Here is a 57049-nt window from a genome sequence, read left to right as displayed (position 1 = left end):
GCGGGTGCGGCCCTCGGCCAGGAGCAGCCGGCCCAGGACGCTGCGGCCGTCGGGCAGGATCGTGGCGCTGGTCCAGGGCGGTCCGAAGGCGTGGGTGTCGGCGGCCGCGCGGGCCTCGGCGACCTTGCCGCGCGCGATCAGGGTCTCGATGAGCATGCACGCCGCGTTCCAGTGCACGGGCAGCCGGGTGCCCACCCGGTCGGCCAGCCGCAGGCTCTCCCGCAGCAGCTCCTCGGCCTCGACCAGGTTGCCCCTGCGGCGCTGCACCAGGGCCAGGAAGGTGTGGGCGAAGGCGAGGTGGGCGCCGCTCCAGCCGGAGATCTCGAAGGCCCGTACCGCCTCGGTGAACAGGGCCTCCGCCCGGTCGAGGCGGTCGGTGTAGGCGTACGCGATGCCCACCATGGCCGGGGTCTCGAAGCCCCATTCGGTGTCCGTCCAGCCCAGGCCGCGGGCGGGTCGTCCGCCGGGCACGGCGCGGTCGCACAGGTCCCCGACCAGGTCGGCGTCCTCGCCGCGCAGCATGGCGTCGAAGGCGCGCACGGACAGCAGCGCGCGCTCGGCGTTGTCGCGGCCGGGCAGGTGGTCGGCGAGATCGGCGAGGCGGCGGGAGCGGGCCGGGCCGTCGTCCTCGGCCGCCCGGAAGCACGCGTACATGAACCGCGCGGCGCGCAGCCGCGCCCCGTCCGGGCCGTGCGGGGTGCGGGCGGCCTCCCGGGCGACGGCCTCGGCGGCCTCGGGGACCTGGTCGTTGTGGGCGAGGGCCTGGGCGAGCCGGCAGGTGGCGTCGGTACGCAGGGTGGCGTCGAGGCCGGGCAGCTCCAGGGCGGCCCGCAGGTGGCGCACGGTGGTCGGGGGCGAGGTGAGCAGGGCCGCGCAGCCCAGTTCGTACAGCACCCGGGCGCGCGTCCGGGGCCCGGGGCGCTCGGCGAGGGCCCGCTCCAGGCAGCGCCGGGCCGCGTCGGGCGCGCCGACGGCGAGGTGCTCGCGGGCCGCCTGGCGCAGTTGCTCGACGACGCCCTGGTCGTCGTCGGGCGGGATCTGCAGGAGGTGGCGGGAGGCGGCCGCGGCGCCGAGCCCGGCGCGGGAGACGGCGTGCGCGGCCCGGGTGTGCAGGGCGGTGCGGGTGCCCGCGGGGACCGAGCGGTAGACGGCGCTGCCTATCAACGGGTGGACGAACTCCAGGAGTTCGCCGTCCGTCACGATCCGGGCCTCGCGCAGCCGCCGCAGGCAGTGCTCGCCCTCGCCGGGGGTGAGGTCCGCGAGCGCGACGGCCAGGTCGTGGCGGACGTCGGGGCCGAGGACGGCCGCGGCCCTGGCGAGCCGGGTGGGTCCGCTGCCCAGCCCCTCCAGGCGGGCCACGAGGCCGCTGCCGCGCCCGGTGGCGGCCAGTTCGCGGACCTGGGCGGCGGAGCGGGCGGCGGGGGCGAGGGCGCGGGCCCGCGCGCGGGCGAGCAGTTCGACGGTCTCGTACGGGTTGCCCCGGGTGACCCGCCACACCGCCCGGCAGAACGCGTCCTCCGCGTGGTCGCCGAGCGCGCCCCGCACCAGCGCGGCCACCGAGTCCCTGGCGAGGGCGCGCAGGGTGACGCGGGAGCCGGCCCGGTCGGCGGCGCGGTCCAGGAGGGCGCCCGCCGGGCCGGTGGCGGGGCGGTGGGCGAGGACGACGAGCAGCGGAAGCGGCGGCAGTTCGGCGAGCCAGGCGAGGGACTCGGCGTCCGCCCAGTGGGCGTCGTCGACCAGCAGGACCGGGGGCCGGTGGTGGAGCCGGGCGGCGAGGCGCGCGACGAGGCGGTCCAGGCCGTCGCGCACCCCGCGCGGGTCGGCGTGCACGGCGGTGGGCGGGGCGAGCAGGCCGAGGGCGGGGGCGGTGGTCTCGTACCGCTCGCCGAACAGGGTGCGCGCCTCGCCCTCGGGCAGTCCGGCCAGCGCGGGGCGCAGCAGTTGGCGCACCACGTGGAAGGGGACGCAGGACGCGGCCTCGCTGCCGCGCGCGGTCCACACGGTGCAGCGGTCGGCGGCGGCCCGGTGGACGGCCTGGAGCAGGGCGGTCTTGCCGAGTCCGGCGTCGGCCCGGTAGACGAGCGGTCCGCCCGGGGTCCGCGGGGCCCGTCCGGCGCGCAGCGCGGTGACGGCCCGGGCGGCCACGTCCAGCTCGGCGTCGCGCTCCAGGAGGGGCGCGAGGGGCGCGCGGCCGTCACTCCGGGTGAGCGCCGGGCGGCCGTCCGCACGCGTGCGCGCCCCCGGTGGCGGGGGTGCGCCGGTGTCCACGGGCGGGTGGGCGCGCGGCGGTGGTACGACTGGTCCGGGCGCCCCTGCGGCGCCGTAGGGCCAGCTGGACGGCGGTACCGGCAGCGGTACGCCAGGGTGGTGTTCCGGCCGGGACGGCCCCATCGCCTTCCCTCCCCCACGAGGTGTCAGGTAGCCGAGAGTAGCCGTGTGGCGGTTGTCGTGGACGGGGTTCGGCGACAGCACGCCGGACGGGTGACAATCGGGTCGTGAACAGGACGCGAAGGGACCGTGATCCCCAGGGGCGCGCCCGCAGCGCACGCCCCCGCGACGGCCTCGGGCGCCCCCTGCCGTACGGCGCGCCGGGTGTGGCGCGGCAGCCCGAGGGGGTGGTGCGCACGGCGCGGGAGACGGTGCGGGAGGCCCAGCGGCTGCTGGACGCGGGCATGCCGTTCCACGCGCACGAGGTGTTCGAGGACGCCTGGAAGTCGGGGGCGGAGGACGAGCGGGACCTGTGGCAGGGGCTCGCTCAGCTCGCGGTGGGGCTCACCCATGCCGCGCGGGGCAATGCGGCCGGGGGCGCCCGGCTGCTGCTGCGGGGTGCGGAGCGGATCACGGCGCACGGACCGGCGCACGGCATCGACGTCTCCGGACTGGCCGCCTGGGCAAGGGAGTTGGCGGTACGGACGGAGGGCCCGGTGGACCCGGCGGCCGAGGCGCCCCGGCTCACCGCCCCGTAGGCCGCGTCGTCGGGTTCCCAGGGCCCGCCCGGCGGGCGGGAACCCGCAGTCGCTTCCCAGGGCCCGGCTCTCACTCCCGTAGGAAGACCACTCACTCCCGTACGAAGACCACCCACTCCCGCACGAGGTTCACTCACTCCCGTACGAGGACCACGTCCAGCCTGCGCGGCCCGTGCACGCCCTCGACCCGGTCCAGTTCGATGTCGCTGGTCGCCGAGGGGCCCGAGATCCAGGTCAGCGGGCGCCTCGGGTCGAGGCGGGGCAGGGCCAGTGGCACGGAGGCGACGACCTGTGCGGGCGCGCGCACCACGCACACGTGGTGGTCGGGTACCAGGGTGATGCGGCGCCGCCCCTGGTCGGGGCCCGCGTCGAGGACGAGGGTGCCGGTCTCCGCGATGGCGAGCGCGCATCCGGTCACCACGGCGTCCACCGCGTCGAGTTGACGCACCGTCATATCGGCGCTGTCGGTCAGCGTCTCCCCGGTGAAGTCCTCGGTCCAGCCGCGCGGGAGCCCCGCCGGGACCACCACCCGCCGTGCGCCGCCCTCGGCCAGCAGCCGGGCGACGAGCGCGGGCAGGCCCTCGGTGTCGGTGCGGTGGACCCGGGCGCGGTAGTCGGCGAGGTTCTCGTGGAGCAGGTCCAGGAGCCCGTCGGGGTCGTCCGGCACGTGGCGGTCCAGGTAGTCGCGCGGCGGCTCGGGCGTCTCGGGCGCCCCGGCCACGGCGGCCCGCACCCGGGCGAGGACACGCGCGCGGGAGCCGCCGCCCGGGCCACCGTCACCGCCGCTCACCATCGCCACGTCCGGGCCGCCGTCACCGCCGCTCGCCGCAGTCACACCCCGGCCCCCGTCGTCCCCGTTCGCCGTCGTCATGTCCGGTTCCTCCGCCACCAGTCGCGGAACGACTCCTCGGGCACCCTGGGCAGTTCCCGGCCGTCCGTCCACGCGGACGCGCCCGGGGGCCGGGACGGGTGCAGGGCGCGGGTGCGCGCGGCGAGGCGTTCGCCGGCGGCCAGCGCGCCGGGGTGGTCCAGGAGCCATCCGGCGGCCCGCACCGCCGCCTTCTCCAGGCGGTGTCCGCGCCCGCCGCGCGCGGCGACCTCCTCGCGCAGGTGCACCAGGACCTCGGGGATGTCGATGGCGACCGGGCACACCTCGTAGCAGGCGCCGCAGAGCGAGGAGGCGTACGGCAGCGAGGCGTCGATCTCGCTCGCGGTGCCCCGGAGTTGGGGGGTGAGGATGGCGCCGATCGGTCCGGGGTAGACCGAGCCGTACGCGTGCCCGCCGGCCCGTTCGTACACCGGGCAGACGTTGAGGCAGGCGGAGCAGCGGATGCAGCGCAGTGCCTGGCGGCCGACCTCGTCGGCGAGCGCGTCGGTGCGGCCGTTGTCGAGCAGGACGAGGTGGAAGGCGCGCGGGCCGTCGCCGTCGGTGGTGCCGGTCCAGGTGGTGGTGTAGGGGTTCATCCGCTCGGCGGTGGAGGAGCGCGGCAGGGTCTGCAGGAAGACCTCCAGGTCGCGCCAGGTGGGGACCACCTTCTCGATGCCGACGACGGAGATCAGGGTCTCGGGCAGGGTGAGGCACATGCGGCCGTTGCCCTCGGACTCCAGGACGACCAGGGTGCCGGTCTCGGCGACCATGAAGTTGGCGCCCGAGATGCCGACCCTGGCTCGCAGGAACTTCTCCCGCAGGTGCAGCCGGGCGGCTTCGGCGAGGTCGGCGGGCGTGTCGGTGAGGTCGTCGGGGGCGGGCCTGCCCCAACGGCCCATCTCCCGGGCGAAGACGTCCCGGATCTCGCCCCGGTTGCGGTGGATGGCGGGGACCAGGATGTGCGAGGGGCGGTCGTCGCCGAGCTGCACGATGAGTTCGGCGAGGTCGGTCTCGTAGGCGGCGATGCCCTCGGCCTGGAGTGCCTCGTTGAGGCCGGTCTCCTGGGTGGCCATGGACTTGACCTTGACGACCTCGCGCTCGCCGGTCGCCTTCACCAGGCCGGTGACGATCCGGTTGGCCTCGTCGGCGTCGGCGGCCCAGTGCACGGTGCCCCCGGCGGCCGTGACCTCCTCCTCCAGGCGCAGCAGGTGGGTGTCGAGGTGGCGGAGCGTGTGGTCCTTGATGCGGCGTCCGGCCTCGCGCAGCTCGGCCCAGTCGGCGAGTTCGGCGACGGCCCGGGCGCGCTTGTCGCGGATGGTGTGGGTGGCGCGGCGCAGGTTGGCCCGCAGGGTCTCGTCCCGGAGCGCGGCGCGGGCGGCGGCCGGGAAGGCGGGCATGCCCAGGAAGGTGCCGCTCACGCCGTCACCCCCGCGAGCGGGTGCGGGTCCGCTTCGGTGGCGGCCAGGATCTCCGCCAGGTGCAGGGTGCGCAGGGGCGCGTCCTGGCGGCGCAGGATGCCGTCGAGGTGCATCAGGCAGGAGTTGTCGGCGCCGCAGAGCACCTCGGCGCCGGTGGCGCGGGCGTGCGCGGCCTTGTCGCGGCCCATGGCGGTGGAGACGTCGGGGTTCTTGACGGCGAAGGTGCCGCCGAAGCCGCAGCACTCCTCGGCGCCGGGCAGTTCCACCAGGTCCAGGCCCTTGACGGCGGCGAGGAGGCGGCGGGGGCGGTCGCCTAGCCCGAGGGCGCGCAGTCCGTGGCAGGAGGGGTGGTACGTGACGGTGTGCGGGAAGTACGCGCCGACGTCGCTGACGCCGAGGACGTCCACCAGGAACTCGGTCAGCTCGTAGGTGCGCGGGCCCAGGGCGGCGGCCCGGGCGCCGAACCCGGCGTAGTGGTGGCGGACCATGGCGGCACAGGATCCCGAGGGGGTGACTACGTACGCGTACCCCTCGAACGCCTCGACCGTGCGGCGCACCAGCGGTTCGGTCTCGCGCCGGTAGCCGGTGTTGTACTGCGGCTGGCCGCAGCAGGTCTGGGCGGCGGGGAAGTCGACCTCGACGCCGAGGCGTTCGAGCAGCCGCACCGTGGCCACGCCGGTGGACGGGTACAGGGCGTCGTTGACGCAGGTGACGAACAGGGCGACGCGCATGGTCCGGAGGATATGCCCGTCGCGCCGGGACCGGTAACCCCCGGCCCACCTGGTGGTATGCCCCGGCGCTCACCCGAGCGGGGGCGCTCACCAGAGCAGCGGCAGCCGGGCGGGTGAGCGGTGGATCAGGGTGGGCAGCATCTCGACCCGCTCACCCTCGTCGAGCCTGAGGCCGGGCAGCCGCCGGGTGAACAGCTCCAGCGTGATGCGCAGTTGTTCGCGTGCGAGCAGGGAGCCGGGGCAGCCGTGCGCGCCGTGCCCGAAGGCGACGTGGCGCACCGGCGGGCGGGTGGCGTCGAAGGCGTCGGGGTCGGGGTGGCGCTCCCCGTCGCGGTTGGCGGAGCCGTACGCGACGAACACGCTGGCGCCCTGCTCCAGTTCGGTCCCGGCGACGGTGACCGGGCAGGTGGTGGTGCGGCGGAAGCCCTGGACGGGGGCGTCGAAGCGGGCCGCCTCCTCGACGGCGCCCGGTATCAGCTCGGGCTTGGCGCGCAGCAGTTCCCACTGGGCGCGGTCGCGCAGCAGGTGCAGCAGGGTGGTGCCGATCAGCGCGGTGGTGGTGAGGTGCCCGGCGATCAGCAGGTTCTGCAGGTTGGAGACCAGTTCGTGGCGCTGGTCGAGGGTGAGTTCGCCGGTGCCCTCGGCGTACGCGGCGACGAGGGCGGAGCACAGGTCGTCGCGGGGGCTGGAGCGGCGGGCGCGCACGTACGTGTCGAGGAGGTGCTGGAGGGCGACGACGTCCTCGGCCGCGCGTATCTGCTCGGCCTCCGGCAGCGGGCGGAACAGCAGTTCCTCGGCGCGGTAGCCACCGTGCACGGCGAGCGGCACGTCGGCGGGGTCGAGGCCGATGAGGCGGCCGACGACGGCCCCGGGCAGCCGGCGCGCGTAGGACTCCATCAGCTCGGTGCGGCCGTCGTCGGCGAAGCCTTCCAGGAGGGCGGTGGCGCACTCGGTGGCGTACGGGACGAGGGCGGCGACCCGGGCGGCGGACAGGCCCCGGTTGAGCGGGGCGCGGTGGCGGGCGTGGGCGGGGCCGTCGGTGGAGACCACGGTGGGCCGCCTGCCGAAGCCCCGGGCGAGCACCGCGAGGGCGGCGGGCCCGGGCATCGTGTCGGGGCGCAGGGCGCCCTCGGAGGAGAACGCGTCGGCGCGCAGCAGCACTTCGCGCACGTCGGCGTCGCGGGCCACCAGCCAGGAGCCCAGCTCGGGCACGAAGGTCAGGCCCTCGGCGCGGCGGGCGCGCGCGTAGAGGGGGTAGGGGTCGCGCTGGAGCGCGTCGAGGCGGTCGTGCTGTCGCTCGTCCATGGGGGCCTCCGCGAGCCGTACGAACGGGAGTGCGGGTCCGGGCACGTCAGGCCATCGTGCCCGAGGGGCGCGGTGCCCGGAAAGGGGACCCGCCCGCGACCGCCCCGGGCCCGGACTTCCCGGGGACCGCGCGGCACCGATCGCATAGGCTCGGCCGCGAGATGAAGACCAACCCCACCCCGCTCGGCCCGAAGGCCGACAAGGAGACCGTGCGGCGGCACAACCTCAGCCTGGTGCTGCGCGCCGTCCACGACGAGGGCGAGGCGACCCGGGCCGGGGTCGCGGCGCGCGTCGGGCTGACCCGCGCCGCCGTGTCCTCGCTGGTCGAGCAGCTCCTGGAGAGCGGGTTCGTCACCGAGTCGGGCAAGACGTTCAGCGGCCAGGCGGGCCGCCCGGGCACCATGCTGAAGGTGGCCCGGGCCGGGGTCGCCGGGGTGGGCGTCGAGGTGAACGTCGACTACGTGTCGGTGTGCGTGGTGGACCTGGCGGGGACGGACCGGGTGCGCCTGACCGAGCACCTGGACCACCGGGGCGCCGAGCCGGCCGGGGTGCTCGCCCGGGCCGCGCGGATCGCCGACCGCGCCCTGGAGTCGGCCGAGCGCCAGGAGCTGCGCCCGGTCGGGGTGACGCTGGCGCTGCCGGGGCTGCTCGCCCGGGGCACGGTGCGCCAGGCGCCGAACCTGGGCTGGAGCGAGGTGCCGGCGGACGCGCTCTTCGCCGGGGCGCTCTCGGCGCGGCTGCCGGTGCGCTCGGAGAACGAGGCGAACCTGGCGGCGCTGGCCGAGCTGTGGTTCGGCGGCGCGGGCGCGGTGCGCACGTTCCTGTACCTGACGGGCGAGATCGGGGTGGGCGGCGCGCTGGTGCTCGGCGGTGAACTGCTGCGCGGCGCCCACGGGTTCGCCGGGGAGATCGGGCACGCGGTGGTGGACCCGCAGGGCCCGCCGTGCCGGTGCGGGGCGCGCGGGTGCCTGGAGCAGTACGCGGGGCAGGGCGCCCTGCTGCGGGCGGCGGGCCTGGACGAGGACTCGGGCGCGACGGGCGTGGCGGAGCTGGAGCGGCGGGCGGCGGCGGGCGAGGCGCCCGCGGTGGCGGCGCTGGAGGCGGCGGGGGCGGTGCTGGGCCGGGTGCTGGCGACGGCGGTGAACCTGTTCGACCCGGAGGCGGTGGTGCTGGGCGGGATCTACCGGGGGCTGGCGCCGTGGCTGGCCCCGGCGGCGGGCGCGGAGCTGGCGGCGCGCGGCGTGTCGGGCCTGTGGACCCCGGAGGCGGGGCGCCTGCGGGCGTCGTCCTCGGCGGGCGACGCGGCCCGGGGCGCGGCGGCACTGGTGGTGCGGGACGTGCTGGCGGACCCGGTGGCGTACGCGTAGGCGGGGGCTCGATTCCCGTACGCGTGACAGAAGCGTCGGCAGGGCCCGTTTCCCGTACGAAGCGGGGGCCTGCCTCCCGTACGGGCGGGGGAACAGCGGGTGCCCCCTTCCCGCATACGAGAGAGGGGCACCCGCTCGTCCGGCCCGGCCCTCAGGCGACGCCCAGCAGGTGGTCCATCGCCAGCTGGTCGAGGGCCTCGAAGGCCATGCCGCGCGCGGCCGCCGCGTCCGCGTCGAAGTCCTCGTACGCCGAGCGGTCCGCGAGCAGCGCGGCGAGTCCGTCCTCGGCGGTGGGCACGGCCAGTTGGTCCAGGCGGGCGGCGCGCAGCGCCTCGGTGACGCGCGGGTCGGAGCGGAAGGCGGCCGCGCGCTCGCGCAGGATCAGGTAGTTGCGCATGCAGCCGGTGGCCGAGGCCCACACCCCGTCGGAGTCCTCGGTGCGCGGCGGCTTGAAGTCGAAGTGGCGGGGGCCGGTGTAGCCGCCGGTCTCCAGGAGGTCCACGAGCCAGAAGGCGGAGCGCAGGTCGCCGGCGCCGAAGCGCAGGTCCTGGTCGTACTTGATGCCGTTCTGGCCGTTGAGGTCGATGTGGAAGAGCTTGCCCGCCCACAGCGCCTGGGCGATGCCGTGCGGGAAGTTGAGCCCGGCCATCTGCTCGTGACCGGTCTCGGGGTTGACGCCGTACAGCTCGGGGCGCTCCAGGCGCTCGATGAAGGCCAGCGCGTGGCCGACGGTGGGCAGCAGGATGTCGCCGCGCGGCTCGTTGGGCTTGGGCTCGATGGCGAAGCGCAGGTCGTAGCCCTGCTCGATGACGTACTGGCCGAGCAGGTCGAAGGCCTCCTTCATCCGGTCGAGGGCGGTGCGGACGTCCTTGGCGCCGCCGGACTCGGCGCCCTCGCGGCCGCCCCAGGCGACGTAGGTGTGCGCGCCGAGCTCGACGGCCAGGTCGATGTTGCGGACGACCTTGCGCAGGGCGAAGCGGCGCACGTCGCGGTCGTTGGCGGTGAAGCCGCCGTCCTTGAAGACGGGGTGGGTGAAGAGGTTGGTGGTGGCCATCGGGACCACCAGGCCGGTGGTGTCCAGGGCCTGCCGGAAGCGCTTGACGCGGGCCTCGCGCTCGGCCTCGGTGGCGTCGAAGGGGATGAGGTCGTCGTCGTGGAAGGTGATGCCGTACGCGCCGATGGCGGCGAGCCGCTCGACGGCCTCGACGGAGTCCAGAGCGGGCCGGGTGGCGTCGCCGAACGGGTCGCGGCCCTGCCAGCCGACCGTCCACAGGCCGAAGCTGAACTTGTCCTCGGGGGTGGGGGTGAAGTTCCCAGTCATGCTTCGACCGCCTTCGATGAGGATTTTGTTTTGTGACCCTACTAATAATGCACACCAGGGACGATCCACAGAACCCCTTCACACGACACGGGGTTTCACGGGACGCGACCCCTGTCCCCCGGGCCTGCCATGGCGTAATTTGTTCGCAACACGGCAAAAACTGGTCCAGGGAAGAGGTGTGCCCATGCCGCACAGCGCGGTCGTCATCGGCGTGGACAGTTCCACCCAGTCCACCAAGGCGGTCCTGGTCGACGCCGCGACCGGCCGCACCCTCGCGGTCGGCCGCGCCCCGCACCGCGTCACCGGCACCGCGGGCGCGCGCGAGAGCGACCCCGAGCAGTGGTGGCGGGCGCTCGCCGACGCCGTCGGCCAGGGCCTGAAGGCGTCCGGCGCCCCCGCGTCCGCCGTCACCGCCCTCGCGGTCGCCGGACAGCAGCACGGCCTGGTCGTCCTGGACGGCACCGGACGGCCCGTGCGCCCCGCGCTGCTGTGGAACGACACCCGCTCCGCGCCCCAGGCCGCCGCCCTCACCGACGAACTCGGCGGACCGCGGGCCTGGACCGCCCGCACCGGGTCCGTCCCCGTCGCCGCGGTCACCGCCGCCAAGTGGCGCTGGCTGTACGAGAACGAGCCCGCGGCGGCCTCCTCGGCGGCGGCCGTGCGCCTGCCCCACGACTTCCTCACCGAGCGCCTGTGCGGCCACGCCGTCACCGACCCCGGCGACGCCTCCGGCACCGGCTGGTACTCCACCGCCACCGGCACCTACGACGCCGAACTCCTCGAACTGCTCGGCCTGGACGCCAAGTCACTGCCCACCGTGGTGCCCAGCGGCGGCGCCCGGGTCGGCTCCCTCACCCCCGCCGCCGCCGAGGCCCTCGGGCTGCCCCCGGGCACCGCCGTCGCCGCGGGCACCGGCGACAACATGGCCGCCGCCGTGGGCCTCGGCCTCGGCGGCGCGGGCCTGCTCGGCCACCCCGCGGTCAGCCTGGGCACCTCCGGCACCGTCTACGCCACCACGCCCCTGCGCCCCGCCACCCCCCACCTGTCGGGCTTCGCCCACACCGACGGCACCTACCTCCCGCTGGCCTGCACCCTCAACTGCACCCAGGCCGTCGACGCGGTGGCCGCCCTGCTGCGCCTGGACCGCGAGGACGCCCGCCCCGGCGGCGAGGCGGTGCTGCTGCCCTACCTGGACGGCGAGCGCACCCCCGACCTGCCCACCGCCTCGGGCCTGCTCACCGGACTGCGCCGCACCACCACCCCGCAGCAGGTCCTGGGCGCCGCCTACGAGGGCGCCACCGCGACCCTGCTGCGGGCCCTGCACCACGTCGAGCGGGCCTGCGGTCTCGACCCGGCCGCCACCGGCGACCGCCCGCTGCGCCTGATCGGCGGCGGCGCCCGCGGCCGCACCTGGGTGGAGACGGTGCGCCGGCTCTCCGGGCGCCCGCTGGTCCTGCCGAAGGAGACGGAGCTGGTCGCGCTGGGCGCCGCCGCGCTGGCCGCCGCGTCCGCGCAGGGCGACGACCCGGTCGCGGTGGCCAACCGCTGGGGCACCGGGAAGGGCCGCGAACTCCCTGCGGTGCGGCGGGACGTGGAGACGTGGGAGCGGATCGGGGCCGTCCTGGACCGGGCCGCCCCGGGCGTGCTGGGCGGCGAGGCCTAACGTACGGGGAGCGATGCCCGTACGGACGGACGTACGGGCATCGGCTCCCGTGCGGACGGAAGGACGTGCGGGACCGACTCCCGTACGAGGAAAGGTACGACCGCATGAGGATCCTGGTCGTGGGCGCCGGTGCCACCGGTGGTTTCTACGGGGCCAAGCTGGCCCGCGCCGGTCACGACGTGACCTTCCTGGTCCGCCCGCGCCGCGCAGAGGCGCTGCGCGCCCGGGGGCTGCGGCTGCTCGGGCCCGGGGACGCCGAGGACGTGCTCGCCCCGCGCCTGGTCACCGCCGACGCGCTGGCGGAGCCGTACGACGTGGTGCTGCTCTCGGTGAAGGCCCTGGCGCTCAAGCGGGCCGTGGAGGACGTCGCGCCCGCGATCGGCCCCGGCACCGCGGTCGTGCCGCTGCTCAACGGCATGGCCCACCTGGACGAGCTGAACGCCCGCCACGGCGCGGACCGGGTGCTCGGCGGCGTGGCCAAGTGCGTGACGACGGTGAACGCCGAGGGCGACATCGTGGTGCTCGCCCCGCTGGCGGTCCTGGAGGTCGGCGAGCAGGGCGGCGGGGCGGCCAGTGAGCGGGTCGCGGCGCTGCGGGCCGCGCTGACCGGGGCGGGCGTGGAGTCACCGGAGACGGCCGACGTGGTGGGCGCGATGTGGGCGAAGTGGGTGTTCATCACGTCCGCCTCGGCCGTCACCTGCCTGCTGCGCGCCCCGGTCGGGGACGTGGTGGCGGTGCCGGGCGGCGCGGACTTCGCGCGGGCCGTGGTGGCCGAGGGCGCGGCGGTGGCCGCGGCGGCCGGGCACCCGGTGGCCCGCGGCGAACTGGACTTCACGCTGGGCGTGCTGACCCAGGAGCGCTCGCCGTTCGCCACGTCCATGTACCGCGACGTCGCGGACGGCCACCAGGTCGAGGTCGAGCACGTCTTCGGCGACCTGCTGCTGCGGGCCCGGGCGCTGGGCGTGGCCACGCCCCTGCTCGACACGGCCACGCTGTACCTGCGGGTGCACCAGCACCGGGTGTCCGGCGGCTGAGCCGGCCCGACGGCAGGCCTACTGGTCGATGCGCTCCCAGCCGCGGCGCGGCGGGCGGCCGGTGAGCTGCTTGGGGTCGCGCGAGCGGTAGACGACGTACGGGCGGAACAGGTACTGCACCGGCGCGCTGAACATGTGCACCAGGCGGGTGAACGGCACCAGCGCGAACAGCAGCAGGCCGATGACGGCGTGGATCTGGAAGGTGAGCGGCACGCCCACCATCAGCTCCGTCTTCGGCTGGAGCGTGAACAGGCTGCGCGCCCAGGGGGCGATGGTGGTGCGGTAGTCGTAGCCGCTGCTGATGGTGGAGTTGGTCAGCTTGGCCCACATGCCCATCACGATCGCGGCCAGCAGGAAGACGTACATCACCTTGTCGTTGGCGGTGGTGGCCTTGAAGACGGGCGAGTTGGTGCGCCTGCGGTAGACCAGCATCAGGATGCCGATCACCGTGAGCGCACCGGCCGCCGTGCCGCCGAACAGCGAGAACAGGTGGTACGTGTGCTCGCTCATGCCGACCTTGTCGGTCCACGACTCGGGCACGAACAGGCCCATGAGGTGGCCGACGAGGACGAAGAGGATGCCGTAGTGGAACATCGGCGAGGCGATGTTCAGCAGCTTCGACTCGTACACCTGCGAGGAGCGGGTGGTCCAGCCGAACTTGTCGTAGCGGTAGCGCCAGACCAGGCCGGCGACGAGCAGGGCCAGGCAGATGTAGGGCAGCGCGCCCCACAGGAACGTGCGCATCAGTGGTCTCCGGTCAGGACGGGGAGCAGGCCGAGGTGTCCGTAGGGCGCCAGGCCCTCCATGCCGACGTCCTCGCGCGGCGGCCCCGCGGCGGCGAGCGCGCGGGCCTCGGCGCGGTCCTTCGGGGTGGGGCCCGGCAGCGTGGCGCAGACCGCGTCCAGGACGTGGACGTAGGGCGTGTCGGCCTCGGACAGGGCGATGCGCAGCAGCTCCAGGCCGGGGCGGTGGGCGGTGAGCAGCTCGTCGGAGCCGCTGGCGGCGCTGAACTCCAGGACGGCGGGCAGGAAGTCGGGCAGCTCCTCGCCGCTGAACTCCAGGCCGTGCGCCCGGTAGACCTCCTTGAAGCGCACCAGGGACATGCCCCGGTTGCGGGTGTCGCCGTCGGTCCACCAGCTCAGGTAGAGGCAGTGGCGGTTCTTGAAGTCGAAGACCTGCACGTAGTGCGCGGCGAGCTCGCGCACGGGCAGCGACCCGGCGTGGTCCAGGAACGGCGCGAGCTCCGGCGCGGCGGCCCGCAGCAGCGGCAGCCGCCCGGCGAACTCGGCGTCGGGGTACGTCAGGCAGTGCGCGGCGGCCTGGTAGAGGGCGGCGTGCCCGGTCACTGGACCTCCTCCTCGTGGTCGGCGGTCTGCCGCTTGCGGGCGGCGTGGAAGTTCTCGATGGTGACCAGCGGCAGCTGCCTGCGGCCGCCGGAGTCACCGCCGAGCGGGCCGTCGCCGCCCATGCCGGGGCCGTCCTCGTAGTCGAGGCTGCACCCGTCGGGCAGGGCGGACTCCTCCAGGCGCCGGGCGTCGCTCATGGCGGCGGTGGGGATGACGTACCGGTCCTCGTACTTGGCGATGGCGAGCAGCCGGTACATCTCCTCGATCCGCTCCGCGCTCATGCCGACCGCGGCGGCCGCCGCGGGGTCGGGCTCCTCGCCGAGGTTGATGGCCCGCATGTGGGCGCGCATCGCGGCGAGCTTCTCCAGCGACGCCCTGACCGGCGCGGTGTCCCCGGCGGTGAAGATCTCCGCCAGGTACTCCAGCGGGATGCGCAGGGTGTCGATGGCGCCGAAGAGGTTGTCCGCGTCCTCGCCGTCGTGGCCGGTCGCGCTCAGCGCGTCGACGACCGGGGAGAGCGGCGGGATGTACCAGACCATCGGCATGGTGCGGTACTCCGGGTGCAGCGGGAGGGCCACCTTGTAGGTGCTGATCAGGGCGCGCACCGGGGAGCGGCGGGCGGCCTCGATCCAGTCGTGGGCGATGCCGTCGCGCTCGGCGGCGCGCCGCACCTCGGGGTCGTCGGGGTCGAGGAAGACGTCGAGCTGGGCCTCGTACAGGTCGTGCTCGTCGGGGGTGGCGGCGGCCGCGGTGACCCGGTCGGCGTCGTACAGGACGACGCCGAGGTAGCGCAGCCGGCCCACGCAGGTCTCGGAGCAGACGGTGGGCAAGCCGACCTCGATGCGCGGGTAGCACATCGTGCACTTCTCGGCCTTGCCGGTCCGGTGGTTGAAGTAGACCTTCTTGTACGGGCAGCCGGTGACGCACTGCCGCCAGCCGCGGCAGCCGTCCTGGTCGACCAGGACGATGCCGTCCTCGGCCCGCTTGTACATCGCTCCGGAGGGGCAGGAGGCGACGCAGGCGGGGTTGAGGCAGTGCTCGCAGATGCGCGGCAGGTAGAACATGAAGGTCTGCTCGAACTCGAAGCGGACCTTCTCGGCGACCTTCTCGCGGGTCTTGGCGATCATCGGGTCGGCGCCGCCGTGCTCGGTGGCGCCGCCGAGGTTGTCGTCCCAGTTGGACGACCACTCGATCTTCATCGGCTTGCCGGAGAGCAGCGAGCGGGGCTCGGCGACCGGGAAGTCGCCGCCGAGCGGCGCGTCGGTGAGGTTCTTGTAGTCGTACGTCCAGGGCTCGTAGTAGTCCTTGATCTCCGGCAGCACGGGGTTGGAGAAGATCGAGGCGAGCTTCTTGAACCGGCCGCCGCCCTTGAGCTTGAGCTGGCCGCGCTTGTTGAGCTCCCAGCCGCCCTTCCACTTCTCCTGGTCCTCGTAGCGGCGCGGGTAGCCCTGTCCGGGGCGCGTCTCGACGTTGTTGAACCAGACGTACTCCATGCCGGTGCGGTTGGTCCACGTCTGCTTGCAGGTGACCGAGCAGGTGTGGCAGCCGATGCACTTGTCGAGGTTCATGACCATCGCGACCTGCGCCATGACGCGGCCGATGGGGCGCTTCCCCGCTCCCGGCCGTGTTCCGGCCGGTCCCGGCGTACCCGTCGTTCCCGTCCCTGTCCCTCGGGCCATGGTCAGTACTCCACCTTCTGCGTACGGCGCCGGATGACGGTCACTTCGTCGCGCTGGTTGCCGGTCGGGCCCAGGTAGTTGAAGGCCCAGGACAGCTGCGCGTAGCCGCCGATGAGGTGCGTGGGCTTCATCAGGACGCGGGTGAGCGAGTTGTGGATGCCGCCGCGCTTGCCGCTGGCCTCGGCCTTGGGCACGTTGACGGTGCGCTCCTGGGCGTGGTGCATGTAGACGGTGCCCTCGGGCATGCGGTGCGAGACGACGGCGCGGGCGACGACGACACCGTTGCGGTTGACCGCCTCGATCCAGTCGTTGTCGCGGACGCCGGCCGCCTCCGCGTCCTGCGGGGACATCCAGATGGACTGGCCGCCGCGCGACAGCGAGAGCATGAACAGGTTGTCCTGGTACTCGGAGTGGATGGACCACTTGTTGTGCGGGGTGAGGTAGCGGACCGTCACCTCGCGCTGGCCGTCGGAGCCGAGCCGGGGCTCGCCGAAGAGCCGGTGCATGTCCAGCGGGGGCCGGTAGACCGGCAGCGCCTCGCCCAGCTCATGCATCCAGTCGTGGTCCACGAAGAAGTGCTGACGCCCCGTCAGGGTGTGCCAGGGCTTGAGGTGTTCGGTGTTGAGGGTGAACGCGGTGTAGCGGCGTCCGCCGGACTCGCTGCCGGACCACTCCGGCGAGGTGATGACCGGGACGGGCGCGGCCTGGGTGTCCGCGTAGCTGATGCGCTTGCCCTCGTGCTCGGCGGCCAGGTGGGCCATCTCCTGGCCGGTGCGCTCCTCCAGCGTGTGGAAGCCCTGGGTGGCGAGCCGGCCGTTGGTGGTGCCGGACAGGGCCAGGATGGTGTTGGCGGCCTTCACGGCGGTGTCCAGGGCGGGGCGGCCGTCGGCGGGGCCGCCGCGCACGACCCCGTTGAGCCGCTTGAGGGCCTCCACCTCCTCGTCGGGCCGCAGCGTGATGCCCTTGGCGGGCAGCCCGAGCTTCTCCACCAGCGGGCCGAGCGAGGCCATCTTGGCGCCGATCGCGGTGTAGTCACGCTCGACGACGACCAGGTTGGGCATCGTCTTGCCGGGGACCGGCTCGCACTCGCCGCGCCGCCAGTCCAGGGCGACGCCGCCGGGCTGGGCGATCTCGCCGGGGGTGTCGTGCTGGAGCGCGGTGGCGACCAGGTCGCGGCGGGTGTCGAGGTGCCCGACGGCCAGTTCGCTCAGCCGGGCGGCGATGGCGTGGAACGCCTCGAAGTCGGTGCGGGCCTGCCAGGGCGGGTCGACGGCCGGGGTGAAGGAGTGCACGAAGGGGTGCATGTCCGTGGTGGACAGGTCGTGCTTCTCGTACCAGGTGGCGGCGGGCAGCACCACGTCCGACAGGAGCGTGGAGCTGGTCTGCCGGAAGTCCAGCGAGAGCAGCAGGTCGAGCTTGCCCTCGGGCGCCTTGTCGTGCCACTTCACGTCGCGCGGACGGACGTCCTCGGGCGCCTCGTCGGCGCGCAGCGAGGAGTGGGTGCCGAGCAGGTGCTTGGTGAAGTACTCGGCGCCCTTGGCGGAGGAGCCGAGCAGGTTGGCGCGCCACAGGGTCAGTACGCGCGGCCAGTTGGCCGGGTCGTCCGGGTCCTCGCAGGCGAACCCGAGGGTGCCCTCCTTCAGCGCGGCGACCGCGTCCTCCACCGGGTTCTCGGACGCGCCCAGGTCCAGCGGGTTGCGGTCGAACGTCGGGTAGGACGGCATCCAGCCCGAACGGGCGCTCTGCGCCAGGCAGTCGGCGCCGGTCATGCCGGTGAACCGGCCGTCGCCGAGCGGCGAGGCGAGCACGTCCGCGCCGAACTTGTCGTAGCGCCACTGGTCGGTGTTGAGGAACCAGTAGGCGGCGCCGATCATCTGGCGCGGCGGGCGCGACCAGTCGCTGGCGGCGGCGAGGGTGGCCCAGCCGGTGGCGGGGCGGCACTTCTCCTGGCCGACGTAGTGCGCCCAGCCGCCGCCGTTGCGGCCCTGGCAGCCGGTGAGCTGGAGCAGGGCGAGGAAGGTGCGGTAGATGGTCTCGGAGTGGAACCAGTGGTTGGTGCCGGCGCCCATCAGGATCATGCACCGGCCCTCGGTCTTCTCCGCGGTCTCGGCGAACTCCCGGGCGATCTTGACGCAGCGGGCGGCCGGTACGGAGGTGTGGACCTCCTGCCAGCCCGGCGTGCCGGGCTCGCTGGTGTCCTCGTACGAGGCCGGCCAGCGCCCGGCGAGTCCCTCGCGGCCCACGCCGTACTGGGCGAGCAGCAGGTCGAAGACGGTGGTGACCAGGGGGCCGTCCAGGCCGCCGACGCGCACCGCGGGCACCCCGCGCCGCATGACCTCGCCGCGGCCCTGGCCGTGCTCGCCGCCCTCGGTGTCGAAGCGCGGCAGCAGCACCTCCACGCCGGTCATGTCGTCGCCGTACAGCGAGAGCTTGGGCTTGGTGTCGCCGAGGTCCAGGTTCCACTTGCCCTTGCCGGACTCGGTCCAGCGGAAGCCCAGGGAGCCGCCGGGGACGACGGGGCGGCCGGTGTTCTCGTCCAGGACGACGGTCTTCCACTCGGCGCCCTCGCCCTGCTCCCCCAGGTCGGAGGCGCGCAGGAACTTGTCGGGCACGTAGGCGCCGTCGCGTTCGGTGAGGGTGACCAGGAACGGCAGGTCGGTGAACTTCCGCACGTAGTCGGCGAAGAAGGGCACCTGGCGGTCGACGAAGCACTCCTTGAGGATCACGTGCCCCATCGCGAGCGCCAGCGCGCCGTCCGTGCCGGGGTGCGGGTGCAGCCACTCGTCGGCGAACTTGGCGTTGTCGGCGTAGTCCGGCGCCACCACCACGACCTTCTGGCCGCGGTAGCGCGCCTCGGCCATCCAGTGGGCGTCGGGCGTGCGGGTGACGGGGACGTTGGAGCCCCACATCATCAGGTACGCCGCGTCCCACCAGTCGCCGGACTCCGGCACGTCGGTCTGGTCGCCGAAGACCTGCGGGGAGGCCACCGGGAGGTCCGCGTACCAGTCGTAGAACGACAGCATCGGGGCGCCGATCAGCGACATGAAGCGGGCGCCCGCCGCGTGCGAGACCATCGACATCGCCGGGATGGGCGAGAAGCCCGCGACGCGGTCGGGGCCGTACGTCTTGATGGTGTGCACGTGCGCGGCGGCGACGATCTCCACCGCCTCGTCCCAGGTCGCGCGCACCAGGCCGCCCTTGCCGCGGGCCTGCTGGTAGGTGCGGCGCTTCTCGGGGTCGTTCTGGAGGTCGGCCCAGGCCAGGACCGGGTCGCCCAGGCGGGACTTGGCCTCGCGGTACAGGTCGAGCAGGACGCCGCGCACGTACGGGTAGCGCACCCGGGTGGGCGAGTACGTGTACCAGGAGAACGCGGCGCCCCGGGGGCAGCCGCGCGGCTCGTACTCGGGCCGGTCGGGGCCGACGGACGGGTAGTCGGTGCCCTGGGTCTCCCAGGTGATGATGCCGTCCTTGACGTACACCTTCCAGCGGCACGAACCGGTGCAGTTCACACCGTGGGTGGAGTGCACGACCTTGTCGTGGCTCCAGCGGTCCCGGTAGAAGGTGTCGGCCTGGCGTCCGCCGACGCGGCGGACGCTGTGCAGGTCCGCCGACGCCTCGCCCGGCCGGAAGAACCGGCCGGTCTTCAGCAGCAGTGCCGCCGGCTCCGTGGGGTTGTCCCGCACCGCGCCCTCCAGAGGTAGATCCACGTAATCCACCATCAAAAGGGCATCCGGTCCGCACCGCACGGCGAGAGGGTCCGGGCGGGGCGACGCCGCCCCGGGCCGGGTGGCGCGCGGTGCCGTGCCGTCCGGGGCCCGGAGGCGCCCCGCGGACGAGCCCGCACCCCTCCCGGTCCGGCCAAAAACGCGCCGCACCCCTGGCCGGGCGGCCGAAACCGTGCGACGCCCCCTGGAACCCGCCGCTCACCCGCCACAATGACCCCGTGGCCACACTCCCCCACCAGACCCAGCCGGGCCCGTCCGGCAGCGACATGATCGTCTGCGGCGACGACGGGCTCGCCCACCGGCTCGCCGCGGAGCTGCACGACGTCTACCGCGAGCGCGTCACCCTGGTGGCCCCCTCCCCGCGCACCCCCGGCGGCCTGGGCACGGCGGCGGCCGCCCGCAGCCGCGCCTCGGCGATAATCGGCCGGGTCACGGCGGTCGTGGGCCGCCCCGCCGGTCCGATCGGCGAGGAGGACTCCAGCGGCGGCTTCGTGCTCCCGGTGCGCCAGGTCACGGCCGGCGAACCCGCCGAACAGGTCCTCCTGGACGCCGGGGTGGAGCGCGCCACCGCGCTGGCGCTGCTGTACGAGGACGACGAGACCAACATCCGGGCCGCCCTGGTCGCCCGCCGCCTCAACCCCAGGCTCCGGCTGGTCCTGCGGCTGTACAACCGCAAGCTGGGCAAGCACATGACCCAGCTCCTCGACCAGGCCGCCGCCGTGGCCTCCCCCGGCCTGGACCTGGACGAGCTCGACGCCTCCACGACGGTGCTCTCCGACGCCGACACCGCCGCGCCGGCCCTCGCGGCCACCGCGATCACCGGCACCAGCAAGGTCGTCCAGGCGGACGGCCTGCTGCTGCGTGCCGTGGAGCGGCTGCCCGGGCACCGCGGTGACCCCGGCCTGTGCACGCTGGCGCTGCTCTCCCCCTCCGCCAACGACCCGGCCGCGCCGCACCCCGCGGACGGCGCGCCGGGCACGTACGACCCCCAGCTGCTGCCCGACGACGAGGCGGTGGCCGCCGCGCGGGGGCGCGGCACGGTGGTCCTGGAGACCGTCACGGGCGACGGGCCGCCGCTGCCGGCCCGCCTCACCTCGGGCCGGGTGCCGCTGCGGGAGCTGTTCTCGCGCCGGCTGCGGGTCGCCCTCGCCGGGGCCGCCGCCGCCGTGGTGGGCCTGGGCCTGGCCACCTGGGCGACCACCGAGGACAACCCGCTGCACGCGTTCTACCTCACCCTGCTGGACCTGTTCGCCATCAACGACCCCGCCGTGGACCAGCCGACGGCCCGTCAGGTCCTGCAACTCCTGGGCGGACTCGTCGGGTTGTCGCTGCTGCCGATCCTGATCGCGGGCGCCCTTGAGGCGTTCGGCGCCTTCCGCACCGCCTCCGCGCTGCGCCGCCCGCCGCGCGGCCTCTCCCACCACGTGGTCCTGCTCGGCCTGGGCAAGGTCGGCACCCGCGTGCTGGCCCGGCTGCGCGGCCTGGGCATCCCCGTGGTGTGCGTGGAGAACGACCCGGACGCCCGGGGCATCGCGCTGGCCCGGCGGCTGCGCGTGCCGGTGGTGCTCGGCGACGTGACGCAGGACGGCGTCCTGGAGGCGGCCAAGGTGGGCCGGGCCGAGGCCCTGCTGGCCCTGACCAGCTCCGACACCACCAACCTGGAGGCGGCGCTGGCCGCCCGCGCGGTGCGGGCCGACCTGCGCGTGGCGCTGCGGCTGTACGACGACGACTTCGCGACCGCCGTCTACCGCACCCTGCGCGCCGCGCACCCGGGCGCCCTGACCCGCAGCCGCAGCGTCACCTCACTGGCCGCGCCCGCCTTCGCCGGGGCCATGATGGGCCGTCAGATCCTGGGCGCCATCCCGGTGGAGCGCAAGATGCTGCTGGTGGCGGCGCTGGACGTGGCGGGGCACCCGCGGTTCGAGGGCCGCACCGTCGCCCAGGCGTTCCAGCCGGGCAGCTGGCGCGTCCTCGCCCTGGACACCACCGACCCCGCGGTGCGCCGCCGCGACCTGCGGGCCACCCGCCGGGCGGGCGAGCAGCCGAGGCTGCTGTGGGACCTGGAGCCCGGGTACGTCCTGGGCCCCGAGGACCGGGTGGTGGTCGCGGCGACGCGCCGGGGCCTGGCGGAACTCCTGGGACGGTCACCGGGGGCGGCCTGAGGGACGCCCCCGGTCCGGGCGCTACTCCTCCCACAGCGCCGCGCCGTGTCCCGCGGCCACCCCCGCGATCCGCTCCAGGGCCTCCGCCGCGGGCAGCGGGGACGGGCGGCGGCCGTCGCGCAGCCGCAGCGACACCAGGTCCGCGGCGCTCTCGCGCGCGCCGACCACCGCCTGGTACGGCACCAGCCGGGCGGCCCTGATCCGCGCGCCCAGGGTGCCCTGCGCGGGTGCGTCGAGGCGCGCCCGCAGCCCGCGCGCCAGGGCACGCTCCACCAGGGCCTCGGCGTACGGGAGTTGGGCCTCCGAGACCGGGAGGACCGCCAGCTGGACGGGGGCCAGCCAGGCCGGGAAGGCGCCGCCGTGCACCTCGATGAGGTGGGCGACGGCCCGCTCCACGCTGCCGATCACACTGCGGTGCACCATCACCGGCCGGTGCTTCGCTCCGTCCGGGCCGGTGTAGTGCAGGTCGAAGCGCTCGGGCTGGTGGAAGTCGACCTGCACGGTGGAGAGGGTGGCCTCGCGGCCCGCGCCGTCGGCGATCTGCACGTCGATCTTGGGACCGTAGAAGGCCGCCTCGCCCGCCGCCTCCTCGTACTCCACGCCCGAGGAGTCGAGCACCTCCCGCAGCAGCGCGGTGGCGCGCTCCCACAGCGCCGGGTCGGCGACGTACTTCCCACCGGGCCCCGGCAGCGAGAGCCGGTAGCGGGCGGGCCGGATGCCCAGGGCGTCGTACGCCCGCCGGATCAGCGCGAGGGCACCGCGCGCCTCGTCGGCGACCTGGTCCGGGGTGCAGAAGACGTGCGCGTCGTTCAGCTGGATGGCCCGCACCCGGGTCAGGCCGCCGAGCACCCCGGACAGCTCGGAGCGGAACATGCCGCCCAGCTCGGCCATCCGCAGCGGCAGTTCGCGGTAACTGTGCGCCCGGGAGCGGTAGATGAGCGCGTGGTGCGGGCAGAGGCTGGGGCGCAGCACCACCTGCTCGCCGCCCAGGTCCATGGGCGGGAACATGTCGTCGCTGTAGTGCGACCAGTGCCCCGAGGTCTCGTACAGCTCCCGCTTGCCCAGGGCGGGCGAGTACACGTGCCGGTACCCGGCGCGCCGCTCGGCCTCGCGCACGTACTCCTCCAGCGCGTGCCGCACGGCGGCGCCGTCGGGCAGCCAGTACGGCAGCCCGGCGCCCATCAGCGGGTCGGTGTCGAACAGGTCGAGCTCGCGGCCGAGCCTGCGGTGGTCGTGGACGGGAGCGGGGGCGGGCTCGTGGGCGGGGGCGGGAGCGGACTCGTGGACGGGGGCGGGGATCCGGTGCATCGCGGGGTTCTCCTCACGGGTGGGTGCCGTGGGACGAGCGGCCGCGCGGAAGAGCCCCGGGGCACTCGCCCCGGGGCTCTTCGACAAGGTCAGCTGTCAGCGCGCCGGGACACTCTCCGGCGTCGTCGTCCGATGCATGGCGGCGCGCTTCATGCCGGTGACCGTAGCAAGGCGCGCGGGCGGGGTGCGAGGTGTTTTCCGCGCGGCCGTACCGGTGCTGCGCGCGGTGTCCCCCGTACGACCGTCCCCGTCGCCGTACCGCCCCGGCGCGACGTGACGTTCGACGCAAACGCGCGGCGGTGGTTGTCGCCCGGCGCGGCGGGTGATCTCGTACGAGAGCCGCCTCCCGGCCCCGGGTGCGGCGAAGTCCGGCCGCTGGAGGTCCCGTTGTTCGCATCCGTGGAGGACGTGTCCGCGCGTCTGGCCGAGACGGGCTACCTGGCCTCGCCCGCCGTCGCCACCACCGTCTTCCTGGCCGCCCGGCTGGGCAAGCCGCTCCTGGTGGAGGGGCCGGCCGGGGTCGGCAAGACCCAGCTGGCCAAGGCCGTCGCCGAGGCGGCCCGGGCCCGCCTGGTGCGCCTGCAGTGCTACGAGGGCGTCGACGAGTCGCGCGCGCTGTACGAGTGGAACCACGCCAAGCAGCTGCTGCGCATCACGGCGGGCCGCGACGAGGGCTGGGAGCAGGCCCGCACCGACATCTTCAGCGAGGAGTTCCTGCTGCCGCGCCCGCTGCTCACCGCGATCCGGGGCGAGGAGCCGACGGTGCTGCTGGTGGACGAGACCGACAAGGCCGACGTGGAGGTCGAGGGGCTGCTCCTGGAGGTGCTGAGCGACTTCCAGATCACGGTGCCGGAGCTGGGCACCGTCACCGCGACCCAGCGGCCGTTCGTGGTGCTGACCTCCAACGCGGACCGCGAGTTGTCGGAGGCGCTGCGCCGCCGCTGCCTGTTCCTGCACATCGGCTTCCCCGACGAGGACCTGGAGCGCCGGATCGTGCGCCTGAAGGTGCCCGGCGCGGACGAGGCGCTGGTGTCGTCGGTGGTACGGGTCGTGGGCGCCCTGCGCGCGATGGACCTGCGCAAGGTCCCCTCGGTCGCCGAGACCGTCGACTGGGCCCGCACCCTGCTGGAGCTGGGCGCGGGCGTCCTGGACGAGACGGTGGTGCGGGAGACGCTGGGCGTGGTCCTCAAGCACCAGGACGACATCCTCAAGGCCTCCGCCAAGCTGGACCTGGCGGAACCGGCGTGAGCGCGGCGCGGCCCGCCGCCGTCACCGACCGGGTGACCGGCCTGGTCCGCTCGCTGCGGGCGCACGGGGTGCGGATCGGTACCGGCGAGAGCGTGGACGCGGCCCTGGTGGTCCAGGCTCTGGGCCTGGACCACCGGGAGCAGTTGCGCGAGGGCCTGGCGTCGGCGCTGCTGCACGCGCCGGGCCAGCGACCGGTGTTCGACGCGGTCTTCGACCTGTACTTCCCGCTCACCACGCGCGCCTCGGGCCGCTTCACGGACCGCGACGAGCTGCGCGAGCGGCTGGCGCGGGCGCTGGCGGCCGACGACGCGGCGCTGCTGGGGCAGTTGGCGGCGGAGGCGGTGGACGGGCTCGGCGGGTACGGCAGTTCGCCGGGATCGGACGGCTGGTCCTCGCACCAGACGCTGGACCGGCTGCGCCCCCAGACGCTGCTCGCGCGGGTGCGCGCCGAGCTGCGCCGCCAGGGCGCGGAGGCCGAGTTCACCGACCGGCTGCTCGACGACGAGATCCGGCGCCGCATCGAGGAGTTCCGGCGGCGGGTGGCCACCGAGGCGCGGCGCCGGGTGGCCGAGCGGCGGGGCACCGACCAGATCGCCCGCCGGGCGGTGCGCACCAGCGCGGACCGCGTCGACTTCCTGGTGGCGGGCCGGGCCCAGCTCGACGAACTACGGCGGGTGGTACGCCCGTTGGCCCGCAAGCTGGCCACCCGCCTGGCGGCCCGGCGGCGCCGCGCGGCCCGGGGCCACATCGACCTGCGGCGGACCCTGCGCGGCTCGCTGTCCACCGGCGGGGTGCCGATGCGCCCGGTGCTGCGCAGGCGCCGCCCGGTGCGGCCCGAACTGGTGCTGCTGTGCGACGTGTCCGGCTCGGTCTCGGGGTTCTCGGACTTCACGATGCTGCTGGTGCAGGCGCTGCGCGACCAGTTCTCCAAGGTGCGGGTCTTCGCCTTCGTCAACCGCGCGGACGAGGTGACCGACCTGGTCGGGCGCGGTACGGCGGACGCCGGGCTGGCCGGCCGGATCGCCGCCGAGGCGACGCTCACCGGCTGGCACGGGCAGAGCGACTACGGCACCGCGCTCGGCGAGTTCGTCGAGCGGTACGACGACGCCCTCGGCCCGCGCGTGTCGGTCTTCGTCCTCGGCGACGCCCGCACCAACCACGCCGACCCGAACCTGCCGGCCCTGCGCCACGTCGCCCGGCGGGCCCGCCGGGTGCACTGGCTCAACCCGGAGCCGCGCGACCTGTGGCAGACGGGTGACTCGGTGGCGCTGGACTACGCGGAGGTGGTGGAGATGCACGAGTGCCGTTCGGCGCGGCAACTCGGCGCGGTGGTGGGGACGTTGCTGCCGATCTGAGCGGGGCGACGCCTGCGGGGAAAGCTCCTCCAGGACAAGCCCTCACCACCCGCCTTCGGCGTTCCACCCGGCGATCACCCATCGCCCGTGCTCGCGCCCGAGCGTGCTCAGGGTGCCGGTGTCCAGGCGGTACAGCGCCCCGGCCGCCGGGTCCTGCCCCAGACGGCGGGCGGTCAGCACCCGCAGGACGTGGGCGTGGGCGACCAGGACCACGTCGCCGTCGTCGCCGCGCAGCGCGCCCTCGACCCGGGCGAGCACCCGGTCGCACCGCTCGGCGACGTCCGCGAGGCCCTCGCCGGGGTGCCTGGCGTCGCCGGGCGGCACCCCGTCGCGCCACAAGTCCCAGCCGGGGACGTCACGTTGGACCTCCTCGGTGCTCATCCCCTCGTACCCGCCGTAGTCCCACTCCCGCAGGTCCGCCTCCAGGAGCACCCCGGCCCCGGACGGCAGCGCCAGCTCCGCCGTGCGCACCGCGCGCCGCAGCGGACTGCACAGCACCTCCTTCAGGCGCCGCCGGGCCAGCAGCGGCGCCAGCGAGGCGGCGCGCCGCTCCCCGGCCGGGGTCAGCGGCTGGTCGGTGAGCCCGGTGTGGCGCCCGGCCAGGCTCCAGTCGGTCTCGCCGTGCCTGATCAGCAGGAGGTCGCCCACTCTCACTCCTTCGTCCGTGTCACGGGCCCCGGCTCTCGCTCTCCGCCCGGGAGCGCACGCGTCGGCGGGCGCGCGCTCCCGCGTCCCTACGCCTCGACCATAGGCACGGCCCCGGCCGCCCGGCGATTCCTGCACTCACGGAACGTAACCTTCGGGCCAGGAGTTGCCGGATGCCGGCCCCGGGTGTGCCCTGGAGGGGCGGGGGTGCGAGAAAGGACGTCCTCATGGCACACGCGGCACCAGCCCGTCCGGCCGTCGGACACGGGTCCCTCCACTGGACCGGCCCGGTGATCCTGGGCCTGGTCTACGGCTTCTGGGCGGCGGGCATCGCGCGCGACGGCGCGGCCCTGTCCGGCGGCAACGCCCTGCTCGGCGTGGTCTGCGGCGTCGCCGCCGCGGTCCTGTACTACGCGCTGCGGCGCGTCGTGGCGCCCCGACTGCCGCGCGGCACGCGCGCGGTGGCGTGGGGAGCGTTCGCGGGCGGCGCGGTCGGCTTCCTGCACAGCCTGTCCGATTCGAGCGTGCTGACCTCGGCGGTGCTCGGCCTGCTGATCGCGGCGGCGGTCGGGGTGACGGCGTTCTACCGCTTCTACACGACGGAGTCCTGAGCCCCTCCCGTGCACTTCGCCTTGCGCCCGTGCACTCCTGTGGCCCACGCGGGGCGGAGCGCGACGCCGCACGACGGCGTCGCGCTCCGGCGCGGGGCAGACGTGGATCAGACGCCGAACAGGCGGAACAGGCCCCCGGGAAGGCGCGGAAAAAAGGGCGTGGCGCTCCGCCGGGACGCGGGGTTACGATCACCGCGATGACTACTCCTCCCGCTGTGAGATTGGGGGACCCGTTCGCTCAAGGTGAGTGCTGATGGCACACCACCTCGCGAACCGGGACGCCTCCCCCTCCCGTTCCTTCTGGCCGCGCGTGCGCGAGTTCGCCGTACCGGCCACCATGATCGAGACCGCCACCGCCCGCCGCTCGGCCGGCGACTGGGCCGGCGCGTGCGCCGCCGCAGGCTTCGACGTCGACCTCGACCCACGCGCCGCGTCCCGCCACCACGGACCCGAACTGGCGGCCCGGCTCAGACAGGACCTGCGCCGCCTCGCACCCGACCTGCTGCGCTGGCACCTGCCCCGGATCGCCCCCGACGGCCTGCTGCGGCCCGGCCTCACGGTGTCGCTGGCGCGGTACGGGTCCGGGGACGCCGGACGCGCACCCGTGCAGCTGGTCGCCCGTACCGACCCGGCCTGGGCGGACGCGGGCCAGCGCGTCAGCCTGGCTCTGTGGGACCCCGGCCGGACCGGGCCCGCCGACCTACGCCACCCGCACCCGCGCCCCAGCCCCCGCTTCCGCCTCGACCTGCACCGCCACCTCTGGGACGCGACCCGGGCCCATGAACTCCCCGAGCGCTCCGGAGTCGGCCAACTCGACGCCCCTCACGAAGATCTGACGGACCTTCCGTCCCTCACGGACAGTGCATGGGCAACCCACCGCTGGCTCGACGAAGCCCGGCTGCTCCTGAACTCGCTGGGTCTGAAACGTGGTTCGGTGCTCGTGCGCCCCGGGGGCCGCCACCGGCTGGTCCTCGACGTGACCGACACCGGGGTACGGGCACGCGCGGCGCGCTCCGCCGACCGCACGCTGCCGGTGCTGCCCGACGCGGCGGTCCACCTCCCCCCGGACATCACGCTGCTGCGCACCGGCGCGCTCGCCCCGCACCGGCTGCACCCACTGGTCGCCGCGGCCCTGGCCCCCGGCCACGATCCGGCGCCCCCGGACCCGTACGCCCAGGGGCATCGGCACCCGGTGGACTGCCGGGGCGACCTGCACCACATCGCCCTGGTGGACGGGGTGCTGACAGCCCTGGACCACGACCCGGCCGAGGTCCGGCGCGAGGAACTCCTCGCGGCGCTCGGCGGCCCCCCGCTGCCCTGCCTGCGGGCCATCGACCGCGCGCACCGCCGCCCGGACGCCCTGGCCGGGGTCCGCGAACGCCTCGAACACGGCGACACCGCCGGGGCGTTGGCCGTCGTCGAGGGGCTGCTCGGCCGCGAGGCCGTGCTCCGGGACGGCGAACTGCGCGACGCCCTCCGGGAGGCGGCCCGGCGACGCGTCGTCCACGGCCTGTTCCGGGCCGGCCTGACCGGCCGCCGCGACACCCACCCGAGCATGCTCCCGACACCACGCCCCGGCCACCACCGCGGCCACCCACGCACCGCCCAGGGCTCCCACCGCTAGGGCGTGTCGCGAAAGTCCCGCCTGCCCCGCGACGCCTGGCACGCACGCCCTGGACCCTCTCGCCCACTTCGACTCGCCCCCCACTTCGACTCGCCCCCCGCTGCGGCGAGTTCACGCATCGACCCTTCCGCGCACCCGACTCCCCCGAGGTGATCACCCATGCCCATGAACACTCCTGTCCGCACCCCCCTCGACACGGCCGACCGGCTGTCCGCCCTGCTCCGCGCCACCACCACCGAGCCCCGGCCCGACGCCCAGCTGGAGGCCCTCGCCCTCGCGGTCTCCGCCGACCTGCCCGTCCTGCTCTGGGGCGAGCCGGGCATCGGCAAGACCGCCGCCCTGACCCAGCTCGCCGACTCCCTCGACCTGCCGCTGACCACGGTCATCGCCAGCGTGCACGAGCCCTCGGACTTCTCCGGGCTGCCCGTCGTCGGCGACGACCCGGCCGTGCAGGGCGTGCCCATGGCCCCGCCGGACTGGGCGGTGCGCCTGGTACGGGCCGGGCGCGGCCTGCTGTTCCTGGACGAGCTCTCCACCGCCCCGCCCGCCGTGCAGGCCGCGCTGCTGCGCCTCGTGCTGGAGCGGCGCGTCGGCGCGCTCCGGCTGCCGCCCGGCGTACGGATCGTGGCGGCCGCCAACCCGCGCTCCTCGGCGGCCGACGGCTGGGAGCTGAGCCCGCCGCTGGCCAACCGGTTCGTGCACCTGCAGTGGGCGCACGACCACGAGGTGGTGGTGCGCGGCCTGGCCGGGACCTGGCCGCGCGCGACCCTGCCCGCGCTGGATCCCGACCACCTCCAGGCGGCCGTCGACCACGCCCGGCGCGCGGTGTGCGGGCTGCTGACGGCCCGGCCCGCCCTGGTGCACCGGCTGCCCGGCGGCGAGAGCCGGCGCGGCGGCGCGTGGCCCTCGCCGCGCAGCTGGGAGTCGACGCTGAAGCTGATCGCGTTCGCGCGGGCCGCGGGCTCGTCGCGGGACGTGCTCTCGCTCCTGGTGCGGGGCACGGTCGGGGACGGCCCGGGCCTCGAACTGCTCGCGGCACTGGACCGTCTTGACCTGCCGGACCCGGAGCTGCTGCTCGCCGACCCGGCGGGCGCGGAGTTCCCCGACCGCGGCGACCTGCGGCAGGCGGTGCTCGACGGGGTGGTGGCCGCGGTGCGGGAGCGGCCGGACCGGGCGCGCTGGGACGCGGCGTGGGCGCTGCTGGTGCGGGCCCTGGAGACGGGGGCCCCGGACCTGGTCGTCGTACCGGCGACCACCCTGGCCACGCTGCGCCGGGACGACTGGGACGTGCCGGAGGCGATCGAGCGGCTGTCCGGCGCGGTGCGGGTGTCGCGCGGGGCGGACGAGGCCGGGCGTCGCGTGGCGGTGGGCCGATGACGGCGGGCGGGGGCGGGGGCGCGCCCGGATCCGGGCCCACCCGGCTCGACGAGGAGAAGCTGTACGCGGCGCGGCTGCGGGCGGTACGGGCGCGCCCCTACCTGGCGACGGCGCTGTTCGCCCTGCACGTGGTGGAGTCGCGGCGGGTGCCGACGATGGCGGTGGACCGGCACTGGCGGTGCTACGTCTCCCCCGCGTTCGTGGCCGCGACCCCGGTGGCGGAGCTGGCCTCGGTCTGGGTGCACGAGGTCTCGCACCTGCTGCGCGACCACCACGGCCGCAGCGAGCGGGTGGCCCGGCAGCGCGACCTGACCGGGGCGGGCGAGCGGGTGCGGATGAACATCGCGGCGGACTGCGAGATCAACGACGACGCGTTCGGCGACGGCCTGGTCTCCCCGGAGGACGCGGTGTACCCGAAGACGCTGGGTCTGGACCCGGGCCACCTGATGGAGGACTACCTGCGCTGGTTCCGGCTGGGCCCGCTCACCCAGGAGCTGGTGTGGCTGGACTGCGGCAGCGGCGCGGACGGGGCGCAGCGCGAGTGGGACCTGGGGCCGGACGGCGCCGACGGCCTGAGCGAGCAGGAGCGGGACGCGGTGCGCTTCCGGGTGGCGCAGGCCATCAAAGGCGAGCCGGGGGACGCGCCGCGCGGCTGGCGGCGCTGGGCCGAGGAGGCGTTCCACCCGCCGCAGCCGTGGCGCGACCTGCTCGGCGCGGCGCTGCGCTCGGCCGCCGCGAGCGCCGGATCGGGCGGGGACTACAGCTACGGGCGGCCCTCGCGCCGGTCCGCCTCGGTGCCGGGCGCGGTGCTGCCGAGCCTGCGCCGCCGGCCGCCCCGGGTGGCGGTGGTGATCGACACCTCGGGCTCGGTGAGCGACGCGGAGCTGGGCAGCGCGCTCCTGGAGGTCACGGCGATCTCCCGCGCGGTGGGCGGGCGGCGGGACCTGGTCAGCGTGGTGTCGTGCGACGCGGCGGCCCGCGTCGCGCACCCGCTGTGCCGCGCCGAGGGGATCCCGCTGGTCGGCGGCGGGGGCACGGACCTGCGGGCGGGCTTCGCCCAGGCGCTGCGCACCCGCCCGGACGTGATCGTCGCCCTCACCGACGGCCAGACCCCGTGGCCGTCCGCGCGCCCGTCGTGCCGCACGGTGGTGGGCCTCTTCGACCGGAAGGCGGGGCGCTCCTACGACGAGACGAACCCGGAGTACGTCCCGGACCGGCCGCCGGAGTGGGCGCGGACGGTGGTGATCGGATGAGCGAGGGGGCGGACGACCGGTCCGCCCCGCCCCGGGCGCCCTGGGACATTCGGGAGGGAAAAACACCAAGAGGCCATCTGTTCAACAGATGACCTCTGAGCTGCGGAAGTTCCGACAAATCTGTCGGGACGACAGGATTTGAACCTGCGACCCCTTGACCCCCAGTCAAGTGCGCTACCAAGCTGCGCCACGTCCCGGTGCCCGTCTGACCTGGGGTTTCCCCCGGCCCGTCGTGCACGAGAACCATACCGCACTTCGGGCGGTGGTCACGAACCGCTTTGCGGGATTGACCTCGAGTTCACTTGAGGTTGCACGGTGGGACGCATGACGAACACGGCAGAGACCACGCCGTACGCCACGCCGGCTGCCCCGGCGCACGCGTACGAGGACCTGAACCGGCTCATGGAGCTGATGACCGGCGACGAGAAGCACGGCCCCGCCGCCACCTCCACCCTGGACGCGCTCTGGGTGCTCTACGACCGGGTGCTGCGGGTGACGCCGGAGACCGCCGACGCCCCCGACCGGGACCGGTTCCTGCTCTCCAAGGGGCACGGGCCGATGGCGTACTACGCCGTCCTCGCCGCCAAGGGCTTCTTCGGCGAGGAGTTGCTCCCCGGCTTCGGCTCGTACGACTCCCCGCTCGGCCACCACCCCGACCGCCTCCTGGTGCCCGGCGCCGAGATCGGCAGCGGGTCCCTGGGGCACGGGCTCCCGCTCGCCGTGGGCAGTGTGCTCGGGCTGCGGGCCCGGGGGCTGGCCGATCCGCGCGTCTGGGTGCTGATCGGCGACGCCGAGCTCGACGAGGGCAGCAACCACGAGGCCATCGCCTTCGCCGGACCCGCCGGTCTCGACCAGCTGCACACGCTGGTGGTCGACAACTCCTCCGCCACCCACGGCTGGCCCGGCGGGATCGCCTCCCGCTTCGAGGCCGCGGGCTGGTCGGCCACCACGGTGGACGGGCGCGACCACGCCGCCCTGTACGCCGCCTTCACCGCGCCGCACCCGGGCCGGCCGCACGCGGTCGTGGCCCGCGTGGAACCGAAGGACGGCTGAGCGCCTTCCCCTCCCCCTCACCGGCCGCCGCGGCCCCTCCCCCTTCTTCCTTCCTCTTCCTTGTCGAACGGGACACCCCATGGACACCATGCGCGACCGCTTCATCTCCACCACCTCCCGGCTCCTGGACGAGGACCCGGACCTCGCCCTGGTCCTCGCCGAGATCTCCCGCGACGGCTTCCAGCAGGCCGAGCGGCGCCACCCGGACCGGGTGGTGAACGTCGGCATCCGCGAGCAGTTGATGATCGGCGTCGGCGGGGGGCTCGCCCTCGCCGGGCTCCGGCCCGTCGTCCACACCTTCGCCAGCTTCCTCGTCGAGCGCCCCTTCGAGCAGGTCAAGCTCGACTTCGGACACCAGGGCGTCGGCGGCGTACTGGTCAGCGCCGGAGGGTCGTACGACTGGCCCGCGGGCGGCTTCACGCACATGGCCCCCGGCGACGTGGCCCTGATGGACACCCTGGACGGCTGGACCGTCCACGTCCCGGGCCATCCGGACGAGGCCGAGGCGCTGCTGCGCCTGGCGGCGCGCGGCGACGACCGCGTGTACGTGCGCCTGTCCCAGCAGAGCAACGCGCACGCCCTGCCCGTGACCGGCTCCGGCTTCCTCACCGTCCGCGAGGGGCGCGGCGGCGTGGTGGTCGCGGTGGGGCCGATGCTCGACAACGTGCTGGCCGCCACCGAGGGCCTGGACGTCACCGTCCTGTACGCCGCGACCGTACGGCCCTTCGACGCGGCCGGGCTGCGCCGCGCCGTCGGCGACCGGCCGGGCGTGGTGGTCGTCGAGCCCTATCTGGCGGGCACCTCGACCGCCGCCGCGAACGACGCCCTCGCCGACGTACCGCACCGGGTCCTCGGCCTCGGCGTGGGCCGCCGGGAGCTGCGCCGCTACGGCACGATCGACGAGCACCTGACCGCCCACGGCCTGGACCCGCAGGGGCTGCGGGAGCGGATCGCGCCGTTCCTCGGGTGAGGGTGGGCGCGCGGAGACACTGCGCGGCCGTGATTTCGCGGAGGCGGCGGGCCGGGCGAGGGTGCGGTAGAGGCCGTCCTCAGCGGGGCCTACTCCCCCTCCCCCGCCAGCTCCGGGTGCTCCCTGAGCAGGGTGCGCGGGGCCGTCTGGCGCCAGGAGTCCAGCAGGATCGCGTACAGCTCCTCCTCGTCCTCCACCGCCGCGAGACGCACCCTCAGCCACGCGTAGGTGTCGTCGTGCCCCTCCTTCAGGAAGAACTTCTCGGGCTCGCTCGCGATCAGCTCCGCCCGCTCCTCCCTGGGGCACTTCACCCCGAGCACGGCGTCGTCGTCGGCGAGCGAGGCGAACACCTTGCCCTGGTCCGCCAGGCGGAAGGTGGGCATGCCCCAGGCGGGCTTCTCCCGGGCACCGGGCAGCGAGAGCGCGATCCTGCGTACGTCGTCGGCGGTGGCCATACGACGACGGTACGGCCCGCCACCGACAACGGCCCGTCAGGCGGGTGCCCGTCGGGACGGCCGCGACGAGGGGTCAGGCCAGGTGCGTGAGTATCCCGGTCGGGCGCCCGCGTCCCCGGGCGGGGCGCCGCTCCGCCGCGCGCAGGGCGTGCCGCGCCACCGCGACGAGTTCCCGGGCCACGTCCCGGAAGCCCTCCTCCAGCTGGTCGTCCACCTTCTCGTACGCCTCGGCGAGCGGGGCCGCGTGCACGAGGTCGAGCCAGCCCAGGACCGGGTCGGCGTGGTCGGGCAGGGCGAATCCCCCGGCGGGCAGTCCGCCGAAGACGAAGGCGACCGGGCGCAGTTCGCGGGCCACCCCGAGGCGTTCCAGCTCCTCGTCGAGCCGGCCGAACAGGGCGGCCGGGCGCGGGAACGGGCCGAGGGACGGTCCCTCCCGGAAGGAGGCCCCGGCCATCACGTGGAAGGCCCGCGCGTACGCCCCGCCGGCGGCGGGGTCCAGGTCCCGCCCCGCCAGGATGTCCTCCAGGGCCGCCGCCACGGTCGGGCCGCTGCCGGCCTGCTCCGGGTGCTCCTCGTCGAGGGCCCGGGCCCTCGCGCGCACCCGGGCGCGGTCCTTCCCCGCCGCGTCGGGCCCGATCAGGGCGACGACGTCGCCGATGTCGCCGACGCTGGTGCCGAGTACGTATCCCACGGTGGCTCCCCCCGGTGCCGCGCACGAGCAGGCGTGCGCCTGGTGTGGGCCCAGCGGATGCGTGGGCCATGAGTCCAAGGTAGGGGGCGGCACTGACAGTTGGGGCGCCGGACCGCTCCGGACCCGCCCCGGGCGAGGACCCGCGCCGCCACGAACCACCCCGCCCCGGCCCCCGCCCCCGCCGCCCCCGGCCCGCGCCTCACAAGCCACCCCCCACCCTCACCCCGCCCCCAGCGCCGCCCGCACCCGGCCCGCCGCCTCCGCGAACTCCCGGCCGCGCAGCGTCTCCCCGTACTCCCGCTCGTCCGGCAGGCCCACCTCCACGACCTCGCGCACCGTCCCCGGCCGCGCGCTCAGCACCACCACCCGGTCCGCCAGGTAGACCGCCTCCGTGATCGAGTGCGTCACCAGCAGCACCGTGGTGGCCGTCTCCCGGCGGACGCGGTGCAGCCAGGTGTTCATCGCCTCGCGCGTCAGCGCGTCCAGGGCGCCGAACGGCTCGTCCATCAGCAGCACCGGCGGCTCGTGGAGCAGCGCCCGGCACAGGGCGACCCGCTGGCGCATGCCGCCCGACAGCTCGTGCGGGTAGGCGTCCTCGAACCCGGCGAGACCGCTCATCGCCATCAGCGCGTCGGCACGCGCGCGTGCCCGGGCCGCGGGCATCCCCCGCATCTCCGCCTGGAGCAGCACGTTGCGCCGGGCGGTGCGCCATCGCAGCAGCACGTCCCGCTGGAAGACGTAACCGATGTCGTGGCGCGGGCCCGCCACCCGCTCCCCGTACAGCCGGACCTCGCCCGCCGACGGGGCGAGGAGCCCGGCGACCAGCTTCAGGAGCGTGGACTTGCCGCATCCCGAGGGCCCGACGATCGCCACGAACTCCCCGCGCGCCACCTCGAACGAGACCTCGTGCAGCGCGGTGAGCCCGGGCCCCGCCGTCCGCCGCGCGCGCCCGCGCGCCCCGCCGCCGAAGCTCACCCCGACCCCGGAGAGCCCCACCAGCGGCGCCCGCGCACCCGGCTCCGTACCCCTCACGGCCCCCGCCCCTCCAGCGCCGCCCCGCCGTCCCAGTACTCCGCCACCGGCCGCGCGCGCTCCACCAGCCCGGCCGCACGGAACACCCCGAGGGTGCGCCGCCAGTCGGCCTCGGTGTTCACGCCGGGCGCCCTGCCGCGCGTCGCCGCCGTGTGCAGCAGGGTGAGCGTCGTCCTGAACTGCTCCCTCAGCACGCTCCCCGGCGGCAGTTGGCCCGAGGCAACGGCCGCACCCGGGCCCCCGTCCCCGCCCGTGCCGCCCTCCCCGTCGCCCTCCATCGCCGCGACCGCCGCTTCCGGTGCCCCGCGCGCCGCCTGCCACGCCTCGCTCACCGCGCGCGCCATGCGCCGCGCCAGTCCCCCGCGCGCGTGGAGCGTCCGCTCGCCCGCGATCAGCCCGTCGGAGTAGAAGTCGAGGCCGTGCGCGGAGAACCGCAGGCAGGCCACCCGCTTCCCGGTCTTCTCCCGCAGGGTGGGGCCCTGGTCGTTGGCGTAGCCGAGCAGGGCGTCCGCGCGGCCCGCGACGACCGCCGCGACCTTGCCCGCCGGGTCGGTGTTGCGCACCCTCACGTCGGACTCGGCGAGCCCGTTCGCGCGGAGGAACGCGGGAAACGTCTTCGACAGGGCGTCGCCCGCCGTCCCCGCGACCGTGCGGCCCCTGAGGTCGGCCGGGGAGCTGATCCCCGCCGCCGCGAAGGACTGCACGCACGCCGGGGTGGTCTGCAGGAAGACCCCGAGGCTCCTGACCCGTACGCCCTGTTCCACCGCGGCCAGCAGGGCGGGCGTGTCCGCCCAGCCGAAGTCGGTGCGCCCCGCGGCCGTCAGCTGTACGGTCCGCAGCGAGCCCTGTCCGGCGCGGACGGTGAGGTCGATTCCGTACTTCGCGAAGATCCCGCGCCGCTTGCCGTAGTAGAACGGCGCGTGTTCGCCGTACGGGTACCAGTTGAGGGTCAGCGTCACGCGGTCGGGTCCGCGGCCCGGGCCGCCGGAAGCGGGGCCCGGCGGGGCGCCGCAGGCGGTCGCGAGCAGGAGCAGCGGGACGGCGCGGGCGAGGAGTCCGCGCGCGGTGCGGGTCATGCCGGGCCCTTCTGTACGGATCTGCGGATCTACGGCTGAACGGATCTGCGGCTTTTCGGACCCGCGGCTGTACGGATCTGCGGCTGTACGGATCCGGGGTCCGGGTGCGCGGAGCCCCGTACGGCGTCAGTGCGCGGTCGTCACCACCACCGCCGTCCCCCGCCGGCCCGCGTGCCACGGCACCAGCAGGCGCTCGGCGGCCTCCACGGCCGCGAAGAGGGCCACCCCGACCAGCGACATCACCAGCAGCCCGGCGAAGAGCAGCGGGGTGTCGAGGTTGCCGTTGGCCTGGAGGATCACGTAGCCCAGGCCCTCGTCCGCGCCGACGAACTCGCCGACCACGGCGCCGGTCACGGCGAGCGTGACGGCCACCTTCAGGCCGGCGAACAGGTGCGGCAGCGCCGCGGGGAAGCGGATCCTGGCGAAGGTGCGCCAGCGCCCGCCGCCCATGGTGGCCGCCAGTTCCAGCGCCTCGGGATCGACCGCCCTGAGGCCGGTCACCATGGCGACGACGACGGGGAAGAACGCCACGAGCACCGCGATCAGGACCTTCGGGGCGAGGCCGAAGCCGAGCCAGACGACGAACAGCGGCGCGACCGCGACCTTGGGGACGACCTGGGCGAGGAGCAGCAGCGGGTAGAGGGTGCGCCCGGCGGTCGCCGAGGAGACCAGGGCGACGCCCGCGAGGACGCCGACGACGGCCGCGGCGAGGAAGCCGAGCAGGGTCTCGTACGTCGTGACCCAGCCGTGCCGCCACAGGTACGCCCAGCGGTCCACCAGGACGTGGACGGTGGCACCAGGAGAGGGCAGCAGGTACGGCTCCACCAGGCGGGCCTGCGCGAGGGCCCACCAGGCGGCGCAGCAGACGGCGAGGAGGGCCGCGGGCCGCCAGGCCCGCCCGGCGGCCCGGATCCACCACCGGGCCCGGCCCGGCCGGTGGCGCCGGGAGCCGCCACAGGGGCCCCCTGCGGGCATCGGCTCCACGCTCTGGCTCACGTGCCGCAGGCTTCCCGCGGATGCCGGTGCGCACGCGCCGGCCCGCCGGGTATCACCCGAACCGGGTCGCCCGGCGGGCGCGGGAGTCGTCCTCCGTCCCGGTGGCGCACGGGAGTTGCCGCCGTCCGCCACCCCGCGCCACCCGCTTTCGCGGGGTGTACGCGCCCGCATTCACCTCCGCGTCGCGACCACGCGCCCCGTGCGCCCTCGGCTACCTCCGTGCGCCGGTGCCGCGTGCGCACATCCGGAATGCAGCCTGGGGCACACAGCGCCATGAACGGTCACTTCAGTAGTCCGATTCGATCCTTTTACGCACCTCTTGAGCGCCGAACCGGTCGAGCACATGATCGACCCCGTGACATCCGTGCACGTCTGGGGTTCAGGGCCGCGCCTCAGTGCCACTTGCCCACGAAACCTTCGCGGACGGTACGTGGCAGAAACATGTATGAAGGGAATGGCTAACGGATAGGACCGGGCAGGCCGCTACCACAAGCAGCACAACCCCAGTCACTCGTCAACGCCCCGTGTTTCGGACAAAGACGAGGGCCGTGTTGAAGGCACCGCTAACGATCAACACCATGAGGTAGTCGGCCTGTTCGGGACGGGACCACTGCCGATGCACGACCTGCTCGAACAACCGCACGAGCAGGCGATTCGCAGAGGAGGCCTCGCGTGGACGGGTACTTCGCCAGTCGACTGCATCACCAACTCCGGGACCAGGTCCGGTACTTCGCCGAGCTGGAGGTCCGGCCGCGGATACCCGCCATGGAAGCGGCCCGTTCGGTGCACCACGAACTCTCGCGGCTGATCGCCCGCCAGGGCTGGCTGGGCGCGACCATCTCGCGGAAGTACGGCGGCATGGGCGCGGGCCATCTCGCCAAGACCATCATCATCGAGGAGCTGTCCCGCGTCAGCGGCGCGATGGGGGCCATGGTGCAGGCCTCCCAGCTGGGCGCGGCCAAGATCGTGCACTTCGGCAGCGCGGCCCAGAAGGACGCCTGGCTGCCGGCCATCGCGGCCGGGGACTGCCTGCCGACCATCGCCGTCACCGAGCCCGAGTCCGGGGGGCACGTCCTCGGCATGGCGGCGACCGCGGTCAGGGACGGCGACGACTACGTGCTCAACGGCCGGAAAGTGTACGTGGGAAACAGCCACGTGGGAGATCTGCACGGGGTGGTCGTGCGGACCGGGCCCGGCTCCCGGGGGCTGACCGCCTTCCTGGTGGAGTCGGACCGGCCGGGCTTCCGCATCGGGGAGCAGCGGCCGACGATGGGGCTGCACGGCTTCAGCTTCGGCGAGCTGTTCTTCGACGACTGCCGGGTGCCGGCGACCCACCGCCTGGGCGAGGAGGGCGACGGCCTGGCGGTGGCGTACTCCTCGAGCGTGCTCTACGGCAGGGCCAACCTGACCGCCGTCTCGCTCGGCATCCACCAGGCGATCCTGGAGGAGACCACGCGCTTCTGCGCCGAGCGCGAGCGCTACGGCAAGCCGCTCCACGCGCTCCCCTCCATCAAGATCAAGCTGGGCCAGATCCAGTCCCGGCTGATGACGGCGCGCCTGGCCGCCTACCACGCGGTGCACCTGCTCGACGAAGGGATGGACTGCGACGCCGAGTTGATGAACGCCAAGCTGATCAACGTGGAGTCGGCGATCGACTCCGCGCGCAACGCGATGGAGATCCACGCGGCGGCCGGACTCTTCACCGACCGCCCGATCGAGCGGTTCCTGCGGGACGCGCACCACATCTTCGCCCCCGCGGGCACCTCCGACATCCAGCTGCTCCGCCTCGGCGAGGTGGCGCTCGGCACCACCAAGGGGCAGTGGTCGCACCGCCTTTCACCGGTCGTACGCCGTGAGGAGGGCGTACGGGACACGCTGGAGGCACCGCCCGAGGCCCACCCGCCGTCCGCGACGCGCGTCCCGCGCCAGCCCAGCCGGTGCGGCACGCGCACCTGACGCGCCGGATCGCTTCCGGAGGGCGGACGGGCCCCGTTCAGAAGGTCCCGTCCTCCCTCCGGTGGATCTGCTCGACCAGCTCCGCCGCCAGCGACTTGATCGTCTCCAGGCCCGCGCGCCCCCACGGCCGCGGTTCGGTGTCCACCACGCAGATGGTGCCGAGCGCCACGCCCGTACGGTCGATGAGCGGGGCGCCCAGGTAGGAGCGGATGCCGATCTCGTCGACGACGGGGTTGCCCGCGAACCGCGGGTAGTCGCAGACGTCCTCCAGGACCAGGGCCTTGCGCCGCACCACCACGTGCGGGCAGTAGCCGTGGTCGCGGGCCATGAAGCGGCCCACGTCCCCGCCGGACGCGACCGCGCTCAGGTCGGAGCCGGTGCGCGGCCCGGTCGGGGTGTGCAGCCCGGCGAAGAACTGCCGGTTCTCGTCGATAAAGTTGACCATCGAGTACGGCGCGCCGGTCACGTCGGCGAGCTTGTGGGCGAATTCGTCGAAGGCCGGGTCGGGGCGCTCCCCGATGCCGAGCTGACGCAGCCGTCGCACCCGGACGGGAGCCTCCCGGTCGATGGGGGTCAGCAGCAGGTGTCCGGTCGGGTCGAACGTCATGTCTGTGCTCCGTAGCTCGGCGCCGGTGCCGGGGCCGGGGTGGTGGTGAGCAGGTGCTGGACGAGGGTGACCAGGGTCCGGATGCCGGAGCTGGCGATGCGGGCGTCGCACAGCACCACCGGTACCTGCGGTTTGAGGTCGATCGCGGCGCGCACCTCGTCCGGTTCGTAGCGGTACGAGCCGTCGAACTCGTTGACCGCGACGACGAATCCGATGCCGCGCCGCTCGAAGAAGTCCACCGCCGAGAAGGAGTCCTCAAGGCGCCGGGTGTCCGCGAGCACCACCGCGCCCAGGGCGCCCTCGGACAGTTCGTCCCACATGAACCAGAACCGCTCCTGGCCGGGGGTGCCGAACAGGTAGAGCACGTGCCGGTCGTCGAGGGTGATCCGGCCGAAGTCCATGGCCACGGTGGTGGTGGTCTTGGACTCGATGCCGTCCAGGTTGTCGGTGCCCACGCTGACCTGGGTGAGCAGTTCCTCCGTGCTCAGCGGTTCGATCTCGCTGACCGCGCCCACGAAGGTCGTCTTCCCCACCCCGAACCCGCCCGCGACCAGGATCTTCAGGGCGTCGGGGAAGTCCTCGCGCGGTGCCGCTGGCTCCTCGCCCCCTTCGGGGCCGAGCGAGCCCGTCAGGTGCTCAGAGCCGTCGTCGTAGGCCATCGAGAACTGCCTCCAGCAGGGAACGGTCGGTGTGGGTGTCGTGGAACCGGGGCGCCCGCGCGGTGAGGGCGCCGCAGTCCACGAGGTCCGAGAGCAGCACCTTGGTGACCACGGCGGGCAGCCGTAAGTGCGCCGAGATCTCCGCCACCGAGGTCGGTCCGTGGCACAGCCCGAGGGCGAGGCTGTGCTCCGGCCCGAAGTGCGGCAGGGGCGCCGACCCGGTCGCCATCACCAGGGAGAGGAGGTCGAGGGCGGCCGTCGGCCGGGTGCGCCCGCCGATCACCGTGTACGGACGGATGAGCCGGCCGGCGGCGTCGTCCAGCCAGGGCCCGTCCTGGCGTCCGGGCACGCTCAGCGCCCCGTGGCGCCAGGTGCCGCCGCGGCCTGTCTGGCCGGTGTGACCAGGTACGGGCGCACGCTCTTGACCAGCATCGCCATCTCGTAGCCGAGGACCGCCGCGTCGGCCTCGCGCCCGGCGAGGACGGCGAGGCAGGTCCCGGACCCGGCGGTGGAGACGAAGAGCAGGGTGGAGTCGAGTTCGACGACGACCTGGCGGACCTCGCCGCCGTCGCCGAACCGGACGCCCGCGCTGCGCCCGAGCGAGTACAGGCCGGAGGCGAGGGCCGCCATGTGGTCGGCAGCGTCCTCGTCCAGGCCGTGCACCGATTTGACCAGGCCGTCGGAGGAGAGCAGGACCGCGCTCCTGGTGTACGGGACCCGCTGGACCAGACCGGTGAGCAGCCAGTCGAGGTCCGAGGAATGGCCGGTCGGCACATCGCTCGCCATGGTGCATCTACTCCTTGTGGGAATCGTCGTGGTGCTGCGGTTCGAACTGCGGTTCATCGGGCTGCCCGACCGTGGGCATCGCCTCGGCGAGACCGATGCCGCGCTGGAAGGCCGCCATCAACCCCGGGTCGTGCAGGGCGTGTTCGTCGGACGGGCGCGGGGCGGGCTCGTTCCGCAGCTGGGGTACGAGGTGCTCCTGCGCGCGCCGCTTGGGGAGCTGGGGGCGGCCCATCGTGCCGCGTACGGCTCCCCCTGGTGCGGGAGTGTGCCCCGAGTTGGGGACGGTCGGTGGTGCCAACGGCTCGGTACGACCCGAGTGGGTGACACCGGGCAGGGCCGCGGCCGGGTTGGGCCGCTCGCCCTTCTCGCCGCGCACCGGCAGCGGTCCCGGGGCCCGGCGGGCGGCGCTGTCGTGCTGCTCGCCGGACGGCGGCTGGAGCGGGATGTGCGGTGCGCTGCTGACGTACGTGAGGGTGCGCCGGTCGCCTTCGCGCGCGGGCGCGGCGGCGGCGGCCTCGGCGGGGGCCGGGACCGCCGCGGGCAGCGGGCCGGGGCGGGACTGGCCGGAGGCGATGACGGAGGCGGCGTTGGCCGAGTCGGCGACGGCCTCCTCGGGGGTGCTCGCGGCGGCTGTGTCGGAGTCGGCGCCGAGCAGGCCCTGGGGCAGGACGAGGACGGCCTGCACCCCTCCGTAGATGTTGGACTGCAGGCGTACGGCGATGCCGTGCCTGCGGGCGAGCGCGGAGACCACGAACAGGCCGATGCGGCCGTCCTGGAGCAGGTGCGCCACGTTGACCTGGTCGGGGTCGGCGAGCAGGGCGTTCATCTTGTTCTGCTCGGTGACCGACATGCCCAGGCCGCGGTCCTCGACCTCGACGGCGAGTCCGGCGGTGACATGCTGGGCGCGCATCACCACGGTGGTGTGCGGGGCGCTGAACAGGGTCGCGTTCTCGACGAGTTCGGCGAGCAGGTGGATGACGTCGGCGACCGCGTGGCCGCGCAGGGTGCCGTCGATCGGGGGGACGAGCTTGACCCGGGGGTACTGCTCGACCTCGGCGATGGAGGAGCGCAGGACCTCGGTCATGGTGACCGGGTTGGACCACTGGCGCCGGGAGATGGCGCCACCGAGGACGGCGAGGTTCTCGGCGTGCCGCCGGATGCGGGTGGCCAGGTGGTCGACGTGGAAGAGGCCCTTGAGCAGCTCGGGGTCCTCCACCTCGTTCTCCAGCTCGTCCAGGAGCTGGATCTCGCGGTGGACGAGGGACTGGAGCCGGCGGGCGAGGTTGACGAAGACCTCGACCTTCTGTTCGTTGCCGACGCTGCTGGAGAGCCGGGACGCCTGGACGACGGCCGCGACGGCGGCCTCGTGGGAGCGGGCGAGCTCCAGCGAGAGCTGGTCGAACTCGTCGCCGTCGCCCCGGGGTTCGGGCAGCGCGCGGCGGGCGGCGGGCCGTTCGCCGCGGCGCAGCTGGTCGACGACGGCGCGCAGTTCGCTCTGGCCGCGCGCGCTGCTGCGGCGCAGCGTGGTGCAGCGCTCCAGCAGGGCCCGCGCGGTGCGGTCGGCGCCGACGACGGCCGCCAGGAGTCCGGCGGCGGCGAGCGCGGCGGACCCGGCGAGGGCGGCCCACAGCGAGGGGGTCGGCGCGGTGCCGGTGGAGCGCAGGGTGAACAGGACGGCGGCCGCGCCGCCGAGGGCGACGACGACGGCGGGCAGCAGGGTGGTGCGCAGGAGTTGCGTGCGTATGCGGGCTTCCGGTGCCTGCGGTGCGGGCGGCTTCCCCGACAGGGAGCGGGCGCCGGGCCTGCCGTGCCGCCCGCCTTCGCGGCGGTCGGACCGCGCGGCGGGTGCGCGAAGTTGTGACATCAGCGTCCTTGGTACGTGGGGCCCCAGGAATCGGCGGTTCGGCTGTGTTGACGTGGTGCTCTGGTGGTGTTCGGCCGGTTTCGCCACCGGGCTCACCCGGTGCGACGTGAGCCCAACGTTGATCACCGGCCACTCACGGTAGTCGTCAACCGTTCAGGTGTGGTGGGCAGTTGACAAACTTGCCCGCAGAGCGTCCCGCTCTGGTATGAGGGCTCGCACGACAGGCCGATATGCGCGGGGCCGGACGCCGGGCGCGCGGAGGCACCGGCGCACGCGACGACCCCCGGACGGCGCGGGTGCCGTGCGGGGGTCGCGGGAGGGGGTCGTGGGGCCGGTGCGGTGCCTGGGCCGGGGGTCAGGCGGTCGGTGCCTCCTGCGGTACGGAGACGGCCGGCTCGGGCCAGCCGCCGGCGGGCGCCGTGGCGAATCCACGCCACCAGGGCGCGTCCGGCACCGCGTCGCCGGTCGGCTCGAAGGGCTCGCCCGGGCGGGGCAGGGCCAGCGGCTGCCGCTCGGCGGCGCCCGCCGCGAGGGTGCCCTCGCCGGGCTCGGCCCACGGATGCGGGGCCAGGTTGAAGGTGCCCCAGTGGATCGGCAGCATCACGCCGTGCGGGGCGCCGCCCTGGAGGTCGAGGTGGGCGCGCACGCCCTCCGCGGGGGTCATGTGGATGTCGGGCCAGTACTCCGAGTACGCGCCGATCTGGATCATCGTGGCGTCGAAGGGGCCGTGCTCGGCGCCGATGCTCGCGAAGCTGGCGACGCCGTCGGTTCCCCTGGGCATGTAGCCGGTGTCGCCGCTGTGGTAGATCCGGTGCTCCGGCCCCTCGGCCACCCAGGACGCCCACAGGGTGTGCTGGGTGTTGCGCAGTCCGCGTCCGCAGAAGTGCCGGGCCGGGGTGGCGGTCAGCCGGATGCCGGCCACCTCGGTGGACTCGTTCCAGTCCAGCTCGCGCAGGCGCGAAGGGGCCACGCCCCAGAGCTCCAGGTGCGCGCCCACGCCCAGCGGTACGGCGAAGACGGTGTCGGTGCCCGCCAGCTCGCGGATCGTGGGCATGTCCAGGTGGTCGTAGTGGTCGTGGGAGATCACCACCACGTCGACCGGGCCGAGCGCGGCCAGCGGCAGCGGGACCGGGTGCAGGCGCTTGGGCCCGGCGAAGGGGAAGGGGGAGCAGCGGTCGCCCCAGACCGGGTCGAAGAGCACCCGGACCCCGTCGATCTCGGCGAGCACGCTGGAATGGCCCATCCAGGTGAGCCGCAGGCCCGAGGCGGGCGGCTTGGACAGGTCGGCGAGGGTGGTGGGGTGCACCGGGAGGGCGCCGGACGGGGCGCGCCGGGCGCGAGCCTCCCGCTCGAAGTACACCTTGGCGAACTCCACGGCCGACCCGGTGGGCCGGTGGCGGGCACCCAGCGGGTTCTGGAACACGCCGTCCTTGAAGTTCGGCGAGCGGCGGATGCGCGCCAGCCGCTCCCCCTCGGGCTCGGCGCCGAAGGCCGGCGGCGTCAGCCCGCGCAGCCGCGTGAGCAGGGGGTCCAGAGGTCCGGGGCTGGTCACAGCGCCTCCTGGGGTTCGGGGTCGATCCATTATGGGCGCGGCGCCGGACGGCCGTGCGCCCGGCAGGGGCGGGTCCCGAACGGCCCGCCGCGCGCCCCTCGCCCCTCCCAACGGCCGGGGCGCGTGTCACATTCCGGCGGGGGTCGCGCGTCATAAGAGTGAGTACCGCCACGTGAGTACCGCGGAGCGGCTGCGCGGCGCCGGGTGGGGCGGCGTTCGTCGAGCCGGTCCTGGCGTCCCCGACCGGCCCGAGGACGCCCGTGAAACCTTTTGACAGCGGCGCGCGGCGCTCGGGATACTTCCCTTACTGAACAGCCGTTCAGTAAGGGAGAAGGTTTCACGAGGACCGAGGAGCGCCTTCCGTGACGACAGCGCCGCCGTTGCTGAGCGTGGACTGGACGGACCCGGTCACCGGCCGCACCGGCCACCTGGTCGTGGACCGCCTGGTGCGCGGGGTGGCCAGCGGGGGCCTGCGGATGCGCGCGGGCTGCACCCGCGAGGAGGTCGCGGGCCTGGCGCGGGGCATGACGATGAAGGAGGCCCTGCACTACGACCCGGACGCGCGGTACGTGCCGCTGGGCGGGGCCAAGGGCGGCATCGACTGCGACCCGCGCTCCCCCGAGGCGTACGGCGTGCTGGTGCGCTACCTGCGGGCGATGCGCCCGTACGTCGAGTCGATGTGGGCCACCGGCGAGGACCTCGGGCTCTCGCAGGACGTCGTGGACCGGGCCGCCGCCGAGGCGGGCCTGGTCTCCACGGTCCAGGCCGTCTACCCGCTGCTCGACGACGAGGCGGCGGCCCGCGCGCGGCTGGCCGACGCGTTCGCCGTGCGGGTCGCCGGCATCGGCCTGGACGCGCTGGTCGGCGGCTGCGGCGTCGCCGAGTCGGTGCTGGTCGCGCTGGACCGGGCCGGGGTGGCGCACGCGGGGACCCGGGTGAGCGTGCAGGGCCTGGGCACCATGGGCGGGGCCACCGCGCGCTTCCTGGCCGCGGCGGGGCTGGTGGTGGTGGCGGTCGCCGACGTGAAGGGCACGATCGCCAACCCGGCCGGGCTCGACGTGGAGGCGCTGCTGGCCGCGCGCGACGGGCACGGCGGCGTGGACCGCTCCGCGCTGCGCCCCGGCGACCGCGAGCTGGACGGGGACGCGTGGCTGGAGGCGGACGCGGAGGTGCTGGTCCCGGCGGCGGTGTCGTACGCGATCGGGCCCGCCGAGCAGGGCCGGGTGCGGGCCCGCTGGATCGCCGAGGCCGCCAACATGCCCGTACTGCCGCGGGCCGAGGAGCTCCTCGCCCGGCGCGGGGTGGTGGTGCTGCCGGACGTGGTGGTGAACTCCGGGACGAACGCCTGGTGGTGGTGGACGCTGTTCGGCGACGTCGGGGCGGACGCGGACGAGGCGTTCGCGTACACCCGCCGCGCCATGCGCTCCCTGGTCGGGCACGTCCTGGACCGGGCCGAGCGGGAGGGCGTCAGCCCGCGCGCCGCGGCCCACGCCCTGGCGGCCGACCGGCTGCCGGTCCTGGAGGAGCGGTACGGCTGGTACTGAGCGGCCGCGGCGCCGGACGCCCCCTTACGATGACGCGGTGGGCAGAGTCAGGTTGAACGTGGCCGAGCGGCGCGAGGAGCTGCTGCGGACGGCCGTGGAGCAGATCGAGGAGCGGGGCGTCGCGCAGGTGCGCATCGCCGACGTGGCCTCGGCGCTCGGCGTCTCCAACGCGCTGGTCCTGTACCACTTCTCGACCAAGGAGAAGCTGGTCGCGACGGCGTTCGCGTACGCCGCCGAGGGCGACCTGAACCGGCTGCGCGGCATCCTGGGGCGGCGCACCAGCGCGCTGCGCCGGCTGCGGGCCGCCGTGCGCTGGTACGCGCCCACCGGCCAGGCCAAGGGCTGGCGGCTGTGGATCGAGGGCTGGGCCGCCGCCCTGCGCGAGCCCGCGCTGCGCGAAGTGGCCCGCGACCTGGACCAGCAGTGGAAGCGGGCGCTCGCGGACGTGATCGCCGAGGGCGCGGCGGCCGGGGAGTTCGACTGCGAGGACCCCGCGTCGGCGGCCTGGCGGCTGACCGCCTACCTGGACGGCCTGGCCGTCCAGATGACCTCCTACGCGGGGTCCCTCTCGCGCGCCGCCATGCTCCAGTGGACCGACGACGCCCTCGCCCGTGAACTCGGCCTGCGACCGGCAGAGTTGGTTCAGCGCAGCTCGTAGACCGCGGTCACCGACACCTGGTCCTCGATCTCGCCCGGCGCCACCGGCACGCCCTCCTTGTCGAAGGCCACGGCGGGCATCGCCACCGGCCGGGGACGGCCGCCGTCGGCCTCGCTCAGCGACACCAGCCGGCCCAGCTTCATCCCGCTGAGCCTCGCGTGCTGGAGCGCCTTGTCGTGCGCGTCGGTGTGGGCGGCCCTGCGGGCCTTGGCGCGCAGCCCCTGGTTGTCGGCCACGTCGAAGGCGACGCCGTGCACCCGGCCCGCGTCGCCCGCCGCGTCCATGGCCGCCTGCAGGACGCTGCCGGTCTTCTTGATGGAGCGCACCTTCACGGAGAAGACCTGGGTGGCCTGGTAGCCGGTGAGCTTGGTGTTGCCGTCCTTGTCGGTCTGCTGGACGGCGTTGAGGGAGAGCGACTCGGTGCGGATGTCGCGGTCCTGCACGCCCTGCTTGCGCACGGCGGCCAGCAGCGCCTCGGCGGCGGCGCTCTGGGCGTCCAGCGCCTCCTTGGCGGACGGCCGGGTGACGTCGACGCCGAGGGTGACCACGGACATGTCGGGCGCGGCGCTGGCGCTGCCCTCGCCGGTGACGGTGACGGTGGTCGGCTGCGGCGCGACGGCCGCCGCGGCGGGGGCCACCGACTGCTGCGCGGCGACGGCGGGCGCGGCGCCCGCCACCAGCAGGCCGCCGGCGACGACGGCCGCGGCGAGCGAGTGGGCGGCGAGGGCCTTGGGCGTGCGTACGGTCATCGTCAGGGTCCTTTCGGCGGGGCGCCCGGGAGGCGGCGGAGCCGCACGGGCCCCGCGCGCACATCCCAGCACCGCGCGCGCCCGGGGCGTGAGCGCCACTCCTGCCCTGTCACCTCTCCGTACCAGCGCGCCGCCCGCGCACGCCGGAAGGCCGTTCGGCGTACCAGCGGACCATGTGCCCGCAGAGGGCCGGAAGGCCGCCCTCCGGTGCTCGCGCACCGGACCGGGCGGCCTTTTCCGCGGTCCCCTACAGGGGGAGGAGGTCGGGGCGCTTCGCCGCCACGTGGTCCCCGGAGCTCTCCCCGCGCAGCCTGCGGCCGATCCACGGCACCAGGTGCTCGCGCGCCCAGTGGATGTCGTCGCGCCGCACCTCCAGGGTGCCGCGCGGCGGCAGCGGCGGCCACGCCTGGTCGGGGTCGGCGGGCACCGGGAGGCCGAGCACCTGGGCGGCGCGCAGCGCGACCCGGGTGTGGCCCTCGGCCGACAGGTGGAGCCGGTCGCCGTCCCAAGCCCGCCTGTCCTGCACGGACTTGAGGGACCACAGGTCGAGGACCGGGCAGCCGTAGCGGTCGGCGACGGCCCGTACGTGACCGTTGTACGTGGCGATCTTGCCGCGCAGGTGGCGCAGCAGGGCCACGCCGCGGGTGTCGAAGCCCGTGGTGATCATGACGGTGCCGACGGCCGAGCTGAGGTCGGCGACGGCGCGCTCGAAGCGCTCGGCGACCTCGTCGGGGTCGGTGCCGGGGCGGATGATGTCGTTGCCGCCCGCGCAGAAGGTCACCAGGTCGGGGGCGAGCTCCTTGGCCCGGGGGACCTGCTCCTCGACGATCTGGTCGAGGAGGCGGCCGCGCACGGCGAGGTTGGCGTAGCGGAACGCGTGCTCCGGCCGGCGGTCCGCGAGCAGCACCGCGAAGCGGTCCGCCCAGCCGACGAAGGCGCCGTCGGGGCCGGGGTCGCCGACGCCCTCGGTGAAGCTGTCACCGATCGCCACGTACGACCCGAATGCGTCTCTGTCTCTGGATCTCGAATCGTCTGCCACGTGCACACATCTTTCCCTTACGGATGTGACCTACGCGACCGTAAGGAGGGGTTGACGCGGGGTGAGATTCGCCACCGGTCAAGTTTCCTCCAAGCAGGAATACGGGCCGGCGCACGCCGAGGGGCCCCGCACGCGGACGCGTGCGGGGCCCCTCCGTTCGGGTGGACGGCGCCGGCGGGCGGCGCGGGTGGACGGTGCGTCAGAGGGACGCGCCGTGCTGGCGCAGGTACGCCACCGGGTCGATGTCGGAGCCGTAGTCGGGCGAGGTGCGCATCTCGAAGTGCAGGTGCGGTCCGGTGACGTTCCCGGTGGAGCCGGAGAGGCCGATCCGGTCGCCCTCGCCGACGCTCTGGCCGGCCGAGACGGAGAGCGAGGAGAGGTGGGCGTACTGGGAGTAGTTGCCGTCCGCGTGGCGGATGACGACCTGGTTGCCGTACGCGCCGCCCCAGCCCGCGGAGACCACGGTGCCCTGGCCGACGGCGTGCACCGGGGTGCCGCTGGAGGCGGAGAAGTCGACGCCCGTGTGGTAGCCGGAGGACCACATGCCGCCGGAGGCGCGGTAGGGGGTGGTGACGCCCGCGTCGACGGGAGCGGTGAAGCCGGAGCCGCCGCCACCGCGGGCGGAGGTCCGGGTGTTCTCCGAGCGCGTGGCGCCGGAGGAGTCGTCGGAGTCGTCGGAGGCCTGCGGCGCCGACGGGCGCGGCTGCTCCTTCGGGGCGGTGCGCTCGGCCTTCGGGGCGGCGGCGCCCGCGGGGGCCTTGGCACCCAGGGTGAGCTTCATGCCGGGCAGGATCAGGGACGGGTCCCCGCCGACGACGGTGCGGTTGTCCTCGTACAGCTTCTGCCAGCCGCCGCTGAGCCGCCGCTCCTCGGCGATCTTCGACAGGTAGTCGCCGCTGACGACGGTGTACGTGGTGGCCCGGGTCTTCGCCGGGGCCTTCGCCGCCACCTGGGCGACGGGCTTCGCGGCGGCCCGCTGCTGGACCGGGGCGGGCGCCTCGGGGGCGGCCTGCTGCGCGGCGTGGGCGCCGGTGGCGCCGATCAGCGGGAGGGCGAGGGCGGCCCCGCCGGTTCCGGCGGCGGCGAGGCCGCGGCCGAGCGGACGGGCCTTGGGACGTCGGTGCTTACCCTTCGCGGGCATGGGGCATTCCTCTCCGGCGCCTGCGAGGTGAGCTGTCGGGTTCGGGCTGGAGGTGCCCGGCCGTACGGAATTCCGTACGGCTTAACCCCGAGCCGTCCGTGGGTACGGAAACGGCGTTCTACCTGGGTCCCCCGCTCCTGCCACGCGTGGATGGGTGCGAATTCCGGGCGGCGGCAGGATTAGGCGGTCCGACCGGATTGACGGTGACCGTAAACGAGCGGGACGGACGGGAACAAGCGGTTCGGCGAATCCCGCATTCGAACGCGGGACTTTACCCCCGGATTACCGTCACCCTCCGTGGATTTTCGATCTTCGCGGTTCGTCGATCGCGCTTGTCGGCACGGTATTCGGCGCACCGTGCACCAGCACGCAACGTCACGGGTATGAGCCTGCTCACGTGCCCCGGACCAATTGAGCAGGGACCGGGGCACGATGGAGTGAATTCCAGGAAGAAGGAAGAAGGTCCCCAATCGGTCATATACGGATAGAAGGTTCAGACACCCCGCCGGAGGGCCGGGTGCGCCGCGGCTCAGGAGAACGGGTCAGGAGTGGTCCGTCCCGCGCCAGTACCGCACGAACTCCACGGCGGTCCGCCGCCCCTCCTCCACCAGCGCGTCCCGCGCCCGCGCGCCGATCGCGAAGTCGGTCACGCCGACGCCCGAGCAGTCCACCGCGATGGTCCGCTCGCGCACGCCGGGCCGGTCCAGGTGCGTCTGGTCGCGCCCCACCAGCGCGGTGGTCACCACCTGCTGCGCCAGCTGGAGCGGCGGCCACATCACCCGCGCGGCCAGCGGGAACAGCTGGGCGATCCCGGCGGGCAGGTCGGGCAGGATCCGTACGCCGAAGGACGGCCAGCGGCTCGGCCGCCCGTCGGTGCGGTCGAAGATCTCCACCGCGAAGTTCGACAGGCTGCCGCCGTCCACGAGGACCGAGGACTCCCCCGTGACCGGGTCCCGCAGGGAGCACGGCCGGAAGTAGAACGGGATCGACAGCGAGCAGCGCACCGCGTCCGCGACGACCTGCGCGTCCGGGTCGAGGTGGAAGAGCCGGTAGTCCCAGGGCAGCCGCAGCAGCCGCCCCCGGGTCACGTCGGTGACCAGGACGACCAGCTTGTAGCGCTGGTCCTCGGGCAGGTCCGCCGACGCCCCGGGGTCCTCGTACCGCAGGTCGCCGAAGGTGCGCACGCCCAGCTCCGCCAGTTCGCGCTCCAGCCAGTCGCGGATCCAGGCGCCCCGGTAGGCGCCGCTCGCCCCGGCCAGGCCCACGCCCTCGCTCAGCAGCGGGACCCCGGGCGGCAGCCGGTCCGGCACCCGGGCCAGGTCCAGCCGCTCCACGGCCGCCCGCAGCTCCTTGGCGCCCGCCCCGGCCGCGACCAGCGCCGCGGCGATCGCGCCGACCGAGGTGCCGGCCGCGCGCGGGAAGGCGTAGCCCTCCTCCTGGAGGCCGATGACCGCGCCCGCGGCGCCCAGGCCGCGCACGCCGCCGCCCTCCAGGACCAGGTCGGCGCGGGGCGCGCCGGTGGGACCGGTCGCCACGGCCTAGCCCTCCCGGCCCGCGACGCGCCAGGGCGCGAAGGCGTTCCGCACGCCGCTGAGCGCGGTGCGCAGTTCGGGGTGGTGCCTCAATAGCACGGTCAGCATGGAGTTGTCGTCGATCCAGCGCATTCCGGCCTTCGAGTACACCTCGGGGGTGTAGTACTCGGTGAAGAACCGGTCGCTGTTGAGGCGGCGCGACGCCATCAGGATGAAGATCCGGAATGCCGTGTCGCTGAAGGCGAATCCGGCCGGGAGTTTCTCCGCGTACAGGCCCACCTGGAGGTCGACCCTTTCGATGTCGCCGGAGTAGAGGCGTTCGATCTCGCGCGCCCATTCCTTGTTGTCCGTCAGTTCCGCGAAGTTCCGGGCGGGCTTGAGGTGCAGGAGCCTGCGGAACTCGTTGTAACGGGGCACGCCGAGTTCCCGGGAGCGCAGGATGTCGGTGGCGGCCAGGTCCTGGAGGTGCCCGTCGGGACGCTCGTACTCCTGGAGGAACCGCGGGAAGTTGTGCAGGGTCACCAGGCCGGGCGGGAGGGTGCCGAAGCTGTAGAGCAGGTCGGCGGTGGAGACGGACTGCAGGACCTTCAGGGCCTCGGGGCCCGCCAGTTCGCGGAACGTGGCCTCGCGCAGGGTGCCGTCGTCGCGCGCGGAGCGCAGGTGCCAGTCGTCGCGGACGAGCGGGTGCATGCGGTAGACGGCGACGAACTCCTCGGTGAGGGAGAACGGGATGCCGTAGTGGTCGGTGGCGGTGCCGGGGATGCCGCTCACCACCTCGGAGGCGCTGATCCGGCCGAACAGGTCGTGGACGCGTTCCCCGGCCAGGCCCCACCAGTTGGTGCGCAGGGCGGTGACGGTGGTGGGGTGGCTGATGACGGCGGGCGTCCACTCCACGGTGTGGATCTTCGCCAGGAGCGCGGAGTTGACCAGCCGCGCGCGCTGGAACAGCTCCTCGTCGTCCCAGCCGGGGTACTGCGCGTGCAGGTGGTCGCAGATCGCGTTGTGCTCCTTGGTGAACAGCGTCTGGAGCAGGACGAGTCCGAGCCAGAAGCCGGGCGACCGCGAGGGGTCGCGGGTGGTGTCGGCGGGGAACGGCAGCCGCCCGTCCTCGGTCAGCCGCAGCCTGCCGTGCTCGCCGGTGCGCAGCGCGCGCAGTTCCTCCTCGCCGGTGCCGTAGATCTGGGAGGCGTCCCACCAGTGCGAGAGGACGTTGACCCGGGTGTCGGGCGTCCCGGCGGGCGCGTGCGGGTCGCGGGTCGGGTCGTCCGGGGTCCGCATGATCCGCATGGGCTGCTCGGGCCAGGGGTCGTCACCGGTGAGCGGCACGGTCCAGGGCCGGTCGGTGGGGCTGCTGCCGTGGCTGAACCAGTCGCGGATCATGAACTGCAGCCAGGCGGCGACCAGGGAGTTGACGGTGGTGGCCGGGACGAAGGCGGTACGGGTGAGCAGGGCGCGGCTGACCTCGCGCGGGTTGGGTCCGGAGAGGACGTCGGCCGCCGAGACCGGGGGCACCCGGTCCAGCGGGATGTTGCGGCCGAAGCGGGTGCCGGCCATGCCCATGCGGGGCTGTGCCAGGTCGTTGTAGGAGCCGTCGGGGGTGCGGTTGACGTGGTGGGCGGAGTCCTTGGGCGGCTGCGGCTCGGGCCCGTCGACCGACGGGATGGCGTTGGTGTCGTACAGGTTGTGCCGGCGCAGGGTGACGCGCAGGCCGAGCAGGGTGGCCAGGCCGAGCGGCAGGGGCAGCTTGTCCCAGCCGATCCGGTCGTCGAGGTAGCGGCTGGCGCCGGTGACGAGGCGCCACGGCAGCGAATCGCGGTAGCCGCGGGCCGAGGGTCCTTGGGTGCTCATCGGTCTCCCCCTGGTACGGACGGTGGTGCGGGTGGTGGTGCGGACGGGACGGTCGCGCGCGGGCCGGCGCGGCGGCCCCGGGCGCGGCGCGCGTGGCGCGGCAGCGCGTCGGCGAGGATCACGTCGCTCGCCTTCTCGCTGATCATGTAGAGGGGCGTGGCGACGAAGAAGCCGGGGACGCGCGGGAAGACGGAGGCGTCGACGACGCGCAGCCGCCGTACGCCGCGCACCCGGAACCGGCTGTCAAGCACGGCCAGCGGGTCGCCGTCCGGGCCGATGCGCGCGGTGCAGGAGGCGTGGTGGCCCCAGGCCTCGTCGCGCACCCAGCGGCGCACCTTCTCGCGGGTGTCGACGCCGGGCCCCGGCCACAGTTCGGCGGCGAGCGCCCCGCCCGCGCGCTCGTTCACGCCGCGCACGAACGCCACCGCGTCGGCCATCGCCTCCAGGTCGAGGCCGTCCCGGTCGCTGCCCTCGGTGAAGTGGTGGAAGTCCACCAGCGGGGTGTCGCGCGGGTCGGCGGAGCGCAGCCGCACCGTGCCCGCGGTGTTGCGGGTGCGGGCCTTGAGGATCGCCCAGGTGAACCGGTCCTTGTGGCGCAGCACTTCGCGCGAGTAGCCCGGGTAGTAGCCGCGGAAGTCGGCGGGCAGCCCGAAGACGAAGAGGTCGGGGTCCGGCAGGTCGGGCCGGGACCGGCGGGTGAGGCCGATGACGGAGCCGTTGGTGGTGTACAGGCCCCGGCCCCGCTGCCAGGCGCGGTAGCAGCGGTCGGGCTCGTCGCCCGCCGCGGGGGCGTGGAAGGAGCAGTCGCGCAGCAGCGGGAAGTCGTGGATGGTGCGGCTGACCACGCCGACCTCGTAGCGGTCCTGGAGGTTGCCGCCGACGCCGGGGCTGTCGGCGCGCACCTCGATGCCGTGCCGCTCCAGTTCCTCGCGGGGGCCGACCCCGGAGAGCATCAGCAGCTGCGGGGTGCCGAAGGCGCCCGCGGACAGGACGACTTCGCGGGCCGCCGACACCCGCTGGAGGGCGGGGAGGGCGGCGCCGGGGTCGCACAGCGGGTCGGCCCGGTGGGCGTGCGCGCGCTCGGCGTACTCCACCCCGGTGGCGGTGCCGTCCTCGTCGATGAGGACGCGGGTGACGAGCACGCCGGTGCGCACCACGAGCCGGTCGGGGCGGGCCGCGCGCACGGCGGCGAGCCGCTCGCGCACGGCGCTGCGGCGCCCGCCGTCGGTGGAGAGCGGGATCTGCCACAGGCCCTCCAGGGACCGGGTCTGCACCCGCCAGTCGTTGGGGTCGACGAGGGAGCCGAAGCCCTCCAGCGGGGACAGCGGGCGGCCCAGGAACCCGGCGAGGCCGCTCTCGGCGGCCGACAGGATGACCTTGAGCAGCTGCGGGTCCTCGATGACCAGGGCCGGGTCGGCGAGGGTGGTGGGCAGCCAGCCGTCCCAGCCGTGGCGGGACTTGTTGACGTACCGCTCGGAGACGAACGGCAGGGAGCGGGCCAGCGCGGAGAGCAGCGGGCCGCGGGGCAGCAGCCGGGGGCGCTCGCGGTAGCCGCAGCGCTCGATGCGCTCGAAGTAGCCGCGCATGGCGCGGCTGTTCCAGGAGGTGTCGCCGGTGTCCCGGGCGATCGCGTCGAAGTCGCTGTTGTAGGGGTAGACGGTGATCAGGGCGTGGTGGGCGGTGCAGCCGCCGACGGCGCTCGCGCGGGGGTAGAGGATGCCCTTGCCGGGGACGGCCTTGGTGTCGCGCAGGTGCTGCTCCTCGTCGGCGTAGTGGCGCACGAAGCAGTCCCAGCGCTGTGCCGGGTCCTCGGAGGCGTCGCTGTGGAAGGCGGGCACCAGGTAGTTGTCGTCGTCGTGCTCCTGTCCGGCCTCCAGGAGCAGCACCCGCATGCCCGCCTCGGCGAGCCGGGCCGCGAGCGGGCCGCCGCCCGGGCCCGAGCCGACCACGACGTAGTCGAAGGCCCCGGGCGGTCCGCCGGCGGCGGCCGGGGTCACCGCCCGCCCCCGGCGCCGTCCCGGCCGCCGGTGAGCGCGCGGACGGCGAGCGCGGTGTTGGTGGCGGAGATCAGGGTGGTCATCACGGCGGTACGGGGCGGGAGTTGGCCGCGCAGTCCGAGCAGGGCGGCGGTGACGGTGTCGCTGGTGTGGATGAGGACGCCCTCGCGCAGGCCCCGGCGCAGCCGCTCGTCCCGGCTGGTCAGCAGGTCGAGGCCGAGAAGCACGGTGCGGATGCCGAAGAGCCGGAAGGCGTACACGGCGGCCGGGTTGGGCTCGGAGCCCCGGTCGAGGCGGTTGATGAGCAGGGCGGGGGCGAGCAGCCCCGCCGCGCCGTTGAAGAGCCGGATGCCGGCCAGGCCGTAGACGGCGGCCGGGCGCCGTGCGGCCTTGGCGGCGCGCTTCTTCGCCATGGTGGTCTCCCCGGGACGAGTGGGCGGAAGGGCGGAAAGGCGGGAGGGGCATGCGGGCGGGGGCGGGTACGGCGTGGGGCATGGGGCGCGGCGCGGTCGGCGGGGTCAGGGCCGTCCGAGCCGGCGGGAGCTGCTGACCCCGTAGGCGGCGTCGCGCGAGCGGTTGAGGTTGCCCAGCGGGCGGAAGGGGCCGGTGGTGCGCCAGGGGGTAAAGGCGAGTTGTTCGACGCGGCGCGCGACCTCGCGGCCGGCCGGGGTGTCGACGTCCTGGGCGGGGACGGTCAGGACGGCGACCGGGACGGGCGGGGCGACGTCCTCGGGCCAGGGCACCGAGGCGTCCTCGACGGGGGTGGTGCGCTCGTCGTCGAATCGCTGCAGGCAGAGCTCGAACTCCACGTCGCCGCCGCGCAGCCGCCCGGCGAGCTCGGTGCGCAGCCGGTCGGGGTCGTCGCGGCGCACGCCCGCCGTGCCCGACCCGCCCGCCAGGGGCCGCAGTTGGTACTGGACGGGGCCCGCGTCGCCCCACAGCACGGGCGCCTGGGACCAGTAGCGCTCGGTGGCCAGGCTGGTGACCTTGCGGCGGGTGGCGGAGAACAGGGTGCGCCGCATGCGGCTCGCGGCCCGGCGGCCCACCGCGCGCGGCAGGGGCACCAGGAAGCGCCAGCCGAGCCGGAGCGGCCCGGTGGCCCCGGCCATCACGGTGGCGAAGGCGACGAACTCGCGGGCGTTCGCGGCGTGCGAGGCGGGCGTGTTGAGCAGCAGCAGGTCGTGCCGCTCGTCGTCGCCGACCAGGACGCGGACGGTGGCGCCGCGCAGGTCGGGTACGGCGTCGGCGCCGTGGACGCCGGAGGCGCTGGACATCCGCACCAGCGCGCGGTAGGCGGCGCCGGGCTGGGCGTACCCGGCGCACAGGTCGGGCGGCAGGGTGTCGTGGAAGCGCAGCCGGGCGTCCTCGACGGCGAGCAGCGTCTTGGCGTGGAAGGCCCGGTCGGGCTCGTCGCGCCGGGCCCTGGCCTGGTTGGCCGCCTGGAGGGCGCCGACCTCGCGGGCCAGGTCCTCGAAGAGCAGCCGTTCGGCCTCGGCGCTGCCGCCCTCGTAGCGCTCGTACTTCTCGTGCTGGTGGGGATCGGTCACGGCCCTGGTCTCCTCACGGCCGGGGGCGGGGCCAAGGACGCTACTCGGCGCCCGGTGCGCGGGGATACGGGAGTTTCGGGCGCATTACCCGATCAACCCGGCGGCTCGGTACGGGAGTTCGGGGCGGGGCGGCACCCCTGGCGGCCGGGCGCGCGGTCGGCCCGGCGGCCGGACGTCCGCGGTCCCCGGGGCGCTCCCCCGCCCCAGCGGCCCCGTGGATGGCGGCCGTTCATGGCCGGGTCGGGCCAGCGCGCTCCCGGGTCCCGCGCCGGGCGCGGGCGGCGGCGTGCG

Annotated in this window: 47 protein-coding genes, 1 tRNA gene and 1 riboswitch (1 of these 49 cut by a window edge); of the genes, 16 read left to right on the top strand and 32 right to left on the bottom strand. The window is 74.8% G+C overall.

The genetic code is table 11. The features are described from left to right. Window positions 1-2169 carry the 5' portion of an ATP-binding protein gene (locus ABT160_RS21615; protein ID WP_351649369.1) on the bottom strand. The gene continues 444 nt to the left of window position 1, outside the view, so only the first 2169 of its 2613 coding nucleotides appear in the window; its start codon is at window positions 2167-2169; its stop codon lies beyond the left edge, outside the window. Between the two features lie 326 nt (window positions 2170-2495). On the opposite strand from ABT160_RS21615, the gene ABT160_RS21610 reads away from it, so the two are divergent. Further along, a complete protein-coding gene (locus tag ABT160_RS21610) occupies window positions 2496-2966 on the top strand; it encodes a DUF309 domain-containing protein (protein WP_351649332.1) in 471 nt (156 codons plus the stop codon). Between the two features lie 133 nt (window positions 2967-3099). On the opposite strand, the gene ABT160_RS21605 is transcribed toward ABT160_RS21610, so the two are convergent. From ABT160_RS21605 to ABT160_RS21590, 4 genes are all read right to left on the bottom strand, one after another. Continuing rightward, window positions 3100-3759 (bottom strand): LutC/YkgG family protein, encoded by a 660-nt coding sequence (locus ABT160_RS21605; RefSeq protein ID WP_351649368.1) that lies wholly within the window; start codon window positions 3757-3759, stop codon window positions 3100-3102. Window positions 3760-3833: 74 nt separating this feature from the next. Then, complete coding sequence (locus tag ABT160_RS21600; protein WP_351649331.1) at window positions 3834-5252, bottom strand: lactate utilization protein B; 1419 nt, start codon at window positions 5250-5252, stop codon at window positions 3834-3836. Next, entirely contained in the window at window positions 5249-5983 is a 735-nt protein-coding gene (locus tag ABT160_RS21595; RefSeq protein WP_351649330.1) for a (Fe-S)-binding protein, read from the bottom strand. Before ABT160_RS21595 ends, ABT160_RS21600 begins: the two co-directional genes overlap by 4 nt. An 87-nt stretch (window positions 5984-6070) precedes the next feature. Next, entirely contained in the window at window positions 6071-7288 is a 1218-nt protein-coding gene (locus tag ABT160_RS21590) for a cytochrome P450 (protein ID WP_351649367.1), read from the bottom strand. 161 nt (window positions 7289-7449) lie between these two features. Between ABT160_RS21590 and ABT160_RS21585 the strand changes: the two genes are divergently transcribed. Beyond that, the gene (locus ABT160_RS21585; RefSeq protein ID WP_351649329.1) at window positions 7450-8655 is read left to right on the top strand and encodes an ROK family protein; all 1206 of its coding nucleotides are present in this window, start codon (window positions 7450-7452) and stop codon (window positions 8653-8655) included. A 151-nt stretch (window positions 8656-8806) separates the two neighbouring features. Here ABT160_RS21585 and xylA read toward each other — a convergent pair whose 3' ends face one another. Next, window positions 8807-9976 carry a xylose isomerase gene (gene xylA, locus ABT160_RS21580; RefSeq protein WP_351649328.1) on the bottom strand — a complete coding sequence of 390 codons (1170 nt, stop codon included), beginning with the start codon at window positions 9974-9976 and terminating at the stop codon, window positions 8807-8809. A 184-nt stretch (window positions 9977-10160) separates the two neighbouring features. On the opposite strand from xylA, the gene xylB reads away from it, so the two are divergent. Both xylB and ABT160_RS21570 read left to right on the top strand, forming a co-directional pair. Beyond that, complete coding sequence (gene xylB / locus ABT160_RS21575; protein WP_351649327.1) at window positions 10161-11639, top strand: xylulokinase; 1479 nt, start codon at window positions 10161-10163, stop codon at window positions 11637-11639. A gap of 104 nt (window positions 11640-11743) precedes the next feature. Next, the gene (locus ABT160_RS21570; protein WP_351649326.1) at window positions 11744-12673 is read left to right on the top strand and encodes a 2-dehydropantoate 2-reductase; all 930 of its coding nucleotides are present in this window, start codon (window positions 11744-11746) and stop codon (window positions 12671-12673) included. An 18-nt stretch (window positions 12674-12691) separates the two neighbouring features. Here ABT160_RS21570 and narI read toward each other — a convergent pair whose 3' ends face one another. The 4 genes from narI to ABT160_RS21550 form a co-directional block, all read right to left on the bottom strand. After that, window positions 12692-13417, bottom strand: a complete 726-nt coding sequence (gene narI / locus ABT160_RS21565; protein WP_351649325.1) for a respiratory nitrate reductase subunit gamma — start codon at window positions 13415-13417, stop codon at window positions 12692-12694. Continuing rightward, entirely contained in the window at window positions 13417-14019 is a 603-nt protein-coding gene (gene narJ, locus ABT160_RS21560) for a nitrate reductase molybdenum cofactor assembly chaperone (RefSeq protein WP_351649324.1), read from the bottom strand. Before narJ ends, narI begins: the two co-directional genes overlap by 1 nt. Further along, window positions 14016-15608 carry a nitrate reductase subunit beta gene (gene narH, locus ABT160_RS21555; RefSeq protein ID WP_351649323.1) on the bottom strand — a complete coding sequence of 531 codons (1593 nt, stop codon included), beginning with the start codon at window positions 15606-15608 and terminating at the stop codon, window positions 14016-14018. Before narH ends, narJ begins: the two co-directional genes overlap by 4 nt. Window positions 15609-15700: 92 nt before the next feature. Continuing rightward, window positions 15701-19405: a nitrate reductase subunit alpha gene (locus tag ABT160_RS21550; RefSeq protein ID WP_351649322.1), complete on the bottom strand. Its 3705-nt coding sequence runs from the start codon at window positions 19403-19405 to the stop codon at window positions 15701-15703. Between the two features lie 284 nt (window positions 19406-19689). Here ABT160_RS21550 and ABT160_RS21545 point away from each other — a divergent pair, with 284 nt between their 5' ends. Continuing rightward, a complete protein-coding gene (locus ABT160_RS21545) occupies window positions 19690-21585 on the top strand; it encodes an NAD-binding protein (protein ID WP_351649366.1) in 1896 nt (631 codons plus the stop codon). A 21-nt stretch (window positions 21586-21606) separates the two neighbouring features. Here the strand turns inward: ABT160_RS21545 and thrS are convergent, their stop codons facing one another. Then, a complete protein-coding gene (gene thrS / locus ABT160_RS21540) occupies window positions 21607-22893 on the bottom strand; it encodes a threonine--tRNA ligase (RefSeq protein ID WP_351649321.1) in 1287 nt (428 codons plus the stop codon). Window positions 22894-23280: 387 nt separating this feature from the next. Between thrS and ABT160_RS21535 the strand changes: the two genes are divergently transcribed. Then, a complete protein-coding gene (locus ABT160_RS21535; protein WP_351649320.1) occupies window positions 23281-24141 on the top strand; it encodes an AAA family ATPase in 861 nt (286 codons plus the stop codon). Further along, window positions 24138-25496 carry a VWA domain-containing protein gene (locus tag ABT160_RS21530; RefSeq protein ID WP_351649319.1) on the top strand — a complete coding sequence of 453 codons (1359 nt, stop codon included), beginning with the start codon at window positions 24138-24140 and terminating at the stop codon, window positions 25494-25496. The genes ABT160_RS21535 and ABT160_RS21530 overlap by 4 nt, the downstream gene beginning before the upstream one ends. Window positions 25497-25538: 42 nt before the next feature. Here ABT160_RS21530 and ABT160_RS21525 read toward each other — a convergent pair whose 3' ends face one another. Continuing rightward, entirely contained in the window at window positions 25539-26144 is a 606-nt protein-coding gene (locus ABT160_RS21525) for a histidine phosphatase family protein (protein WP_351649318.1), read from the bottom strand. 224 nt (window positions 26145-26368) lie between these two features. Between ABT160_RS21525 and ABT160_RS21520 the strand changes: the two genes are divergently transcribed. From ABT160_RS21520 to ABT160_RS21505, 4 genes are all read left to right on the top strand, one after another. Beyond that, complete coding sequence (locus ABT160_RS21520; protein ID WP_351649317.1) at window positions 26369-26752, top strand: hypothetical protein; 384 nt, start codon at window positions 26369-26371, stop codon at window positions 26750-26752. Window positions 26753-27005: 253 nt separating this feature from the next. Beyond that, window positions 27006-28376, top strand: coding sequence for a hypothetical protein (locus tag ABT160_RS21515; RefSeq protein ID WP_351649316.1), 1371 nt, complete (start codon window positions 27006-27008; stop codon window positions 28374-28376). A 159-nt stretch (window positions 28377-28535) separates the two neighbouring features. Next, window positions 28536-29753, top strand: a complete 1218-nt coding sequence (locus ABT160_RS21510; protein ID WP_351649315.1) for an AAA family ATPase — start codon at window positions 28536-28538, stop codon at window positions 29751-29753. Next, the gene (locus ABT160_RS21505; RefSeq protein WP_351649314.1) at window positions 29750-31006 is read left to right on the top strand and encodes a vWA domain-containing protein; all 1257 of its coding nucleotides are present in this window, start codon (window positions 29750-29752) and stop codon (window positions 31004-31006) included. The genes ABT160_RS21510 and ABT160_RS21505 overlap by 4 nt, the downstream gene beginning before the upstream one ends. Window positions 31007-31129: 123 nt before the next feature. On the opposite strand, the gene ABT160_RS21500 is transcribed toward ABT160_RS21505, so the two are convergent. Continuing rightward, window positions 31130-31203: transfer RNA gene (locus ABT160_RS21500), tRNA-Pro, on the bottom strand. A 127-nt stretch (window positions 31204-31330) separates the two neighbouring features. On the opposite strand from ABT160_RS21500, the gene ABT160_RS21495 reads away from it, so the two are divergent. Both ABT160_RS21495 and ABT160_RS21490 read left to right on the top strand, forming a co-directional pair. Then, a complete protein-coding gene (locus ABT160_RS21495; RefSeq protein ID WP_351649313.1) occupies window positions 31331-32059 on the top strand; it encodes a thiamine pyrophosphate-binding protein in 729 nt (242 codons plus the stop codon). 79 nt (window positions 32060-32138) lie between these two features. After that, the gene (locus ABT160_RS21490) at window positions 32139-33029 is read left to right on the top strand and encodes a transketolase family protein (protein WP_351649312.1); all 891 of its coding nucleotides are present in this window, start codon (window positions 32139-32141) and stop codon (window positions 33027-33029) included. Window positions 33030-33118: 89 nt separating this feature from the next. On the opposite strand, the gene ABT160_RS21485 is transcribed toward ABT160_RS21490, so the two are convergent. The 5 genes from ABT160_RS21485 to ABT160_RS21465 form a co-directional block, all read right to left on the bottom strand. Continuing rightward, on the bottom strand, window positions 33119-33484 hold the full coding sequence (locus ABT160_RS21485) for an MmcQ/YjbR family DNA-binding protein (RefSeq protein ID WP_351649311.1): 366 nt from the start codon (window positions 33482-33484) through the stop codon (window positions 33119-33121). 73 nt (window positions 33485-33557) lie between these two features. Continuing rightward, window positions 33558-34175 carry a DUF7691 family protein gene (locus tag ABT160_RS21480; RefSeq protein WP_351649310.1) on the bottom strand — a complete coding sequence of 206 codons (618 nt, stop codon included), beginning with the start codon at window positions 34173-34175 and terminating at the stop codon, window positions 33558-33560. 219 nt (window positions 34176-34394) lie between these two features. After that, a complete protein-coding gene (locus tag ABT160_RS21475) occupies window positions 34395-35207 on the bottom strand; it encodes an ABC transporter ATP-binding protein (RefSeq protein ID WP_502984279.1) in 813 nt (270 codons plus the stop codon). Beyond that, a complete protein-coding gene (locus ABT160_RS21470) occupies window positions 35204-36283 on the bottom strand; it encodes an ABC transporter substrate-binding protein (RefSeq protein WP_351649309.1) in 1080 nt (359 codons plus the stop codon). Before ABT160_RS21470 ends, ABT160_RS21475 begins: the two co-directional genes overlap by 4 nt. Before the next feature lie 126 nt (window positions 36284-36409). Continuing rightward, window positions 36410-37279: an ABC transporter permease gene (locus ABT160_RS21465; RefSeq protein WP_351649308.1), complete on the bottom strand. Its 870-nt coding sequence runs from the start codon at window positions 37277-37279 to the stop codon at window positions 36410-36412. 672 nt (window positions 37280-37951) lie between these two features. Here ABT160_RS21465 and ABT160_RS21460 point away from each other — a divergent pair. Further along, window positions 37952-39235, top strand: coding sequence for an acyl-CoA dehydrogenase family protein (locus ABT160_RS21460; RefSeq protein ID WP_351649307.1), 1284 nt, complete (start codon window positions 37952-37954; stop codon window positions 39233-39235). Between the two features lie 37 nt (window positions 39236-39272). On the opposite strand, the gene ABT160_RS21455 is transcribed toward ABT160_RS21460, so the two are convergent. From ABT160_RS21455 to ABT160_RS21430, 6 genes are all read right to left on the bottom strand, one after another. Further along, a complete protein-coding gene (locus tag ABT160_RS21455; RefSeq protein ID WP_351649306.1) occupies window positions 39273-39842 on the bottom strand; it encodes a GAF domain-containing protein in 570 nt (189 codons plus the stop codon). Beyond that, the gene (locus tag ABT160_RS21450; RefSeq protein WP_351649305.1) at window positions 39839-40501 is read right to left on the bottom strand and encodes a GTP-binding protein; all 663 of its coding nucleotides are present in this window, start codon (window positions 40499-40501) and stop codon (window positions 39839-39841) included. Before ABT160_RS21450 ends, ABT160_RS21455 begins: the two co-directional genes overlap by 4 nt. Next, complete coding sequence (locus tag ABT160_RS21445; protein ID WP_502984278.1) at window positions 40479-40850, bottom strand: DUF742 domain-containing protein; 372 nt, start codon at window positions 40848-40850, stop codon at window positions 40479-40481. Before ABT160_RS21445 ends, ABT160_RS21450 begins: the two co-directional genes overlap by 23 nt. A gap of 2 nt (window positions 40851-40852) precedes the next feature. Further along, entirely contained in the window at window positions 40853-41287 is a 435-nt protein-coding gene (locus tag ABT160_RS21440) for a roadblock/LC7 domain-containing protein (RefSeq protein WP_351649304.1), read from the bottom strand. A 7-nt stretch (window positions 41288-41294) separates the two neighbouring features. Next, window positions 41295-43151 (bottom strand): ATP-binding protein, encoded by a 1857-nt coding sequence (locus ABT160_RS21435; RefSeq protein ID WP_351649303.1) that lies wholly within the window; start codon window positions 43149-43151, stop codon window positions 41295-41297. Window positions 43152-43506: 355 nt separating this feature from the next. Next, entirely contained in the window at window positions 43507-44703 is a 1197-nt protein-coding gene (locus ABT160_RS21430) for an MBL fold metallo-hydrolase (protein WP_351649302.1), read from the bottom strand. Window positions 44704-45065: 362 nt separating this feature from the next. Between ABT160_RS21430 and ABT160_RS21425 the strand changes: the two genes are divergently transcribed. Both ABT160_RS21425 and ABT160_RS21420 read left to right on the top strand, forming a co-directional pair. Continuing rightward, the gene (locus tag ABT160_RS21425) at window positions 45066-46247 is read left to right on the top strand and encodes a Glu/Leu/Phe/Val dehydrogenase dimerization domain-containing protein (RefSeq protein WP_351649301.1); all 1182 of its coding nucleotides are present in this window, start codon (window positions 45066-45068) and stop codon (window positions 46245-46247) included. Between the two features lie 37 nt (window positions 46248-46284). After that, a complete protein-coding gene (locus tag ABT160_RS21420) occupies window positions 46285-46905 on the top strand; it encodes a TetR/AcrR family transcriptional regulator (RefSeq protein ID WP_351649300.1) in 621 nt (206 codons plus the stop codon). Here ABT160_RS21420 and ABT160_RS21415 read toward each other — a convergent pair. The 8 genes from ABT160_RS21415 to ABT160_RS21380 all read right to left on the bottom strand — a co-directional run bounded on the left by ABT160_RS21415 (window position 46890) and on the right by ABT160_RS21380 (window position 56758). After that, window positions 46890-47654 carry an SIMPL domain-containing protein gene (locus tag ABT160_RS21415; protein ID WP_351649299.1) on the bottom strand — a complete coding sequence of 255 codons (765 nt, stop codon included), beginning with the start codon at window positions 47652-47654 and terminating at the stop codon, window positions 46890-46892. The genes ABT160_RS21420 and ABT160_RS21415 overlap by 16 nt on opposite strands. Before the next feature lie 247 nt (window positions 47655-47901). Next, window positions 47902-48693 carry an SGNH/GDSL hydrolase family protein gene (locus ABT160_RS21410; protein ID WP_351649298.1) on the bottom strand — a complete coding sequence of 264 codons (792 nt, stop codon included), beginning with the start codon at window positions 48691-48693 and terminating at the stop codon, window positions 47902-47904. A 199-nt stretch (window positions 48694-48892) separates the two neighbouring features. Beyond that, on the bottom strand, window positions 48893-49834 hold the full coding sequence (locus ABT160_RS21405; protein ID WP_351649297.1) for a M23 family metallopeptidase: 942 nt from the start codon (window positions 49832-49834) through the stop codon (window positions 48893-48895). A gap of 4 nt (window positions 49835-49838) precedes the next feature. Continuing rightward, window positions 49839-50001: riboswitch (cyclic di-AMP (ydaO/yuaA leader) on the bottom strand. 375 nt (window positions 50002-50376) lie between these two features. Further along, window positions 50377-51369 carry a patatin-like phospholipase family protein gene (locus tag ABT160_RS21400; RefSeq protein ID WP_351649296.1) on the bottom strand — a complete coding sequence of 331 codons (993 nt, stop codon included), beginning with the start codon at window positions 51367-51369 and terminating at the stop codon, window positions 50377-50379. 3 nt (window positions 51370-51372) lie between these two features. Then, a complete protein-coding gene (locus ABT160_RS21395; protein ID WP_351649295.1) occupies window positions 51373-53214 on the bottom strand; it encodes a peroxidase family protein in 1842 nt (613 codons plus the stop codon). Next, a complete protein-coding gene (locus ABT160_RS21390) occupies window positions 53211-55211 on the bottom strand; it encodes a GMC family oxidoreductase (RefSeq protein WP_351649294.1) in 2001 nt (666 codons plus the stop codon). The genes ABT160_RS21395 and ABT160_RS21390 overlap by 4 nt, the downstream gene beginning before the upstream one ends. Next, window positions 55208-55624: a hypothetical protein gene (locus ABT160_RS21385; RefSeq protein WP_351649293.1), complete on the bottom strand. Its 417-nt coding sequence runs from the start codon at window positions 55622-55624 to the stop codon at window positions 55208-55210. The genes ABT160_RS21390 and ABT160_RS21385 overlap by 4 nt, the downstream gene beginning before the upstream one ends. 105 nt (window positions 55625-55729) lie before the next feature. Next, entirely contained in the window at window positions 55730-56758 is a 1029-nt protein-coding gene (locus ABT160_RS21380) for a catalase family protein (RefSeq protein WP_351649292.1), read from the bottom strand. Window positions 56759-57049 lie beyond the last annotated feature (291 nt).

It is taken from the genome of Streptomyces sp. NPDC001941 (assembly GCF_040296945.1).
Lineage (GTDB): Bacteria > Actinomycetota > Actinomycetes > Streptomycetales > Streptomycetaceae > Streptomyces.
The sequence above is the reverse complement of the archived record's forward strand: the minus strand, read 5'-3'. Positions and strand labels throughout refer to the sequence as shown.

Excerpts from the sequence above, each read along its gene's own strand:
- ABT160_RS21605 (WP_351649368.1), bottom strand. The coding sequence starts at position 3,759 with ATGGTGAGCGGCGGTGACGGTGGCCCGGGCGGCGGCTCCCGCGCGCGT.
- ABT160_RS21595 (WP_351649330.1), bottom strand. The coding sequence starts at position 5,983 with ATGCGCGTCGCCCTGTTCGTCACCTGCGTCAACGACGCCCTGTACCCG.
- ABT160_RS21590 (WP_351649367.1), bottom strand. The coding sequence starts at position 7,288 with ATGGACGAGCGACAGCACGACCGCCTCGACGCGCTCCAGCGCGACCCC.
- ABT160_RS21585 (WP_351649329.1), top strand. The coding sequence starts at position 7,450 with ATGAAGACCAACCCCACCCCGCTCGGCCCGAAGGCCGACAAGGAGACC.
- xylA (WP_351649328.1), bottom strand. The coding sequence starts at position 9,976 with ATGACTGGGAACTTCACCCCCACCCCCGAGGACAAGTTCAGCTTCGGC.
- xylB (WP_351649327.1), top strand. The coding sequence starts at position 10,161 with ATGCCGCACAGCGCGGTCGTCATCGGCGTGGACAGTTCCACCCAGTCC.
- ABT160_RS21570 (WP_351649326.1), top strand. The coding sequence starts at position 11,744 with ATGAGGATCCTGGTCGTGGGCGCCGGTGCCACCGGTGGTTTCTACGGG.
- narI (WP_351649325.1), bottom strand. The coding sequence starts at position 13,417 with ATGCGCACGTTCCTGTGGGGCGCGCTGCCCTACATCTGCCTGGCCCTG.
- narH (WP_351649323.1), bottom strand. The coding sequence starts at position 15,608 with ATGGCGCAGGTCGCGATGGTCATGAACCTCGACAAGTGCATCGGCTGC.
- ABT160_RS21545 (WP_351649366.1), top strand. The coding sequence starts at position 19,690 with ATGATCGTCTGCGGCGACGACGGGCTCGCCCACCGGCTCGCCGCGGAG.
- thrS (WP_351649321.1), bottom strand. The coding sequence starts at position 22,893 with ATGCACCGGATCCCCGCCCCCGTCCACGAGTCCGCTCCCGCCCCCGCC.
- ABT160_RS21520 (WP_351649317.1), top strand. The coding sequence starts at position 26,369 with ATGGCACACGCGGCACCAGCCCGTCCGGCCGTCGGACACGGGTCCCTC.
- ABT160_RS21515 (WP_351649316.1), top strand. The coding sequence starts at position 27,006 with ATGGCACACCACCTCGCGAACCGGGACGCCTCCCCCTCCCGTTCCTTC.
- ABT160_RS21510 (WP_351649315.1), top strand. The coding sequence starts at position 28,536 with ATGCCCATGAACACTCCTGTCCGCACCCCCCTCGACACGGCCGACCGG.
- ABT160_RS21505 (WP_351649314.1), top strand. The coding sequence starts at position 29,750 with ATGACGGCGGGCGGGGGCGGGGGCGCGCCCGGATCCGGGCCCACCCGG.
- ABT160_RS21495 (WP_351649313.1), top strand. The coding sequence starts at position 31,331 with ATGACGAACACGGCAGAGACCACGCCGTACGCCACGCCGGCTGCCCCG.
- ABT160_RS21490 (WP_351649312.1), top strand. The coding sequence starts at position 32,139 with ATGGACACCATGCGCGACCGCTTCATCTCCACCACCTCCCGGCTCCTG.
- ABT160_RS21485 (WP_351649311.1), bottom strand. The coding sequence starts at position 33,484 with ATGGCCACCGCCGACGACGTACGCAGGATCGCGCTCTCGCTGCCCGGT.
- ABT160_RS21470 (WP_351649309.1), bottom strand. The coding sequence starts at position 36,283 with ATGACCCGCACCGCGCGCGGACTCCTCGCCCGCGCCGTCCCGCTGCTC.
- ABT160_RS21455 (WP_351649306.1), bottom strand. The coding sequence starts at position 39,842 with ATGACGTTCGACCCGACCGGACACCTGCTGCTGACCCCCATCGACCGG.
- ABT160_RS21450 (WP_351649305.1), bottom strand. The coding sequence starts at position 40,501 with ATGGCCTACGACGACGGCTCTGAGCACCTGACGGGCTCGCTCGGCCCC.
- ABT160_RS21440 (WP_351649304.1), bottom strand. The coding sequence starts at position 41,287 with ATGGCGAGCGATGTGCCGACCGGCCATTCCTCGGACCTCGACTGGCTG.
- ABT160_RS21435 (WP_351649303.1), bottom strand. The coding sequence starts at position 43,151 with ATGTCACAACTTCGCGCACCCGCCGCGCGGTCCGACCGCCGCGAAGGC.
- ABT160_RS21415 (WP_351649299.1), bottom strand. The coding sequence starts at position 47,654 with ATGACCGTACGCACGCCCAAGGCCCTCGCCGCCCACTCGCTCGCCGCG.
- ABT160_RS21405 (WP_351649297.1), bottom strand. The coding sequence starts at position 49,834 with ATGCCCGCGAAGGGTAAGCACCGACGTCCCAAGGCCCGTCCGCTCGGC.
- ABT160_RS21395 (WP_351649295.1), bottom strand. The coding sequence starts at position 53,214 with ATGAGCACCCAAGGACCCTCGGCCCGCGGCTACCGCGATTCGCTGCCG.
- ABT160_RS21385 (WP_351649293.1), bottom strand. The coding sequence starts at position 55,624 with ATGGCGAAGAAGCGCGCCGCCAAGGCCGCACGGCGCCCGGCCGCCGTC.